The 47,555-nt window shown below is 68.0% G+C and carries 44 protein-coding genes and 1 tRNA gene (1 of these 45 running past the window's edge); 24 read left to right on the top strand and 21 right to left on the bottom strand.

Translation table 11 applies throughout. From position 1 onward, the window contains the following. The 3 genes from BUB76_RS12450 to BUB76_RS12440 form a co-directional block, all read right to left on the bottom strand. The coding region (locus tag BUB76_RS12450) for a calcium-binding protein (RefSeq protein WP_073129110.1) at positions 1–4,821 on the bottom strand (4,821 nt) is incomplete at its 3' end. Between the two features lie 233 nt (positions 4,822–5,054). After that, positions 5,055–5,130, bottom strand: a tRNA-Thr gene (locus BUB76_RS12445). Between the two features lie 53 nt (positions 5,131–5,183). Continuing rightward, positions 5,184–6,833, bottom strand: a complete 1,650-nt coding sequence (locus tag BUB76_RS12440; RefSeq protein ID WP_073129124.1) for an ABC transporter permease — start codon at positions 6,831–6,833, stop codon at positions 5,184–5,186. Positions 6,834–6,967: 134 nt separating this feature from the next. Here BUB76_RS12440 and BUB76_RS12435 point away from each other — a divergent pair, with 134 nt between their 5' ends. Beyond that, the gene (locus tag BUB76_RS12435; RefSeq protein WP_084140644.1) at positions 6,968–7,858 is read left to right on the top strand and encodes a hypothetical protein; all 891 of its coding nucleotides are present in this window, start codon (positions 6,968–6,970) and stop codon (positions 7,856–7,858) included. 98 nt (positions 7,859–7,956) lie between these two features. Here BUB76_RS12435 and BUB76_RS12430 read toward each other — a convergent pair whose 3' ends face one another. Further along, complete coding sequence (locus BUB76_RS12430; protein WP_073129109.1) at positions 7,957–8,226, bottom strand: DUF2312 domain-containing protein; 270 nt, start codon at positions 8,224–8,226, stop codon at positions 7,957–7,959. A gap of 151 nt (positions 8,227–8,377) precedes the next feature. Here BUB76_RS12430 and BUB76_RS12425 point away from each other — a divergent pair, with 151 nt between their 5' ends. Next, positions 8,378–8,593: a hypothetical protein gene (locus BUB76_RS12425; protein ID WP_073129108.1), complete on the top strand. Its 216-nt coding sequence runs from the start codon at positions 8,378–8,380 to the stop codon at positions 8,591–8,593. A gap of 9 nt (positions 8,594–8,602) precedes the next feature. Here the strand turns inward: BUB76_RS12425 and BUB76_RS12420 are convergent, their stop codons facing one another. Continuing rightward, entirely contained in the window at positions 8,603–10,507 is a 1,905-nt protein-coding gene (locus tag BUB76_RS12420; protein WP_084140643.1) for a 3-hydroxyacyl-CoA dehydrogenase NAD-binding domain-containing protein, read from the bottom strand. Then, on the bottom strand, positions 10,504–11,544 hold the full coding sequence (locus BUB76_RS12415; RefSeq protein WP_073129106.1) for a phosphotransferase: 1,041 nt from the start codon (positions 11,542–11,544) through the stop codon (positions 10,504–10,506). The genes BUB76_RS12420 and BUB76_RS12415 overlap by 4 nt, the downstream gene beginning before the upstream one ends. Positions 11,545–11,663: 119 nt before the next feature. Here BUB76_RS12415 and BUB76_RS12410 point away from each other — a divergent pair, with 119 nt between their 5' ends. After that, the gene (locus BUB76_RS12410) at positions 11,664–12,893 is read left to right on the top strand and encodes an acyl-CoA dehydrogenase family protein (RefSeq protein ID WP_073129122.1); all 1,230 of its coding nucleotides are present in this window, start codon (positions 11,664–11,666) and stop codon (positions 12,891–12,893) included. A gap of 79 nt (positions 12,894–12,972) precedes the next feature. Beyond that, entirely contained in the window at positions 12,973–13,413 is a 441-nt protein-coding gene (locus tag BUB76_RS12405) for a protein tyrosine phosphatase family protein (RefSeq protein WP_073129105.1), read from the top strand. 46 nt (positions 13,414–13,459) lie between these two features. Here the strand turns inward: BUB76_RS12405 and BUB76_RS12400 are convergent, their stop codons facing one another. Then, positions 13,460–13,801 carry a hypothetical protein gene (locus BUB76_RS12400; protein WP_073129104.1) on the bottom strand — a complete coding sequence of 114 codons (342 nt, stop codon included), beginning with the start codon at positions 13,799–13,801 and terminating at the stop codon, positions 13,460–13,462. 408 nt (positions 13,802–14,209) lie between these two features. Continuing rightward, positions 14,210–14,431: a DUF1127 domain-containing protein gene (locus BUB76_RS12395; RefSeq protein WP_073129103.1), complete on the bottom strand. Its 222-nt coding sequence runs from the start codon at positions 14,429–14,431 to the stop codon at positions 14,210–14,212. 357 nt (positions 14,432–14,788) lie between these two features. Between BUB76_RS12395 and BUB76_RS12390 the strand changes: the two genes are divergently transcribed. The 3 genes from BUB76_RS12390 to BUB76_RS12380 are packed head-to-tail and all read left to right on the top strand — an operon-like array spanning position 14,789 to position 17,809. Further along, a complete protein-coding gene (locus tag BUB76_RS12390) occupies positions 14,789–15,334 on the top strand; it encodes a GbsR/MarR family transcriptional regulator (protein ID WP_073129102.1) in 546 nt (181 codons plus the stop codon). A 20-nt stretch (positions 15,335–15,354) separates the two neighbouring features. Continuing rightward, the gene (locus BUB76_RS12385; RefSeq protein WP_073129101.1) at positions 15,355–16,791 is read left to right on the top strand and encodes a cytochrome ubiquinol oxidase subunit I; all 1,437 of its coding nucleotides are present in this window, start codon (positions 15,355–15,357) and stop codon (positions 16,789–16,791) included. Between the two features lie 4 nt (positions 16,792–16,795). Next, positions 16,796–17,809 carry a cytochrome d ubiquinol oxidase subunit II gene (locus tag BUB76_RS12380; protein WP_073129100.1) on the top strand — a complete coding sequence of 338 codons (1,014 nt, stop codon included), beginning with the start codon at positions 16,796–16,798 and terminating at the stop codon, positions 17,807–17,809. 120 nt (positions 17,810–17,929) lie between these two features. Here the strand turns inward: BUB76_RS12380 and BUB76_RS12375 are convergent, their stop codons facing one another. The 5 genes from BUB76_RS12375 to BUB76_RS12355 all read right to left on the bottom strand — a co-directional run bounded on the left by BUB76_RS12375 (position 17,930) and on the right by BUB76_RS12355 (position 23,791). Further along, entirely contained in the window at positions 17,930–18,865 is a 936-nt protein-coding gene (locus BUB76_RS12375) for a FliM/FliN family flagellar motor switch protein (RefSeq protein ID WP_073129099.1), read from the bottom strand. A 75-nt stretch (positions 18,866–18,940) separates the two neighbouring features. Then, the gene (locus tag BUB76_RS12370) at positions 18,941–21,619 is read right to left on the bottom strand and encodes an ATP-binding protein (protein WP_073129098.1); all 2,679 of its coding nucleotides are present in this window, start codon (positions 21,617–21,619) and stop codon (positions 18,941–18,943) included. Between the two features lie 27 nt (positions 21,620–21,646). Next, the gene (locus BUB76_RS12365; RefSeq protein WP_236737915.1) at positions 21,647–21,994 is read right to left on the bottom strand and encodes a hypothetical protein; all 348 of its coding nucleotides are present in this window, start codon (positions 21,992–21,994) and stop codon (positions 21,647–21,649) included. Then, the gene (locus BUB76_RS12360) at positions 21,991–22,383 is read right to left on the bottom strand and encodes a response regulator transcription factor (protein ID WP_139250867.1); all 393 of its coding nucleotides are present in this window, start codon (positions 22,381–22,383) and stop codon (positions 21,991–21,993) included. The genes BUB76_RS12365 and BUB76_RS12360 overlap by 4 nt, the downstream gene beginning before the upstream one ends. Before the next feature lie 97 nt (positions 22,384–22,480). Continuing rightward, positions 22,481–23,791, bottom strand: coding sequence for a short-chain fatty acyl-CoA regulator family protein (locus tag BUB76_RS12355; protein WP_073129096.1), 1,311 nt, complete (start codon positions 23,789–23,791; stop codon positions 22,481–22,483). Between the two features lie 224 nt (positions 23,792–24,015). Here BUB76_RS12355 and BUB76_RS12350 point away from each other — a divergent pair, with 224 nt between their 5' ends. The 7 genes from BUB76_RS12350 (at position 24,016) to BUB76_RS12320 (ending at position 32,402) form a co-directional block, all read left to right on the top strand. Then, a complete protein-coding gene (locus tag BUB76_RS12350; protein WP_073129095.1) occupies positions 24,016–25,398 on the top strand; it encodes a substrate-binding protein in 1,383 nt (460 codons plus the stop codon). A gap of 65 nt (positions 25,399–25,463) precedes the next feature. After that, entirely contained in the window at positions 25,464–26,501 is a 1,038-nt protein-coding gene (locus BUB76_RS12345) for a branched-chain amino acid ABC transporter permease (RefSeq protein WP_073129094.1), read from the top strand. A gap of 78 nt (positions 26,502–26,579) precedes the next feature. Beyond that, the gene (locus tag BUB76_RS12340; RefSeq protein WP_073129120.1) at positions 26,580–27,788 is read left to right on the top strand and encodes a branched-chain amino acid ABC transporter permease; all 1,209 of its coding nucleotides are present in this window, start codon (positions 26,580–26,582) and stop codon (positions 27,786–27,788) included. A gap of 12 nt (positions 27,789–27,800) precedes the next feature. Beyond that, positions 27,801–28,559 (top strand): ABC transporter ATP-binding protein, encoded by a 759-nt coding sequence (locus BUB76_RS12335; RefSeq protein WP_073129093.1) that lies wholly within the window; start codon positions 27,801–27,803, stop codon positions 28,557–28,559. A gap of 93 nt (positions 28,560–28,652) precedes the next feature. After that, the gene (locus BUB76_RS12330) at positions 28,653–29,402 is read left to right on the top strand and encodes an ABC transporter ATP-binding protein (RefSeq protein WP_073129092.1); all 750 of its coding nucleotides are present in this window, start codon (positions 28,653–28,655) and stop codon (positions 29,400–29,402) included. 91 nt (positions 29,403–29,493) lie between these two features. Then, on the top strand, positions 29,494–31,449 hold the full coding sequence (gene acs, locus BUB76_RS12325) for an acetate--CoA ligase (protein WP_073129091.1): 1,956 nt from the start codon (positions 29,494–29,496) through the stop codon (positions 31,447–31,449). Positions 31,450–32,057: 608 nt separating this feature from the next. Then, positions 32,058–32,402: a hypothetical protein gene (locus BUB76_RS12320; protein WP_073129090.1), complete on the top strand. Its 345-nt coding sequence runs from the start codon at positions 32,058–32,060 to the stop codon at positions 32,400–32,402. Here the strand turns inward: BUB76_RS12320 and BUB76_RS12315 are convergent. Both BUB76_RS12315 and BUB76_RS12310 read right to left on the bottom strand, forming a co-directional pair. Further along, entirely contained in the window at positions 32,399–33,241 is an 843-nt protein-coding gene (locus BUB76_RS12315) for an urea carboxylase-associated family protein (RefSeq protein ID WP_073129119.1), read from the bottom strand. The two genes, BUB76_RS12320 and BUB76_RS12315, sit on opposite strands and share 4 nt — an antisense overlap. Continuing rightward, the gene (locus BUB76_RS12310; RefSeq protein WP_073129089.1) at positions 33,228–33,479 is read right to left on the bottom strand and encodes a hypothetical protein; all 252 of its coding nucleotides are present in this window, start codon (positions 33,477–33,479) and stop codon (positions 33,228–33,230) included. The genes BUB76_RS12315 and BUB76_RS12310 overlap by 14 nt, the downstream gene beginning before the upstream one ends. A gap of 175 nt (positions 33,480–33,654) precedes the next feature. On the opposite strand from BUB76_RS12310, the gene BUB76_RS12305 reads away from it, so the two are divergent. From BUB76_RS12305 to aat, 4 genes are all read left to right on the top strand, one after another. Continuing rightward, a complete protein-coding gene (locus tag BUB76_RS12305; RefSeq protein WP_073129088.1) occupies positions 33,655–33,939 on the top strand; it encodes a hypothetical protein in 285 nt (94 codons plus the stop codon). A 167-nt stretch (positions 33,940–34,106) separates the two neighbouring features. Beyond that, on the top strand, positions 34,107–34,586 hold the full coding sequence (gene accB / locus BUB76_RS12300; RefSeq protein ID WP_073129087.1) for an acetyl-CoA carboxylase biotin carboxyl carrier protein: 480 nt from the start codon (positions 34,107–34,109) through the stop codon (positions 34,584–34,586). A gap of 9 nt (positions 34,587–34,595) precedes the next feature. Further along, positions 34,596–35,942 carry an acetyl-CoA carboxylase biotin carboxylase subunit gene (gene accC, locus BUB76_RS12295; protein ID WP_073129086.1) on the top strand — a complete coding sequence of 449 codons (1,347 nt, stop codon included), beginning with the start codon at positions 34,596–34,598 and terminating at the stop codon, positions 35,940–35,942. Positions 35,943–35,952: 10 nt separating this feature from the next. After that, entirely contained in the window at positions 35,953–36,594 is a 642-nt protein-coding gene (gene aat, locus BUB76_RS12290) for a leucyl/phenylalanyl-tRNA--protein transferase (RefSeq protein ID WP_073129085.1), read from the top strand. Here aat and BUB76_RS12285 read toward each other — a convergent pair. Genes BUB76_RS12285 through BUB76_RS12275 form a run of 3 tightly spaced genes read right to left on the bottom strand, consistent with a single transcriptional unit; the run spans position 36,561 to position 37,741 of the window. After that, positions 36,561–36,944 carry a DUF2155 domain-containing protein gene (locus BUB76_RS12285; RefSeq protein ID WP_073129084.1) on the bottom strand — a complete coding sequence of 128 codons (384 nt, stop codon included), beginning with the start codon at positions 36,942–36,944 and terminating at the stop codon, positions 36,561–36,563. The genes aat and BUB76_RS12285 overlap by 34 nt on opposite strands. Next, positions 36,941–37,324, bottom strand: a complete 384-nt coding sequence (locus BUB76_RS12280; protein ID WP_073129083.1) for an NADH:ubiquinone oxidoreductase subunit NDUFA12 — start codon at positions 37,322–37,324, stop codon at positions 36,941–36,943. Before BUB76_RS12280 ends, BUB76_RS12285 begins: the two co-directional genes overlap by 4 nt. 42 nt (positions 37,325–37,366) lie before the next feature. After that, positions 37,367–37,741, bottom strand: a complete 375-nt coding sequence (locus BUB76_RS12275) for a RidA family protein (protein WP_373280055.1) — start codon at positions 37,739–37,741, stop codon at positions 37,367–37,369. 85 nt (positions 37,742–37,826) lie between these two features. Between BUB76_RS12275 and BUB76_RS12270 the strand changes: the two genes are divergently transcribed. Then, positions 37,827–38,216: a hypothetical protein gene (locus tag BUB76_RS12270; RefSeq protein ID WP_073129082.1), complete on the top strand. Its 390-nt coding sequence runs from the start codon at positions 37,827–37,829 to the stop codon at positions 38,214–38,216. A 60-nt stretch (positions 38,217–38,276) separates the two neighbouring features. Here BUB76_RS12270 and clpX read toward each other — a convergent pair whose 3' ends face one another. From clpX to BUB76_RS12255, 3 genes are all read right to left on the bottom strand, one after another. Further along, on the bottom strand, positions 38,277–39,542 hold the full coding sequence (gene clpX, locus BUB76_RS12265; protein ID WP_073129081.1) for an ATP-dependent Clp protease ATP-binding subunit ClpX: 1,266 nt from the start codon (positions 39,540–39,542) through the stop codon (positions 38,277–38,279). 154 nt (positions 39,543–39,696) lie between these two features. Next, positions 39,697–40,317: an ATP-dependent Clp protease proteolytic subunit gene (locus BUB76_RS12260; protein WP_073129080.1), complete on the bottom strand. Its 621-nt coding sequence runs from the start codon at positions 40,315–40,317 to the stop codon at positions 39,697–39,699. 95 nt (positions 40,318–40,412) lie between these two features. Then, the gene (locus tag BUB76_RS12255; RefSeq protein ID WP_073129079.1) at positions 40,413–41,528 is read right to left on the bottom strand and encodes an iron-containing alcohol dehydrogenase; all 1,116 of its coding nucleotides are present in this window, start codon (positions 41,526–41,528) and stop codon (positions 40,413–40,415) included. A 154-nt stretch (positions 41,529–41,682) separates the two neighbouring features. Here BUB76_RS12255 and BUB76_RS12250 point away from each other — a divergent pair, with 154 nt between their 5' ends. The 5 genes from BUB76_RS12250 to BUB76_RS12230 form a co-directional block, all read left to right on the top strand. Next, entirely contained in the window at positions 41,683–42,834 is a 1,152-nt protein-coding gene (locus BUB76_RS12250) for an FAD-binding domain-containing protein (protein ID WP_073129078.1), read from the top strand. A gap of 138 nt (positions 42,835–42,972) precedes the next feature. Beyond that, a complete protein-coding gene (gene glpD, locus BUB76_RS12245) occupies positions 42,973–44,595 on the top strand; it encodes a glycerol-3-phosphate dehydrogenase (RefSeq protein WP_073129077.1) in 1,623 nt (540 codons plus the stop codon). A gap of 277 nt (positions 44,596–44,872) precedes the next feature. Continuing rightward, positions 44,873–45,637 (top strand): homocysteine S-methyltransferase family protein, encoded by a 765-nt coding sequence (locus BUB76_RS12240; protein ID WP_308417678.1) that lies wholly within the window; start codon positions 44,873–44,875, stop codon positions 45,635–45,637. 129 nt (positions 45,638–45,766) lie between these two features. Continuing rightward, positions 45,767–47,251, top strand: coding sequence for a glycerol kinase GlpK (gene glpK, locus BUB76_RS12235; RefSeq protein WP_073129075.1), 1,485 nt, complete (start codon positions 45,767–45,769; stop codon positions 47,249–47,251). Positions 47,252–47,261: 10 nt separating this feature from the next. Beyond that, on the top strand, positions 47,262–47,555 hold the 5' portion of the coding sequence (locus tag BUB76_RS12230; RefSeq protein WP_073129074.1) for a potassium channel family protein. 471 nt of this gene lie beyond the right edge of the window; 294 of the gene's 765 nt are visible here — the first part of the coding sequence; the start codon lies at positions 47,262–47,264; the stop codon falls past the right edge of the window.

Genomic DNA, 47,555 nt, shown 5'->3' with positions numbered 1-47,555 from the left:
CGCCGTCACCGCGCCGGGCGCGTTGAAATAGGTCACCGTGTCGTCGCCATCCCCCCCGAAATACCGTTCGCGCCCGCCATCGGAGCTGACGAACCAGTCGAAATCGCCCAGGCCGCGGAAATCGTTGGACTGGTCGTCGCCGAAGAACACGTCCTGCCGGCCCGAGCCGGTGATCCGCTCGATGCTGGTCAGCTCGAGCCCCGCGGCCAGGTTCGTATTGTTGGCCGGATTGGTTAAATCCAGGTAAATCCCCGTGGCCTGCGCGCCCGAGGGCGGCAGCGGCCCGAAGGCGTCGCCGATGGTGTTGGCGGCCGCGTTCTGCCACTCGACGAAGCTGATCATGTCTTGCCCGTTGCCGCCGTCGATCGTGTCGGGGCCGGTGGTCGCCAGGAACCAGTCGTAATCGCCCAGGCCCCGCAGCTGGTTCGCGCCCGCGTCGCCGCGGATGAAATCGGCGAAGATCGTGCCCGTCACCCGCTCGAGATTCAGCAGGCTCATCCGCTCCGCGCCGTCGTGGCTGACCGCCGTCCCGGCCTCGAGATCGATGGTCAGGCGGTAATCCAGGTTGGTCCGCCCGGGCGTCTCACCCAGGTCCGAGAACGACACCATGTCGTTGCCCTCGCCCCCGTCCACCGTGTCGTCGCCCCCGCCGGGGGTGATCCAGTCCGCCCCGGGTCCCGCGCCGCCCGTCAGAGAATCGCTCCCCGCGCCGCCATAGATCAGGTCCGCGCCCTGCCCGCCATCCAGGGTATCGTTCCCGTCGCCGCCATCGAGCGTGTCCGCGCCCTCGCCGCCGGCGACCCAGTCTGCCGACCGGCTGCCGCGGACGTTGTCATCGCTGAGCCCGCCCCTGACCCGCTCGATGCCCGTGAACCCGCCTGATGCGTCGAAGGTGCGGATGACCTGTTCGATCTGCGCGGCGAGAAACCCGTCTTCCCCGGGCTCGGGCAGGTTCCGGGCAAGATCGCCGGGATCCCGCGAGAACAGAGGATCGGTTCGCAGGACATCGTCGGGCGTCAGCAGGTCACCGCCGATCAGGCGCGCCTCGAACCCGTCGCCGTCGTCGGTTCCGTCACCATCGACGTCGAGAACGCCCCACCGGGCGACCAGCGTCTCGACCTGTGCCGAGTAGGTTCCGGCTTCGAGGTCGACGTCGACCAGCCCGTCGAGCAGGCCGAAATCGAGCGTGTCGTCGCCCGTTCCGCCGACGAGGGATTCGGCCGTTCCGAGATCGACGACGATACGGTCGTCTCCTGCCCCCCCGATTGCCAGGTCGGAACCACTCCCGGTGATGAGGACATCCGCGCCGTCGCCGCCTACCAGGGTGTCGTCGCCCTGCCCTCCCGACAGGATATTGTCGGCCCCGTCGCCGGTCAGGGCGTCGTCGCCCGCGCCGCCCGCCACGTTCTCGATGTTGCGCAACGTGTCGGAGCCGAAGGCGCCCAGGGCGCTGCCTGTGCCCAGATCGACGGTCACGCCGGAAAATCCCGTGGTTACGAAGCCCCCGTCCAGCCCGTCCGGCTGCGCCCAGACGTAGGACGCCATATCGACGCCCGCGCCGCCATCCAGGATATCGCTGCCCGCGCCGCCGTGCAGGATGTCGTCGCCGTCGCCGCCCAGGATCGAGTCGTCTCCAGATCCCCCGTACAGCTCGTCCGCGCCCCCTGCCCCGTTCAGCGTGTCGCGGCCATCGCGCCCGACGATACGCTCGTCCGCGCCGCTGCCGGTGACGCGATCGTTGAAGCCGGTGGCGATGAACTGCTCGAACCCTTCGAGCGTCATGCCCACCTGCTCGGCGTTGATGGTCGCCTGCCCCTTGAAGGATTCCACGGTGCCCGCGCCCAGATCGGCGACGATGCGCGACAGGAACGCGACGTCGAAGCCGATGGTGTCGAACCCGTCGCCGCCATCGGCGTGCCCGAAGAAGCGCTTGATGACGACGCGGTCCGTGCCCGCCCCCATCAGGGCCGCGTTCTCGCGGGTCGTGTCGCTCCAGACCGAGAAATCGGCGCCCGCGCCGCCGTGAAAAATGCCGCCGCCGCCCCTGTCGAAATTGCCGATATCGTCGCCTTCGGCCGCGAACACCTCGGCGAAGCCGTTCTCGCCGTCGAAGCGGTCGTCGCCGCCGCCCAGCTCGAAGGTGGTGGGGCGGGTGCCGCCCGGCTCGTAGATCGCGTGATCGGCGTAGTCACCAAGCTTGATCGCCTCGACATCGCGCGGCTTGATCGAGAAGAACGCGTTGGGCGTGTTGCGCAGATCCTCGCCCTCGGTGCCGATCTCGAACGCGCGCAGGGTGAGGGCGATGCTGCTTTCCACCCGGTAGAACCAGCGCGCGGGTCCGACGCCATCGAGCTCGAGCCGGTCCTCGCCCTGTCCGCCGTCGATCTGCAGCTGGGTCGCGCCGCCATCCACGCGCTGCGCCAGGATCAGGTCGTCGCCCCGGCCGCCGAAGATGTGCTCGGTCCCGTTGGTACGGATCACGTCGTCGCCACCGGCCCCGTGAAGCCAGGACGCCACCGGGCCGCCGACCAGCAGGTCGGCCACGTCGGATCCCATGAACCCCTCGACCCCGTCGGTCTCGTCGGTGGCCACCTGGGTGCCGTCGGCGTCGAACCGGGCGATACGCCCCGTGGTCCCGTCGATCTCGACCCGGCCGCTGGCCGCGGTCTCGGCCATGTAATTCTTCACGGTCTGAAGGATCGAGGGGTCGTCGTTCACCGCGTTCACATCGTCGCGGATGGTGGTCGATTCCCCGGTGTAGGACACCACGTCGAACCCGTCGCCGCCGATATAGGTGTCGGTGACGCCCAGCGCTGCCGCGCTGCCCGATATCATGACATCGCGGCCCGAGCCGGCGTCGATCGTGTCCGCACCGGCCCCCGCGACGATGAAATCGTCCTCGCCGCCCGTGCGGATGAAATCGGACCCGCCGCGCCCGGTGATCACGTCCTGGCCATCGGCGGTATAGATGGCGTTGGGGTCGTCGGTGCCGCGCACGAAGTGCTTTTGCCCGGGCTGCAGGATGACGTTCTCGATATCGACCAGCGTGTCGGACCCTTGCCCGAACGCGGTCCCCTCGCCCAAGTCGACGCGCAGGCTTCCGAGGCTGCCGGCCAGGACCTGGAAGGTGTCGTCTCCCGTCCCGCCGAGGGCCTCGTCGTCGCCCAGGCCCGGCAGCAGAACGTCGTTGCCCGCCCCCCCGATCAGCCTGTCATCGCCGGTGGAGCCGAAGATGCGGTCGTCGCCCTCCAGCCCTTCGGCCACGTAGTACCCGTCGATCCGCGTTCCGGTGGAGTTGAGGAACATCAGGTCGTTGCGCGCCGATCCGGTCAGGACCGAGCCGCCGATGAACGCGGATTTCAGTTCGGCCCCGGTGAAGGCGATATCGGTGAAGGCGACGATATCGCCGTCATCCAGGTCACGCAGGATGTCGACGCCGGTATTGAACGTGCCGAAGGGGCGCACGTGGCTGACGACAATGTCGCCGGTCGCCTGGTCGGTATCGCCGGGCAGGCGTTCGCGGGCCAGTTCGTACCCGGTGAAGCTGGCATTGAAGTGGATGAAATCGTCGCCCGCCTCGCCCCAGATCTCGTCATCACCGGTGCCCGCCACGATCACGTCGTTGCCGGCGCCGCCATAGATCGTATCGTCGCCGCCCAGGGCGTCGAGCGCGTCATCGCCCTCGTCCCCGCGCAGCACGTTATCGAGGTCGTTGGACCAGCCCGCGAAACTGTTCAGGGCATCGCCGAAGCCGTTGCCGAACGCGGCTTCGGTCACCGCGTCCATCATGTCGAACGCGCCCAGGGCATTGTCGATGAACTGCTCCAGCCCCTCGACCAGCGGCTTGATCAGATCGAAGAACGCGTCCAGCAGATCGATAGGCGGCAGCAGGTCGGCAATCGCCTCTTCCGCGGCATCCATAAGACCGCCGAGCCCAAGGGACTCGACGATGAAATCGACCACCGAGTCCACGAGCTGCGAGACCAGGCCGATGGCGTCCAGCAGCGGCCGGATCGGGTCGATCGCATTGAGCGCGATGTCCAGCGGCACCTTCAACTTGTCCAGCAGTTTGCCGATTTCCTCGACCCCGGACAGTTCGAGGTTGATCGAGTCGAAGTCGATCCGATCGAAGATCCCCAGGAGGTTCTCGAACGCCTCGTTCACCGCCGTGACCTGCGGCGTGACTGCGACAAGACGATCGATGCGCACCGCGGACTCGGCGTCGAGGCCCGCCTGCAAATCGGCGAACGCCCAGCCTTCGGTGGACGTGCTTTGGGCCGCAGGATCCTCTGCCGCGCTCGCCCCGATGCCGAGACGGCCGAGGTGGTAGTCCAGGTTGCCGTTCATGGCGTGGTACTGGTTGGTGCTTCCGCGCGAGGCCAGTTCGAGCCCGGAAATCAGTACCGTCAGCGGATCGCGTACCAGCGCGATGGAAAAGTCCATCGCCGCCAGGAAATCCTTGACCTTGAAGATGGCGTTGAACGTCTGGCGCTGATCGAGCGTGCTTTGCAGGGTGATGCCGTCCAGCCTGTCCTGCACTTCCTTGATGGTCTCGACGGGCCGTTCCACGTTGGTGACCGCGGCTTGCAGAACCTTGATCGGCGCCTTAAGGGGCGACACGACGTTCACCGCGGCCAGCGTGTATTTCACCGCGTCCAGCTTCCACGGCACGCCGTCGGTGAAGTCCTTGGACTTGCCGTAGACGAACATCCCCGCCTGTCCCGCGGTGACGGCGGCGCCGATACCATCCAGGACGTTGCGACCATACTTGAGGCCGTCGGCGACACCCCCCGTGACGGCGGAATAGCGGTCAAGTGACATCGTGGGCCCCTCAGGTTCTGAAAATCACGCGGGGCGGTAAAACTGGGTGCGCCGCGTGGGCAGCGTCAAAGGATACGTAAATGAACTGAGACAGCATTAGGCAGCCGGTTCCGCAGGGTCAAGCTGGGACAGGGGGCGGAAGGCTGCCATCGGCCCGGGCGGATCCGCTGGACGCAAGCGCGTTCGGCTCGCCCAACACGGCCGCGACAATCCGTTCCGGCGTTCGATTTGATTGGTGCCCCCAGCAGGAGTCGAACCCGCGACCTACTGATTACAAATCAGTTGCTCTACCAGCTGAGCTATAGAGGCACGCGGTCCGTATAAGACCAGGGGCCGGTCCTTGTCCATGGCCGGTGCGCGCGTCAGCGGTTGGCGCGCGCCAGGATCGCAACTGCGCCGAGCCCCACCAGCATGACCAGAAGGGCGGCCGGTGCGGCCTCGCCGATGCGCTCGAGCGATGCCTGTTCGTAGACCCGCGTGGCCAGCGTGTTGTAGTTGAAGGGCCGCAGCAGCAGCGTCGCGGGAAGCTCCTTCACGCAGTCGACGAAGACCAGCAGCAGCGCCGTGCCTACGGATCCGCGGATCAGCGGCAGGTAGACCGCCCGCAGGGTGGCCCCGGGGCTGCGCCCCAGCGCGCGCGCGGCCATGGGCAGGCTGGGGGCCACGCGCCCCATGGCCGCGTCGGCGGCGCCCTGGGCGATGGCGAAGAAACGCACCATGTAGGCCAGCACGATGGCCGCGGCCGAGCCGGTGAGGATCAGGCCCGGGTCGGTCCCGGTGATGGCCAGCCACGTATCGGCCAGCGCGTGGTCGAAAGCCGCCAGCGGAAGCAGGATCCCCACGCCCAGCACCGCGCCCGGCGCCGCGTAGCCGATGGTGGTCACGGGCAGCAGCAACCGCGGCAGGGTCGCGCGGGCCAGCCGCACGCCATAGACCAGCACCAGCGCCCCCGTCACCGTCAGCCCCGCCGCGGCCCCCCCGGTGGCCAGCGTGTGCCACAGCGCGCGGCCGAGATCCGGGTCGATCCAGGCATGGGCGTTGACCCAGGCATGGTGCGACAGCACCCCCACCGGCAGCACGAAGCCGAAGACGAAGGGCAGCAGGCAGGCCAGGCTTGCAAGGGCCGCCTGCCCGCCCGCCAGCCGCGCGCGCGTCAATGGCACATCGCTGCGCGACAGCCGGAAGAAGCGCGACCGGCGGCGCGACAGCTTTTCCAGCGTCACCAGCGCCAGGACCAGCGCCAGGATCACGCAGGCGATCTGCGCCGCGCCGCCGGCGTTGCGCATCTCCAGCCAGACGGTGAAGATCCCGGTGGTCAGGGTCTGCACCCCGAAATATTCCACGACACCGAAATCGTTGATCGTCTCCATCATCACGATGGCGGTTCCGGCCGCGATGGCGGGGCGCGCCATGGGCAGGCCCACGCGCCAGAACCGGGCGACCGGCCCCGCGCCCAGCGCCCGCGCCACCTCGAGCGTGCGGCCCGACTGCTCGCGGAAGGCGGCGCGGGCCATCAGGTAGACATAGGGAAACAGCGATGCGGCCAGCACCAGAAGCGCCGCGCCCCGCGACCGGACCTCGGGGAAGGCATAATCGCGCGCACTTTCCCATCCCATCAGCGCGCGCAGGCCGGTCTGCACGGGCCCTGCGTATTCCAGGAAATCGGTCAGCGCATAGGCCCCCACATAGGCCGGCACGGCCAGCGGCAGCAAAAGCCCCCACTCCAGCCAGCGCCGCCCGGGGAAGTCGTACATCACCACCAGCCACGCGGTGACGGTCCCCACCGTCGCGGCCAGCGCGCCGACCCCCGCCATGAGCACCAGCGAGTTGCTCATGTAACGCGGCAGCGTGGTCGAGATCAGGTGGCCCCAGATCGGCTCGGTCGGGAACAGGGCCATCCACACCACGGCGGCGATGGGCAGCAGGACCAGCCCGGCGATCAGGGCGGCCCCGATCGACCAGCCGTCGATGGCCGATGAAACGCGGCGCGCGGGCGGTGAAATCTGACTCATTTTATCGGCCATGGCCGTGTCTTAGCCCAGCCCGCGGCGGTGGAAAACCGTCAATGCGGCCTCCATGCCGCGTCCGGCGGGCTTGCGCGATTATGCCTCAATTCGTGGACAGCACCATGCTAGGACCGGGGACGATGACCGAACAGCCCATGCGAATCAGCTTCCATATCGGCGCCCACATGACCGAGGGCGAACGACTGATCAAATCGCTCCTGCGCAACCGCGATGCGCTGGACCACGCGGGCGTCTGCGTGCCGGGGCCGTCGCGCTACCGCCCGGTCCTGCGCGACGTGCTGAACACGCTCATGGGCAAACCGGCCGATCCCGACACCCAGGACGCAGTGCTCGAAACCATCCTGGAAGGTGCCAGCCCCGACCACCTGGTGCTGAGCAATTCCAGCTTCATATCGGTCCCCGCCATGGCCGTGGGCGAGGGCCAGCTTTACCCGCGGATGTACAAGGCCGGGTGGCTGCGCAATATCTTCCCCGACCACCCCGTGGATTTCCACATGTGCGTGCGGGACATGACGACGTTCCTGCCGGCGATCGTCTCCGCCGCGGGCGACGACGTCGGCTACGACCGGCTGATGGGAGGGACCGATCCGCGCCAACTGCGCTGGTCGGTGCCGGTGCGCCAGCTTCTCGAGGCCTGCCCGGACGCGACGCTCACGCTGTGGTGCTACGAGGACATGCCGCTTCTGTGGGAAGAGCTCATGCGCACGATGGCGGGCGTTGGCCCCGACCTGCACCTGACGGGCCGTTTCGACCTGACACGCCACCTGATGTGCGACGAGGGGATGCCCCGCCTCCGGGCCTACCTGGCCGCACACCCGCCCAAGTCGCGGACCATCGAGCGGCGGATCATCGCGGCCTTTCTCGACAAGTTCGCCGATCCCGACGCGATCATGGCCCAGCCGGACCTCCCGGATTGGAACCAGGACCTGCTGGACGACCTGACGACGATCTACGAGGCCGACCTGGGCGATATCGCGCGGATGGAGCGGGTGCGCATCCTGTCCCGCTAGGGCGCGCGACCGTGGCGGGCCGGTCGATCGGCCCCTGTCCCGCATCCGCCTTCAGGTCGTTCTGACCGGGGCGCGCGGCCAGCCGATCGCGGACCGGCTCAGCTCATGCCCAGCGCTTCCTTGTACATTTCCAGCACCGCCTCTTCCTCGGCGATGTCGTCCTTGTCGCGCTTGCGCAGCGCGATGACCTTGCGCATGACCTTGGTGTCGTAGCCGCGCGCCTTGGCCTCGGCCATCACTTCCTTCTGCGCCTCGGCGATGTCCTTTTTTTCCTGCTCCAGCCGTTCGAACCGCTCGATGAACTGGCGCAGCTCGTCTGCGGTGACGCGGTAGTTGGAGTCGAGGACGCTGTCGGCGGTGTCGGTCATGGCGGGGCTCCTTCGGGATGCGCGCGATTTGAAGGCTCGGGATAGCGCCCCGCCCGGGCATGGGCAAGACCGCCCGGGGCTTGCGATGCGGCGGCCAATGGCCTAGCCGTCCGACGCCCGCCCGGCGGGACGGCAACAGGGGAGCCTTCGGATGCAATCACTGGTTTTGGGCGGCGCGGCCGTCGCGCTCCTTGGGCTTCTCGGGCTGGTCTATTGCATCGTCTCCGCGCTCCGGGCGCGCCGTGCGGGCCTGTCCGACGACGCCCTGCGCGCCCGGTTGCAACGGCTGGTCGCGTGGAACCTCGGATCGCTGATGCTGTCGATGATCGGGCTGGGGCTGGTGGTCGCGGGGCTCTTCCTGGGCTGACCCGCCCGGTCAGATCGACGCGAAGCCCTTGCCGTTGCGGATCAGCACATCGATCAGCTTGTGCGGCGTCTCGCCCATATCGCGCAGCGCGGTGGCGATCCTGAGCAGGCCCGTCCGGTCGGCCAGATGCAGGATGCCGCCGCTGTCGCGCGGCAGGCCCAACGCGGGCAGGCTCGCCACGTCCAAATCACCCGTGCGCCGCACGCCGCCCGCCGCGAGGATCTCGACCGCCTCGGCCACGACGAGGGCGATCCACGCGGTGCGGATGGCGGCCGGCGCCATGGCGGCATCGGTATCGCCCCGCGCGCTGCGCATCTCGGCCGCGACGCTGTCGAGATCCTCCAGCCCGTCGCCCCCGGCGCGCAGCAGGATGTCGATGGCGCCCCCGGTGCCCCTGTTCCGCGCCGCCCGCTCGGCCTGAACCCGGGCCAAGCCCCGCGCGGCGGCACGCGCCAGCGGGGTCTCGGACAGACCCAGATCCGTCAACGCCTGCTCCAACGCGGGCACGCCGGCCCCGCGGACCACAAGCGTCTCGCAGGCCGCCAGGCCCGCTTCCTCCAGCCGGGCGAGGACGCGGCCCGGCGTGGGGCGCACGACCAGCGGACGCCGCGCCAGGGCCCGGACCAGCGCTGCCGTCGCATCGCGAGCGGCATCGGACGTGTCCCTGGCCACGGCGATTTCGGCCAGCGCGGTGGACTGACGCGGCAGGTGAAGGCCGACGGCGTCCGCGGCCCGGCCGGTTCCCACCAGTGAAACCGGGTCGGTGTCGCTGCCGCCCAGGACGATCGGCACGCCGGGCCGCGTCAGGACCGCCATCGCCTGTGCCAGGTCCGCCCGAAGCTCGGCGGCCGAGGTCGCGGCCTCGACGACCATGTCCACCTCGCCCAGAACCTCGATCTCGGTGCCCGGGGCAAAGCGCGCCAGCATCGCGTCGCGGCCCGTCTCCGACAGCCGCCCCTCGGCAGCAAGCGTATCGATCCGGCCCAGCACGGTTTCCGCCGCGCGCGCCAGACCGTCATCGTCCAGCCCCACCAGGTCCACCTGCGCGCCGCGGCGCAACGCGGCCACGGCCATGACGCCCGCGACATTGGTGCCGCCGACGATGGCGATCCGGCCCGGCAGCCGCGTGGCCGGGGGGGTGAGGTCCATCTCCTGCTCGGCCTGTGCCAGGTGGATCAGGGCCCGCGCACGGCCATCGTCCAGTGCCTCGGACCGGGCGGTTTCGGCCATCTCGGCCGCGGCCGAGCGGGGCACGGTCAGCGTCGCCTCGACACAGTCGATGATCCGCAGCGCAAGCTCGTCTGACCCGGCACCGGCGCGGGCGGCGGCGGTGGCATCGAACAGCGCGCCCGGATCGGACAGGCCGTCACGTTCCGGCGGCGGCGTGCCCTCGCGAGCCAGCGCGACCGCCGCGCTCAACGGGTCGGGATCCACCAGGTCCACAAGGCCGGCAGGCGCCTTGCCCAGCGGCACGGCGCGGCCCCCCAGCAGCATGGAAAGGCTCGCCCGGCCCCCCACCAGCGCGGGCAGCGTCGCCGTGGCCAGCGCGGCCGGGGGCAGGCCCAGCGCCACGTCGTTCAGCCGCAGGACCGCGCCCGGATGGGCCACGCGCAGACCGGCCGCCAGGGCCAGCTCGGCCCCTTGCGCCGAGGCGAGCCCGGACAGCGCCGCGATCACAGGCTTGTCGGCCCCGCGAATCCGTTCCGCCAGACGACAGGGCGCGGGGTCGTCAAGCCGGTCCAGCGGCAGGCCCCGGCAGAACACCCCGGGCCGCGCGGCTTCGAGCACGACACCGCGCACGGCCGCATCGCCCAGCGCCTGGTCCAGCTCGAGGCTCAGCGCCGACAGGCCGGGCGCGTCCAGCCAGGCCGGCAGCGTGATGATGGCCACGTCTTGGTCCATACGGATACTCATGCCGCGCCCTCGTCGCGCGTCAGGTCCACCGCCATGCCGGCCAGAAGCGGGATCGCACGGCCATAGGCGCGGGCCTTTTCGGGGTTCGACGCGTTGCCCGCCTCGGCCCGCGCGAAGACACCCTGCAGGATCGCGGCCAGGCGGAAGAAGGAAAACGCCAGGTAGAAGGACCAGTTGTCGATGGGTCCGATGCCCCGGCGGTCGCAATAGGCGGCGACGTAATCGGCCTCGGACGGAAGTCCCAGCGCCGCACGGTCCAGACCACCGAGCCCCCGCATCCCCGCGTCATGGGGCAACCGCCACTGCATGCACTGGTAGGCCAGGTCGGCCAGAGGATGGCCCAGGGTCGACAGCTCCCAATCTAGAAGTGCAACAACATCAGGGGATCGCGGCGCGAACATCATGTTGTCCATCCGGTAATCACCGTGGACCAGTGCCACCGCCCCGTCATCGGCGGGCCTGTTCCGCTCGAGCCAGGCCATGAGATGCGCCATGTCGTCCGAGGGCTGATCGACGCTGTCGCGATACTGCCGCGACCACCGATCGACCTGCCGCGCGAAATAGTCGCCTGGTTTGCCGAAATCCGACAGCCCCGCCGCCGCGACGTCCACATCGTGCAGCGCGGCCAGGGTTTTGTTCATGCCGTCGTAGATCGCCGCCCGCGCGTCGCGGTCGAGCTCGGGCAGGCCCGGATCCCAGAAGATGCGCCCGTCCAGGTATTCCATCACGAAGAAGGCCCGCCCGATGGGCGACGCGTCGTCTGGGGCCAGCGCCAGCATGGCGGGCACCGGCACGTCCGTACCGCCCAGCGCCGCCATGACACGATATTCCCGGTCCACCGCGTGCGCCGATTTCAGAAGCTTTCCCGGTGGCTTGACGCGCAGAACGTATGTGCCGCTGTCGGCGTCCAGCCGAAAGGTCGGGTTCGACTGGCCATCGCCGAATTTCACGACGCCCCGCAGCCGCGCGAAGCCCGGCACGTGGTCCGAGAGCCAGGCGTCCAGATCCGCCTGCGTGATGTCCAACCCCTTGATCATGGGGGCACCTTATTGGCCATGCTGGGGGGCGCAACGGTTTTGCAACCGGTGCGATTGACTTTGCCAAGGGCGATGCCATCCTGCGCCACCAAACGCTTCGAGGGGACGATATGGCGGCCATGGATCTTGGAATAACCGACACGCTTGCGCCGCTGCTGAAGGACGTGCGCGCCATGGTCCGGGACGAGATCGCGCCGCTCGACGCCGAGTATCTGGCCGAGGTGCCCAAGGGCGACCGCTGGGCGTTCACGCCGCGCCAGACCGAGATCCTCGAAGGATTAAAGTCGAAGGCCAGGTCACGGGGATTGTGGAATTTCTGGCTGACGGACAGCGATCGCGGCCGCGGCCTGACCACGGTCGAATACGCCTACCTGGCCGAGGAAATGGGCCGGTCGCACCTGGCCGCCGAGGTCTTCAACTGCAACGCGCCCGACACCGGCAACATGGAGGTGTTCGAGCGCTACGGCACCGACGAAATGAAGGCGCGCTGGCTCGAGCCGCTGCTGAACGGCGAGATCCGCTCGGCCTACCTGATGACCGAGCCGGACGTGGCCAGCTCGGACGCCACCAACATCTCGCTATCCTGCGTGCGCGACGGCGACGACTACGTGCTGAACGGCGAGAAATGGTGGGCCACCGGCTCGGGCGACCCGCGCTGCGCCGTCTACATCGTCATGGTGAAGACCGGCGGCGACGACCAGCCCAAGCACAAGCGCCATTCGATGATCGTGGTCCCCGCCGACGCGCCCGGCATCGAGAAGCTGCGCCCGATGACCGTCTATGGCCACGACGACGCACCCCACGGGCATTACCACATCCGCTTCACCGACGTGCGCGTCCCGGCCGAGAACATGCTTCTGGGCGAGGGCCGCGGCTTCGAGATCGCCCAGGGCCGCCTGGGCCCCGGCCGCATCCACCACTGCATGCGCGCGCTCGGCCAGGCCGAGCTGGCGCTGGAACTGCTGGTGGACCGCGCCGAGGTGCGCGAGGCCTTCGGCAAGCCGCTGAGCCAGCTGGGCGACATGTACGACCAGATCGCCAACAGCCGGATGGAGATCGAGCAGGCCCGCCTGCTGTGCCTGAAGGCCGCGTGGATGATGGACCAGGGCGATGCCCGTGCCGCCGCGCCGTGGATCAGCCAGGTGAAGGTCGTGGCGCCGCTGGTCGCACTCGAGGTCACCGACCGCGCGGTGCAGGTGCACGGCGCCGCGGGCATCAGCCAGGACACGCCCCTGGCGCGGCAGTGGACGAACCTGCGCACCCTGCGGCTGGCCGACGGCCCCGACGCGGTGCACCGCCGGCAGGTGGCCCGGGCCGAGCTGAAGAAGCGTGGGCGCAACACCGCGTGATCGGCACGCCCCTTGGCCCGGCCGTGGCGGGGCGCTAGGGTCGCGCGCGAACCAGATCCGAGAACCTGAAAGGCCCGCCATGGACATTCGCCGCCTCACCGACCGCTATGCCGTAGCGCCGCAGCTCGACCCGCAGGACATGGCGGCGCTGGCCGAGCAAGGCTTCACCACCGTGATCTGCAACCGCCCCGATGACGAGGTCGGGCCCGATCACGCAAGCGACGCCATGGCCGAAGCCGCGCGTGCGGCGGGACTCGACTTCGTGCTGAACCCGGTGTCGAACGGCGGCATGGGCCCCGCGCAGATCACCGCGCAGGCCGAGGCGCTGGCCAAGGCCGACGGCCCGACGCTGGCCTATTGCCGGTCGGGCACGCGGTCGACCTTCGTCTGGGCCTTCGGAGCCGCGCCCGTGATGCCGGTCGAGGATATCGTCGCCCGGGCGGGCGAGGCCGGCTATGACCTGTCGCCCGTCGTGCCGCAGCTGCGCGCGCTGGCGGGCCAGGGCGGGGCACAGGGCTGACGCCCCTGCCCTGATCCGGCCCGGCAGTCCGCGCGGGCTTAGCCGATCAGCGCTGCAGCACCGTTGGTTGCACGCCCTGGCGGAACGCGTCCCGCACCGCCGCGCGGAACACCAGCACGGCGGCAAAAGCGCAGACCAGCGCCACGAGATCCGCCGCGACCGAGATCGTCGACGCCGCCGAGATCACGCCGGTGACGATCTCCCACACGCCGATGAGCGGCGTGATCAGCGCCATGGGGAACAGCCCCACCAGCATCGCGAGCAGGATCGAGAACAGGATCTCGCCCCGCAGCCAGCCGGAGTGGCGAAGCGGATGGGTCCTGGCATAGATGGCAAAGGCCAGCACGAGCGCCGCGACGCTCGAAAACAACGCGGTCATGTGGATCACGGACGTGTCCTCGCAAGGGGACGCGCGGCAGCTTGGCCGTGCGTCGGGATCAGTATGTGGGGATATCGGGGCGCGACACGCGCACAGCCTTGCCGGCGCGACGAACCACGGGGATCGCATCGCGCTGGATCGGTTTCACGCTTTTCGCTGAAAGGTATCCGGCCCGGCCGAATTGGCGGGAACCGAAGGTAGGCTGCGAAACACCGCGAAGGCTGTTTCACTTGTCGGGACTCCAGGCCCGGAATCGCCGGGCGCGTCCGACCCGGCCCGGCGATGCGACTCGCGCATCGGGGTCCGGGTGGCCGCGCCGATATTGTCCCGAAACCGGCGCCGCGCAAGATCCCGCGTGGGGAACTTTATCCCTATTTCGACGGCGCGCGCGACGGGGTCAGGTCGGTCCGGGCGCGCTCAGGCGTTGCGCGACGCTTCGCGCGCGATGCGGCCGATCTCGCTGCGGTGATACCCCAGTTCGGCCAGGTCCCGGTCGCTGTAGGCGTGCAGCTCGTCGACCATCTTGCGATAGGCCGTGCGGGTCCGGGCGTGGCGTTCGTAGGCCGCGCGCAGGCTGTCGAACTGGGCGCGCAGACCGGTGCGGCCGCGCTGGATGAAATCGGTGGATGCGTGTGCCATGTCAGGCCTCTTTCCTTGGTGTCTCTTCGCCGCTTGGCGTTGACCACCAACCTATGCCGATGCTGCGCCTGCACAATCACGGCATCGGAATTGCCGCTATGCAGCATACTCATGGCCGACGTCGCGGCAGCCGCTGGTCCCTGAACGGTGCGGTGGAGCTGCAAGAACCTTTCTCAAGCCACTGATGCGCAAACATTTCACAGGCAAGCGCGCACGGCTTTCGGCCCGACCTGCGACAAAACGTATCTCACTGCGAATTCTCCCCATCCGTGGATTGAGACCTCACGGTATCGTCCCTAGATCAGGACCACGACTTTCAGAAATTTCTGAAATTTCAGGAGAGAAGGATCGTACCCGATGAAGATGACGCCCCTGCACCAGGAGTTCGTCCTGCATTTCGGCGAGATGGGAAGCCGCTGGGGGATCAACCGTACGGTCGGCCAGATCTATGCCCTGCTCTTCCTGTCCTCGGCACCGCTGAACGCCGACCAGATCACCGAGGCACTGAGCATCAGCCGGTCCAACACCTCGATGGGGCTGAAGGAATTGCAGTCCTGGGGCCTCGTCCTGCGCAAGCATCTTCCCGGCGACCGGAAGGAGCATTTCACGACCCCCGACGACCTGTGGCTCATCGTCCGCACCCTTATCGAGGAGCGCAAGAAACGCGAGATCGACCCGACGCTGTCGAAGCTCCGCGAGCTCGAGATGCAGGGCCCCGGCGGGGATGACTATGCCGAGGCCCGCATCGCCGAGCTGCGCGAGATGATCGAGATGATGACCGACTTCTACGACGACATGGCCCGGCTCGAGACCGAGAAGCTGGTCCGCCTCATGACCTACGGCAGCCGTCTCGCGGGCCTGATCGACAAAGCCGGCGGCTACCTGCCGTCCACCAGAAGCTAACCCAGACACACGACACCACCATGGAAACGCTCGACACCCTCATTCTCAGCCGCATCCAGTTCGCGGCCAATATCTCGTTCCACATCCTGTTCCCGACCATCACCATCGCGCTCGGGTGGGTCCTGCTGTTCTTCCGCCTGCGTTTCGCCTGGACGGGCGACGAAAAATGGATGGCCTCCTATCGCTTCTGGGTGAAGATCTTCGCCCTCAGCTTCGCCATGGGCGTGGTCTCGGGCATCACCATGTCCTTCCAGTTCGGCACCAACTGGCCCGGCTTCATGGAAACCGTCGGCAACATCGCGGGCCCGCTGCTGGCCTACGAGGTGCTGACCGCCTTCTTCCTCGAGGCGGCCTTCGTCGGCATCATGCTGTTCGGCTTCTCGCGCGTGCCCGGCTGGCTGCACATCACCGCGACCGCGCTGGTGGCCTTCGGGACCACGCTTTCGACCTTCTGGATCATCGTGCTGAACAGCTGGATGCACACGCCCCAGGGGTTCGAGATGGTCGACGGCGTCGCCCATGCGACCAACTGGCTGGAGATCATCTTCAACCCCTCCATGCCCTACCGTTTCGCCCACATGATGCTGGCGTCGTTCCTGACCGTCGGCTTCCTCGTGGCAGGCGTGTCGGCCTTCCGCTGGCTGCTCGGCGACCGCTCGCGCGAGGTTCGGTCGATGCTGAAGACCGGCGTCATGGTCGGCGCGCTGCTGATCCCGGTGCAGATCTTCATGGGCGACCTGCACGGTCTCAACACGAAAGAATACCAGCCCGCCAAGGTCGCCGCGATGGAGGGCCTGTGGGAGACGCAAGAGGGCGCACCGCTGGTGCTGTTCGGCCTGCCGGACGAAGAGGCGCGGCTGAACCGCCACGCCATCGAGGTGCCGGGACTCGCCTCCTTCATCCTGACGCACGACTGGGACGGCAAGCTGACCGGCCTGAACGACTTCGTAGCCGAGGACGGCACACCGCAACACCCGCCGGTGGCCCCTGTCTTCTGGTCCTTCCGCGTGATGGTGGGCACGGGCCTGGCGATGCTCGCGCTCAGCTGGGCGGCCGCCTTCTTCATGTGGCGCCGCCGCGACCGGCACGAGGGGCGGACCCAGGGTCACTGGCTGGCGGTCGAGGGGCTGCCGAAACCCCTGCTCTGGGCGCTGGTGCCCATGGCGTTCTCGGGCTGGGTGGCCACGCTTGCCGGCTGGTACACGACCGAGATCGGCCGCCAGCCGTGGCTGGTGCAGGGCGTGATGACCACCGACATGGCGGTAGCCGACGTGCCCGCGCCGATGGTTCTGGGCACGCTGCTCACCTACCTCGCGATCTACGCGGCCCTGTTGATCGCCTATATCGGCGTGATCGCCTACCTCGCGCGCAAGGCCGCGCGCGGGGAGGACGGGCGCGCCATCGAGATGGACCATTCCGGCAAGGCGCATGTCGCCGCCGTGACCCCCGCGGAGTGAACCGATGCTGCCTGACTTCTCAAACCCCGCCGACTGGCTGCCCTGGGCCTTTGCCTCGCTCATGGGCCTGTCGATACTCGTTTACGTCGTGCTCGACGGCTTCGACCTGGGCGTCGGCATCCTGTTCCCGCTGGCCGACCGCGCCGAGCAGGACCGCATGATCGGCTCGATCGGGCCGTTCTGGGATGCCAATGAGACCTGGCTGGTCCTGGCGGTGGGCCTGTTGCTGGTCGCCTTCCCGACGGCCCACGGGATGATCCTGTCCACGCTCTACCTGCCCGTCTTCGTGATGCTGGTGGGGCTGATCCTGCGCGGCGTGGCGTTCGAGTTCCGCGCCAAGGCGCGCGCGCAGCACAAGGCGCTGTGGAACCGGCTGTTCTTCGCAGGCTCGCTGGTCACGGCCCTGGCGCAAGGCTTCATGCTGGGGCTTTACATCATGGGGCTGGAGAAGACGGCCGAGACCTATCTCTTCGCCCTGCTGACCTCGGTTGTGCTGGCGGTCGGCTACGGCTTCATCGGTGCGACCTGGCTGATCCACAAGACGGAAGGCAGTTTGCAGGGAAAGGCGCTTGGCTGGGCCCGGCGCAGCCTGTGGGGGATCGTGGCCGGCGTGGGGGCGGTGTCTCTGGCCACGCCGCTGGTCAGCGACCGGATCTTCGGCAAATGGTTCGCCTTCCCCGAGATCCTGTGGCTGGCCCCCCTGCCCGTTCTGTCGGCCGCGTTGATCGCCGGGCTGTGGGTGATGCTGCGGCGCATGCCCTTCGCGGAAGACCGGCTGGACTGGTTGCCCTTCGCGACGTCCAGCGCGGTCTTCGCGCTGGCCTACCTGGGGTTGGCCTACAGCTTCTATCCCTATGTCGTGCCCGAGCGGCTGACGATCTACGAGGCCGCCGCCGCGCCCGAAAGCCTCATGATCATCCTGGTGGGCGCCTGTTTCGTCGTGCCGACGATCATCGCCTACTCGGTGCTGGCCTACGTGATCTTTCGCGGCAAGGCGACCGAGCTGCGATACGACTGACGACCGGGCGCCGCCATGTCCACACACGCATAGTGGCGCGGCGGGCGCTCCCCGGTGCATGCCGTCAACGCGGCGCCACGGGGGCGGCCCGGGCGTGTGGCGCTTATCACGGTGCCTGCCTCACTCGTCGCCGGGCTCCGTCAGGGCAAAGGTGAGGCTTGGCTCGACCTGCGGCACGGCGGCCTCGTCGAATTCGCGCGGCGCCACGCCCAGGCGGATCGCTTTTTGCCCCCCGCTCTGGCCCAGCCGCCCGGTGCCAAGGACATGCCCGCCCGGTCCGACCAGTGCGACGGCGCCCAGCGCGCCCTGCGGCAGCGCGATCGTGTCGCCAGGCGCAAGCGCCTGAAGGTCGGCGGCCGTCATCCGCGTCTGCGCAAGGGTCGCGCGCAACGTGACCTCGGCCCCCAGCAGGCGCTGTTCTAGCCCTTGCGACCAGGCACTGGACACCGGCCCGTCGGACGACGCGGCGGCCACATCGCGGCGCGGCAGCACGATGTCCAGCCGCGCCTGCCGCGGCCCGCCCGGCCCGGCGGCAAAGCTTATGGAGACCCGGTCATGGGGCGCGTCATCAAGGCTTAGCGCGATTTCGCGCAGGTTCGCGATCCGCATGGCGAAGCGATAGCCGGACATCATGCGGCCCGCGCCCATCTCGGCCGCCAGGGTTTCCTGCACGGCCAGCACCCGGTCCAGCGCATCGGCGACCATCGCGGCGTCCAGCGCGGTGACCGGACGGTCGGCCAGCCCGCGCGACTGCACCCGGCCCATGGTCTGGACCTCGATCATCGCGGCCAGCCCGCCGGGATCGAGGATGGCAAGGCCATAGCCCGCCGGGCCGTCCAGCAAGGCGACCAATGAGCCGGGCGCGACCGTCTCGCGCAGATCCTCGGGCGTGACAGTGGTCTGCGCGATCTCCTGGACCGTCGCCTCGAGCGCGATGGACCGCACGAATCCATGACTGACCGACCGCCGCCACACCCGTTCGGGCGTCAGCAGGTGCGGCGCCGCGTCAGTGGGCGCATCCCTGATCTTGCGGCGCAGGGGGGACGGGTTGGACATGGGCAAACGCCATCCTGGCTGTTTGGATCGCCGCCAAAATGGCCGATGGACCTTACCAAAGCTTGAAGACCGTCCCTATTGCGCCGCCAATCCGGCCGACAGGTTCTGGCGCAGCGGCACGTGAACCCGGAACGCCGCGCCGTCCTGGCCCGGCAGGTACGAGATCGTGCCCCCCAGCCGGTGCACGATCTCACGGCAAATGGCCAGGCCCAGCCCGGCGCCCCCCGCCGCGTCCGGGTCGCCGACGCGGGCGAATTTCTCGAAGATCACCTCCTGGCTTTCGCGCGGGATGCCGGCGCCGTTGTCGACGAAATCGATGTCCAGCCCGGCACCCGCGTGGCGCACGCGGATATCGAGCCGGGGATCGGGCGCCTGGCAGTATTTCACCGCGTTGCCGATGAGGTTGATGAAAACCTGGCTCAGCCGGTCGGGATCGGTCTCGATGAAGACCTGCTCGCGCGCGGGGTCGCGCGCCACCGCCATGCGCGTCACCGCCCCCGAGGCCGACAGCGACCGGTCGATGATACCCGACAGCGGCACGGTCTCCAGCCGCAGCGACACCTGCCCGTTCTCCAGAACGCCCAGGTCCAGCAGGTCGTCCAGCAGCCGCGTCAGGCGCTGCGCCTCGTCGTGGATCACGCCCGAGAACCGGCTGCGCTGCTCGGGCGTCATGTCGCCGCCGTCGCGCAGGATCTCGGAAAATGACCGGATCGAGGTCATGGGCGTGCGCAGCTCGTGGCTGATCTGGCTGAGAAAGGCGTCCTTCTGGATCGACAGCGCCGTCAGCTTCTCGTTCGCCTCGCGTAGCTGCGCGGCGGTGCGGCTCAGTTCCTCGGACTGCGCCTCGAGCCGGGCGGAATACTCCATGATCTGCGCCGTCTCGTCCGCCACGCGCATGAGCTCCTCGACCGACACGACGAGGCCGCCGGTGATCTGGCCCACCATGGCGTGCGCCGTTGCCGCGCCCACCGATCCGGCCAGCTGGCGTTCCAGGTGCGTCAGGAAATCGGGCGTGACATCGGGCAGGAAGCCGCGCTTGCCCTGCGCCACCGCCTCGGCCCGGAACAGCCGCTGCGCTTCGCGGCCGCCCAGAATACGTTGCGCCATCATCAGAAGGTCTTCGGCCTCGACCGTGGCGGGCGTCCAGCCCCGCGCGCCCGAGCCGAAGCGGAACACGTTGACCATGGCCGCGCCCTGCACCCGCTCGATCGCCGTAGCCTTCGACAGAAGCGACCCGGCGATGAAGGCCAGGGTGTTCAGGCTCATGGACCAGAAGAAGGCGTGAAGCAGCGGATCCAGTCCGCTGATCCCGAAAAGCGCGTGGGGCCGCAGCCAGCCGAAGCCCATGGGCCCCTCGGCCATGGTCGCCGCCGACACGGCGACGCCATCGCCGAAACTGGGCAGGAACAGCGTCCAGGTCCAGACGGCAAAGCCCAGAATCAGCCCGGCGCCCGCCCCGATCCGCGTGGCGCCGCGCCAGAAGATGCCACCGAGGAGCACCGGCAGGATCTGCGCCACCCCGCAGAACGAGATCAGCCCGATCGAGGCCAGGAACGCGCCGCCGCCGGTAAACCGGTAGTAGACGTAGCCCAGCGCGAGCAGGCCCACGATACTGGCTCGCCGCGCGCCGATCACCACGTGGCGCACGTCGCCCGACACCGTCGCCCCCTGTTCGCGCATGGCCAGCCACAAAGGCACGATCACGTGGTTCGACATCATCGTGGCCAGCGCGATGCAGGCGACGATCACCATCGACGTGGCCGAGGAGAAGCCGCCGAGGAATGCCAGCATGGCGAGGGCGTCCTGCTCCTGCGCCAGCGGTATGGTCAGCACGAACAGGTCCGGGTTCGACCCGGCCGGCATGACCTGCAGGCCCACCGCCGCGATGGGCACGACGAAAAGGCTGAGCGCGAACAGGTAGCTCGGGAAGGCCCAGGACGCGGTGGCGAGGTGCCGCTCGTCGCTGTTCTCGACCACCATGACCTGGAACATCCGCGGCAGGCACAGGAAGGCCGCGGCCGACAGCATCGTCAGGCCCAGCCAGCGGCCTGGCTGCAGCTCCCACGTGGCGATGGGCGCGGCTTCGATCAGCTCGAATGTCTGCGACGGGCCGCCCGCGATGCCCCAGACGACGAAAGCCCCCACCGCCATCAGCGCGACCAGCTTCACCACCGCCTCGAGCGCGATGGCCGTGACGATGCCGTTGTGCCTTTCGTTCACGTCGAGGTTGCGGGTGCCGAAGAGGATCGTGAAGACGGCCAGTCCGATGGCGACGATCAGCGCGGTGTCGTTCAGGCTGGCCTGCGCGGGTCCGGCCAGCGCAGCGAAGCTCAGCGTCACAGACTGCAGTTGCAGCGCGATATAGGGCGCGGTGCCGACCACGGCCATTGCGGTCACCAACCCGCCCAGCGCCGTGGACTTGCCGTAGCGCGACGAGATCATGTCGGCGATCGAGGTGATCCGCTGCACCTGCCCGATGCGGACGATCTTGCGCAGAAGCGCCCACCACCCCACCATCACCAGCGTGGGGCCGAGATAGATCGTCACGAACTCCAGCCCCGTGCGCGCCGCCGTGCCCACGGCGCCGTAGAAGGTCCAGGCGGTGCAGTAGATCGACAGCGACAGGGTATAGATCAGCGGGCCGCGCAGCCACCGCGCCCGGCCGCGCCGCGCCGCGCCCTCGGCCCAGAAGGCCACGGCGAACAGCAGCGCGACATAGGCGATGGCCGACACGACCACCAGGTTCAGCGGCACGGGCTCAGTCCCCCTGGACGGGCGCGCTCACGCCCCCGGCCCGTCAGCCGAGCGCGCCAGCGCCATGGACAGGAGCCGCGCCGCCCCGATCAGAAGCGCCCAGACCCCGAACAGGTAAAGCCCGCCGCGCGCCGTGGATGCCGCAGCGCTCCCGTCGCCCTGCCCGGCCCAGAGGATGGGCAGGAAGAACAGCACGGCGGCCAGAACCGGCAACAGGCGCGCCGCGTCGGTGAGGCGGCGCCGCTCGTAGCCGTCGCGGCCGCTGAAGGGTGCGGGATCGGGGACCGGCACGGCGCTTGCCGGGTCGACCGGCGGCCGTTCGGTCGGCAGCTCGGTCGGGTCCGACGGGCCGGAGCCGTCTTCATGGGTGCTCATTGCGGGGCCCCGGTCGAGGGCGCCGCGATCAGGCGCACGGCTTCCAGAAGGGCCTGGTTCGAGAAGGGCTTCACCATGAACTCGGTCGCGCCCAGCCGCAGGGCGAGATCGCGATCCTTCTGCTGGCCGCGCGCGGTCAGAACCAGCACCGGCAGCTCTTTCATGGCGTCGTCGGCGCGCAGGTCGGCCAGGATGTCGTATCCCGACCGGTCGGGCAGCATGACGTCGAGGATCACGAGGTCGGGCGCGCGGGCGCGCACGGCGTCCACCGCGTCGGCCCCGTCGGAATGGGTCGACACGCGCCATCCGTCCCGCGACAGGATGAAACGCACCGCTTCGATGATGTTGGGCTCGTCCTCGATCAGCAGGACGCGCTTGCCGTCGCTCAACACACAGCCTCCCCTCTGTGGTCCGGCGATGGTGTCCCACCGGCGTGGCACAGTATGGCGGGGCACCGGGGCCGAGTCAAAATCAAGTCCATCCCTTTCACCCCTGGGCGTCGGGCAGGATCGAAGGCTCGCGCCGCGCCGGGCATCCCTCGCGCGGGCACAGGCGGCAGGACTGGCCCACGGGGCGCGGGCTGTCGGTGGCGTTCGCGCCGGCCTCGGCGGGCACGATCAGCATGGTGGCCCGCAACACGACCGGCTCGGACGGGTCGCGCGGCTGGGTCCTTTCGGCGGCGGCGAACGCCTGCACGGGACGCGTGGCGCGGCCGGGCTGGATCAGCGCGCAAGCTACGGGCCGCGGCGACCACAGCGCCTCGAACAGTGGCCAGAGCGGGCAGCCCGCCCCGAAGCGCGGGATCTCGAACCCGGTCAACGGCCGCCGCAGCGTCAGGGCGCCCGCCCCGTCGCAGACCGCAAGGCCCAGCGGGGTGCCGACCACGTCCTCGGGCGCCGAGGCAAGCCGCCGCATGGCCAGCGGCACGGGCACGTCGGCCACGACCGCGACGCGAAAGGGATCGGGCGCGCCCGTGCGCTGCAGCGCGTCGCGCAGCGCATCGAGCGGCAGCTGCGCCGCGTCGCGGGCATAGTCGCGCAAATGTTGCAGCAGCACGGCGCGGTCCGGGCCGTCGGGCAGTGTCCCGGCCAGGTCCTCGGGCGCGGATGCACCGGTCTCGAGGTCGGCCACGTGGAACGCGCGGTGGGTCAGCCAGGCCTCCATCTCGTCCTGGGGCGTCTGCACGTCGTGCTCGGGACCGGTCCCTGCATCGAGATAGCTGGCCAGGCGCCTTGCGCTGTTGGCCAGGCGCAGGCTGTCCTCGTGCAGGTTGCGGTGAAACCGCGCCTGCCAGTCCGCGGGCAGCGCGGCGTCCTCGGCCAGGATGGCCGAGGTCGACTGGATCGCGGTCACCGTGGACAGGACGTCGTGCACCGAGGCCGACAGCAACGGGTCGTGGCTCAGCCGGTCGCCCAGCGTGGCGATGCCCCGCTCGAGCGTGGCGATGCGGTCGGCCTGCGCGGCGATCAGGGCCGACCACCCGGGATACGCGGCCGCCATCGCCTCGACCCGGCCGATCTCGGGCGCGACCGCATCCCCGTCGCCCGCCCGGCCCGCGGCCCGGCGCATGTCCTCGATCAGCGCGACCTCGGCGCCCCGGGACAGGGCCGCCGCGTCCGCGCCCAGCGCCTCGGCCAGCCGGGCCAGCACCCGCCCCCCGATGGGCCGCCGGCCGTGTTCGATGAGATTGAGATAGGACGGCGAGATCCCGGCCTGTCGCGCCAGGTCGGCCTGCGCGATCCCGGTCTCGAGCCGAAGGGCCCGGATGCGCGCCCCTTCCCCCGTGGTGTCGGCCATCGGCAAATTCCCCTGTGAATCCAACGGTCTTCTGCGGCACAGCGTAAAATTGTTTACAGAATGCCAATGTATATTGTTCATTAATTTACAGAAAAACCGATACTCATCAATGCCTTGTTGAGACGTTTGCGGATCTCCGTATTAATCGTGCCATCCTTGTAAAAGGGTGGGTCCGCGCGGAGGAATCACGGTCGCGGACGAAAAAACCAAACGGGAGGACTTCCATGACGTCATCTAACTTCACACGTCGCGGCCTGCTGAAGACCGGCGCCGCCTCGGGCACCGTTCTGGCGACGCCGACGATTTTCACCGGGGCCGCCTGGGCCGAAGCGCATACCGGCTTCACCAACGCACCGCAGGGCGACACCGTCACGCTGGGCTTCAACGTGCCCCAGTCGGGCCCTTATGCCGACGAGGGCGCGGACGAACTGCGCGCGTTCGAGCTGGCCGTCGAGCACCTGAACGGTGAAGGCGACGGCGGCATGCTGAACACCTTCTCGTCCAAGACGCTGGAAGGAAACGGCATCAACGGCAAGCGCGTCGAGTACGTGACCGGTGACACCCAGACCAAGTCGGACGCCGCGCGCGCCTCGGCCCGCTCGATGATCGAAAAGGACGGCGCCGTGATGGTTTCGGGCGGCTCGTCCTCGGGCGTGGCCGTGGCCGTCCAGGCGCTGTGCCAGGAAGCCGGCATCATCTTCATGGCCGGTCTGACCCACTCGAACGACACGACGGGCAAGGACCGCAAGGCCAACGGCTTCCGCCACTTCTTCAACTCTTACATGTCGGGCGCCGCGCTCGCGCCGATCCTGGCCGCACAGTACGGCACGGACCGCAAGGCGTATCACCTGACGGCCGACTACAACTGGGGCTACACCACCGAGCAGGCGGTCCGCGAATCGACCGAGGCGCAGGGCTGGGAAACCGTGAACGCGGTGAAGACCCCGCTGACCCAGACCGACTTCTCGTCCTACATCACGCCGGTCCTGAACTCGGGCGCCGACGTGCTGGTGCTGAACCACTACGGCGGCAACATGGTCAACTCGCTGACCAACGCCGTGCAGTTCGGCCTGCGTGAAGCCACCGCCAACGGCAAGCAGTTCGAGATCGTCGTGCCGCTCTACTCCGAGCTGATGGCGCAGGGCGCGGGCGAGAACATCGCCGGCATCCTCGGCAGCCAGAACTGGGACTGGAAGCTCGAGAACCAGCTGGGCGAGCGTTACATCGGCACCAACGCCTTCGTGCAGTCCTTCGGCAACAAGTATGGCCGCCCGCCGAGCCAGGCCGCCCATACCTGCTACGTGCAGACGCTGCTGTATGCCGACGCGGTCAACCGTGCGGGCAGCTTCAACCCCTGCGCGGTGGTCGAGGCCCTGGAAGGCTTCGAGTTCGACGGCCTGGGCAACGGCCCGACGCTGTATCGCGCCGAAGACCACCAGTGCTTCAAGGACGTCGTCGTGGTGCGCGGCAAGGAGAACCCCGAGAACGAGTTCGACCTGGTCGAAATCGTCGAGGTCACGCCGACGGACCAGGTCACCTACGCGCCTGATCACCCCCAGTTCGGTGGCGACGACGCCACGCTGGGCGAGTGCAACCCCGGCGCCTGAGCCGAGACCCGCGGGCGGCCCCAGGGCCGCCCGCCCTTCCCCACCCAAATTAACGGAATGGAGCCATGGACGGACTCATCCTTCAGATCCTCAATGGCCTGGACAAGGGCAGCGCCTACGCGCTGATCGCACTGGGCCTGACGCTGATCTTCGGCACCCTGGGTGTCGTCAATTTCGGCCATGGCGCATTGTTCATGATCGGCGCCTTCTGCGCCGTGACCCTGCAGCGCATTTTGAACCTCGGCTTCGTGGACGAGGGCGCGACATCGTCCAGTGTCGGCGGCTTCTCGTTCGGCGGCGCGCAGGAAACCCCGTATGTCGAGCACTGGTTCGGCGAGGCCGTGGGCGGCACGATCATCGACTGGTCCGTGCCCCTGGCCATTCTCTTCGCCATCCCCGTCATGATGCTGGTGGGCATCGCCATGGAGCGGGGTCTCATCAAGCATTTCTACAAGCGCCCGCACGCGGACCAGATCCTGGTGACCTTCGGCCTGGCCATCGTGCTGCAGGAAGTGGTGAAGTTCTACTTCGGCGCCAACCCGATCCCGACGCCCGCGCCCGACGCCTTCACCGGCTCGTTCGATTTCGGCGTGCTGATCGGCTATGACCCGTTCACCATCGTCTATCCCTACTGGCGCCTGGTCTATTTCGTCTTCGCGATGGTCATCATCGCCGCCGTCTTCGGCTTCCTGCAGTTCACCACCTTCGGGATGGTGGTCCGCGCCGGCATGGCCGACCGCGAAACCGTGGGCCTGCTGGGCATCGACATCGACAAGCGCTTCACCATCATGTTCGCAATCGCCGCCTGCGTCGCCGGTTTGGCGGGCGTCATGTACACGCCGATCAACTCGCCCAACTACCACATGGGCATGGACTTCCTCGTCCTCAGCTTCGTGGTGGTGGTCGTGGGCGGCATGGGGTCGCTTCCGGGCGCCGTGCTGGCGGGCTTCCTGCTGGGCATCCTCGAAAGCTTCGCCTCGATGGCCGAGGTCATCGATATCGTGCCCGGCATCAACCAGATCATCATCTACCTAGTCGCCATCGTCATTCTGCTCACCCGGCCGCGTGGCCTGATGGGCCGCAAGGGCGTGATGGAGGAATAAGCCATGACCGATCAAACCACCGACACCCGCATGGACGCGACCCGACCGCGCGCGTCCGCGGCTCACAAGAGCAGCGGCCTGCTGGGTCTGACCGGCAAGGACCTGGGGCTGTTCATCATCGTGGCACTGCTGACGATCCTGGCGCCGTTCATCTTGAACCCCTTCCCCGAAGGCAGCGCGCTGGCGCAGTTCAACGGCGGCTATCCCGACCTGATGCAGCGTTTCGTGATCTTCGGGATCTTCGCCATCGGCTTCAACATCCTGTTCGGCCTGACCGGCTATCTCAGCTTCGGCCACGCCGCCTTCCTGGGCGTGGGCTCCTACGCCGCGATCTGGATGATGAAGCTGCTGACGCTGAACGTCATCCCGGCGATCATCATGTCGATCGTCTTCGCCGGGATCTTCGCCCTGATCGTCGGCTACATCTCGCTGCGGCGGTCGGGGATCTACTTCTCGATCCTGACGCTGGCCTTCGCGCAGATGAGCTACGCGCTGGCCTACTCGGTGCTGACCCCCATCACGGGCGGCGAGACCGGGCTGCAGCTGAAGGCCACCGACACCCCGCTGCTGTCGAACCTCGGCCCCACCGAGATCGGGCGCGCCAACTTCTTCGGCGTCGACATGCGCGCGAGCTACGAAATGGCGATTGGCGACTGGCTGTTCACCTTCAACGCCGGCTACTACATCGCGGCCGTCTTCATGCTGCTCAGCTTCTACCTGGCGATCCGGCTGTTCCGTTCGCCGTTCGGGATGATGCTGCGCGCCGTGAAATCGAACCAGCAGCGCATGAACTACACCGGGCTGAACTCGCGCCCCTATACCCTGGCGGCCTTCGTCATCTCGGGCATGTATGCCGGTCTCGCCGGCGGCCTGATGGTCGCGATGGACACCCAGGTGGGCCCCGAGCGGATGTTCTGGACCGCCAGCGGCGAGGTGGTGCTGATGACCATCCTCGGCGGCGCGGGCACCCTGATCGGCCCGGTGCTGGGCGCGGGCATGATCAAGTACATGGAAAACATCGTGTCCAAGATCAACGACGGCATCCTGCACCAGTGGTTCGCCTTCATGCCCGACGGGATCGAGGATTTCCTGGTCTTCGTTATCCATCCCTTCATCGGCAAGGGCTGGCACCTGACCCTGGGCCTTCTGTTCATGCTGGTCGTGATCTTCCTGCCCGGCGGGCTGGTTGAGGGCGGACAGCGCATCGCATCGGTGTTCCGCCGCAAGGAGACCAAGACGTCCACCGTCGAGAAATCCGCGGCCGAACAACAGCAGCACTCGGAATAAGGAGCCGGACCCATGGGAATCCTTGAAGTCAAGAACGTGGGCAAGCGCTTCGGCGGGTTGCAGGCCCTGGGGGACGTGAACCTCAGCGTGAAGGAAAACACCTGCCACGCGATCATCGGGCCCAACGGGGCGGGCAAGTCCACCCTGCTGAACTGCCTGATCGGCAAGCTGATCCCCGACACGGGCAGCGTCATGTTCGACGGCCAGTCTGTGCTGGGGCGCAAGCCGCACGAGATCAACCAGATGGGCATTTCCCGGGTGTTCCAGACACCCGAGATCTTCGGAGACCTGTCGGTGTTCGAGAACGTGATGATCCCCTGCTTCGCCAAGCGGGACGGATCGTTCCGGATGCACGCCTACGAGTCCTGCGACGCCGAGACCGACATCATCGCCAAGGCCGAGGCGATGCTGGACGAAGTCAACATGCTGGAAAAGCGCAATGTCGTGGCCTCGTCCCTGTCGCGCGGCGACAAGCGGCGGCTCGAGATGGCCATGTGCCTCAGCCAGAAGCCCAAGCTGCTGCTGCTGGACGAACCCACCGCCGGCATGGCGCGGGCCGATACCAACAACACCATCGACCTGCTGAAGACCATCAAGGCCAAGGGCGAACTGACCATGTGCATCATCGAGCACGACATGCACGTGGTCTTCTCGCTCGCCGACCGGATCACGGTGCTGGCCCAGGGCACGCCGCTGGTCGAGGACACGCCCGAGAACATCAAGGGCCACCCGAAGGTCCGTGAAGCCTACCTGGGCGAGGCCGAGGTCTAGGGGCCGCCGCGGCGCGGGCCCGCCCCGCGCCGTGTTTCTTGAGCAATACGGAACGGTCTTCTTGCGAAGATCGCCGGGAGGAGACGAAAGACCATGAACGCGCCCTTCAACAAGCACGCCAACAACGCGGCCACCGCGCCGGCTTTCCTGAGCGTCGCCAATATCGAGGCCTATTACGGCGAGAGCTACATCGTCCAGGACGTGAGCTTCAACGTCCACGAGGGCGAGATCCTGGCCCTGCTCGGCCGCAACGGCGCGGGCAAGACCTCGACCCTGCGCGCCATCGCGCGGCTCGACAACCCGGCGCTGCGCCACGGCGAGATCTGGCTTGACCACCAGCCCCTGCACGAGATGCGGTCCCACCAGGCCGCCGCCGCGGGCATCCAGCTGGTGCCCGAGGACCGGCGCATCATCCCCGGCCTCACGGTCGAGGAGAACCTGCAACTGGCCCAGATCGCGCCGCCCAAGGGCTGGGGGATCGAGCGGGTGTACGAGCTGTTTCCCCGCCTCAAGGAGCGCCGCCGCCAGGAAGGCGTGACGCTCTCGGGTGGCGAGCAGCAGATGCTGGCCATCGCCCGGGCGCTCTGCCGTGACATCAAGGTGCTGCTGCTGGACGAGCCCTACGAGGGGCTCGCCCCCGTGATCGTGCAGGAGATCGCCAAGACGCTGAACATCATCCGCGACCAGGGCATCACGACCATCCTGGTCGAGCAGAACGCGGTGGCCGCGCTCAAGCTCGCCGACCGGGCCGTGATCCTCGACACCGGGTCGGTGGTCTATGACGGCTCGGCCCAGGAGGTGCTGGACGACGAGGCGCTGCGCGCCGAGTACCTGGCCATCTAGGACGAATTTACGAGGGCCCGCCCCGCTCCGCCCGGATAGAGCCGGGGGGCGACTGGCCTATGTGCCCGCACAAGTGAAGGAGGAGGAACCGATGCCAGAGACCGACGTGGAAAAACACGCGCCCAGCCCCGATTTCGTCAAGACGGCGCACGTGGATGCCGCCAAGTACGAGGAAATGTATGCCGCCTCGATCGCCGACCCGGACGCGTTCTGGGGCGAGCACGGCAAGCGCATCGACTGGATCAAGCCGTATACCAAGGTTAAGAACACAGATTTCACCTATGGCAAGGTCGACATCCGCTGGTTCGAGGACGGCACGCTGAACGTGGCCGCCAACTGCATCGACCGCCACCTGAAGGACCGCGGCGACCAGACCGCCATCATCTGGGTCCCGGACGAGGATGACGGCAGCGACCAGCACATCACCTACCAGCAGCTGCACGCCCACGTGGGCAAGTTCGCCAACGTCCTGAAGGAAATGGGCGTGGGCAAGGGCGACCGTGTGGTGATCTACCTGCCGATGATCCCCCAGGCGGCCTATGCCATGCTGGCCTGCGCGCGCATCGGCGCCATCCACTCGGTGGTCTTCGCGGGCTTCTCGCCCGATGCGCTGGCCAGCCGCGTGAACGGCTCCGAGGCCAAGGTGGTCATCACCGCCGATGGCGGCCCCCGCGGCGGCCGCGTCACCGCGCTGAAGGACAATGCCGACAAGGCTTTCGCCAAGGTCAATCACGACGCCAAGATGCTGGTGGTCAAGCGCGCGGGCAACGACATCTCTTGGACCCAGGGCCGCGACCACTGGCTGCACGAGATGGAGGACAAGGTCTCCGACGACTGCCCGGCCGAGGAGATGAACGCCGAGGATCCGCTGTTCATCCTCTACACCTCGGGCTCGACCGGCCAGCCCAAGGGCGTGGTCCACAGCCAGGGCGGCTACATCGTCTATACCGCGATGACCCACCAGTACACGTTCGACTACCACGACGGCGACATCTACTGGTGCACCGCGGACGTGGGCTGGGTGACCGGCCACAGCTACATCGTCTACGGGCCGCTCGCCAACGGCGCGACCACCGTGATGTTCGAGGGCGTGCCCACCTATCCCGATGCGGGCCGCTGCTGGAAGGTCTGCCAGGACCACGGCGTGAACCAGTTCTACACCGCCCCCACCGCCATCCGCGCGCTCATGGGCAAGGGGACCGAGTTCGTCGAAAAATACGACCTGTCGTCGCTGAAGGTCCTGGGCACGGTGGGCGAGCCCATCAACCCCGAGGCCTGGAACTGGTACAACGACGTGGTCGGCAAGGGGAAATGCCCCATCGTCGATACCTGGTGGCAGACCGAGACGGGCGGCCACATGCTGACCCCCCTGCCCGGCGCGACGCCCACCAAGCCCGGCTCGGCCACGCGCCCCTTCTTCGGCGTGCAGCCCGTGGTGCTGGATCCCGAAAGCGGGAAGGTCAAGGAAGGCAACGGCGTCGAGGGCGTGCTGGCCATCGCCGACAGCTGGCCGTCGCAGATGCGCACGGTCTACGGCGACCACGACCGGTTCATGAACACCTACTTCCAGCAGTACAAGGGCTACTACTTCACCGAAGACGGCTGCATGCGCGACGAGGACGGGTACTACTGGATCACCGGCCGCGTGGACGACGTGCTGAACGTGTCGGGCCACCGCATGGGCACCGCCGAGATCGAGAGCGCTCTGGTCGCCCACAAGGCGGTGAACGAGGCCGCGGTGGTCGGTGTGCCCCACGACGTGAAGGGCCAGGCGATCTACTGCTACGTGTCGCTCATGGACGGCAATCAGCCCTCGGACGAGCTGAAGAAAGAGCTTCAGGACTGGGTCCGCGGCGAGATCGGCCCAATCGCCAAGCCCGACTACATCCAGTGGGCGCCCGGCCTGCCCAAGACCCGCTCGGGCAAGATCATGCGCCGCATCCTGCGCAAGGTCGCCGTGAACGAGCACGACCAGCTGGGCGATACCTCCACCCTGGCCGAGCCCGAGGTGGTCGACGACCTGATCGAGAACCGGCTGAACAAGTAACCCGAGGTTCTGAACGAGTACCGGGCGCGGGGCGAAACCCCCGCGCCTTTTTTTGTGTGGAAGTGCTTGCTGGCGAAGGATCTCGGGCCGTCGCGGAAGGGAGGGTGGGGAGGTTACGCTCGCAGCGACTTGCGCGTTGGTCGGCTATGCGGACGTAGCTGCAGTTCCATTCGCCTGCACGAACGTTAAGACCGCAAACCAGGCAATGCCAAAAGCGAATAGCAGAAACACTGTGAGGCAAATAATGAATGAAGCCCATCTAACAGGCTTTGATCGCTGGATCTTAGCCCATATGCCCATACCTAGTAGCTCCGCTAAGTCCTTTTGAAGTTTGAAGTATCCGCCTTCTTCATGCTCGGGGGTTCTAAACCGTGCGTAGCTTTAACCTACCAATGCTCCTGAGAATAAAGTCCCTACGAGGCAAAGACACAAAGCAAGTGCTGGAGGCATGATCTCTGCCATAGCGCCATGCGTGACGGTCACACGCACGAAGCACCCAAGACGCGAGCCGTCAAGTATAGGCTCGAAGCAGGGGTTCGCGACCTATGTCGACAGGTCTGCAATGGCCTGAAAACTTCGACACCACCTCTCCCCCCAAGAAAGCCCCCATGCCCCGCAAGGATTACCCCGAAACCCCCGATGGCCGCTACTTCGTCTCCAAGGGGCGGTTGTGGCGGAAGACCGATCCGTCCCTCGACGACAGCGAACGGCGCGCGGCGGTGAAGGCGCTCATGCAGGCGCGGCGCGATGTGGGGCGGGCCGAGACCGAGGCCCAGGAACGCGACGCCCGTGACCGGATGGACGCGGCCAAGAAGCGGCTGGGCGAGCGGGGACCGGTCTGGTGGGACGACGGTGCGCCAGACGAGACGCGCAAGGCGCCCTGGAACTCCAGCTACGCGGAGTGGTGGGACGGGCTCGACGACGACGCAAGGGCGCGCGGCAACCCCGACTAGCGCCCGTGGCTGCCGTCGTAGCCGCTGACCTCGGGCGTCTGCCAGTTGCGCAGCACGTCGTCGGCGGGCCGCAGAACCTCCATGCTTAGCGCGTGGCAGACCGCGGTGTCCGACGAATGCTCGGCTCCGCAATCGCCGCCGGGGCACGCGCTCAGCACCGCCAGCAGGTCGATCCCGGCCAGAAGGTCCAGGTGATCGCCCGCCCGCGCGGGGCTGGCCTTCATGAAATACCGCCCCTCGTCGGCGGTGAAGCCCGTGCACATGAACACGTTCAGCACGTCGTGCACGTAGGGCTCGGACTCGGGCAGGCTCAAGCCGGTGGCGTCGGCCAGCGCGCGGGTCAGGTTGGAATGGCAGCAGTGGTGATAATCACCGCCGCCCAGCAGGTGCGCGGTGTAGGGGTCGCAGCGCGTTCCGATCACGTCATGCACCCGCCCGCCGAACGCGTCCGTGCCGTACCAGTCCAGGCTGTCGGCGATCACCGTCGCCATGGGCCGTAGGTAGGGAAACCCCGACCACAGCCGGTCGCCGACGTCGACATGAGTGCCGTGCAGCGCCCGCGTCTTGCCGCTGTAGAACCGCTCGGACAGGTTGCCGTCGGCGAACAGGTTCAGGTCCCCCACCTGCGCGCCGTCGGGGCAGGCGATACGCAATACGTGGCCCGCGGGCACACGGATGGCCGCCGCATCGCGTGGCGGGACGCGCACGTGGTCGACCGCGCGCAGATCGGACCTGACACGGGCAATGCGGTCGGCATCGACCGGCGGCAGGGCATCGGTGGTATAGCAGATGACCGGCGCGACCGCGCGCCGGCGGTCGGCGTCGTCAGGTGACGGCATCGCCATCGCAGACCTGCTGGCCGGTGGCATCGCGCAGCGGAATGCCCGTGGGGGTTGCAGACGCCTCGAGCGCGAGGCCCCAGCATCCGTTCGAATCCCGGATCAGGAAGCCGGGGTTCATGCCCTGCGGCAGCGCCGCCAGCGCGGCGGCCGAGGGCTGCGCGCTCCGCCCACCCGTTGCTTCGACACATCCCGTGAGGGCGACCAGCGCCGTGACCAGAATTAGCTGACGTCTCACCCGGCGCCCCCTTTCAAATCCATATCGCGGCGACGCTACCATGGCCCCCCGGGGGGTCAAGCAGGCCGCTTTTGGGAAATTTGTCGGCGGTTTCGATTGTGGCATTAAGGTTCTGTTCACCTCCCGGAGCCAGATTAAGAGGAAGTTAACCTCAACGCCCCGAGGCCCCCGCCCCATGCTGTCCGTCGACACACCGCCCGACATCGCGATGTTCCGCCTCGCCGGGCTGCGCCAGGCCGCACGGCGCGAGGCGCGCAGGCTCGAGGCTGCGGCGGGATCGCGGTCGGAATACTACGCGGACCCCGCCCCCGCTCCGGTGGCCGCGGGACCCGTGCGAAGGCTCGCCCTGACACGGGTGCCCTCGCTGCCGCTGCCCCCGCCGGCCCAAGGCGCGCGGACGGCGAACTATGCCCCGGTGACGGGGGCGCCGCGCGAAAGGCAACTCGACGCGCTGTTCTAGGCGGTCCTCCCGTTCCTTTGCATGCCGCCGGCCCCGGTTCGCGACGCGTCCGGCCGCCCGTGTTGGCCCCGAAGACCCAACCCGCTTTCCACCTGCGGCCGGCTGCCCTATATGTGGCGATTGACAGGCTCCGGAACACACGGGGCGGCAGAGGGAACGAGGAATGCATGGCCGACAACCCGCACAAGAATGACGTGAGCTTCATCAAGGCACTGGCCGAGCTGCTGCGCGAGAACGATCTGACCGAATTGCGGGTCAAGCGGGAATACGGCGAGGACGACAGCCTGGACGTGCGCGTGAGCCGCGAAAAGCACGTGGTCGCCCAGGCCACCGCCGCGCCCACCCCGGCCCCCGCGCCGGCCCCCGCCGCGCAACCCGCGCCCGAGCCGGTGAACGACGACCCGGCCAGCCAGCCCGGCGCCGTGACCTCGCCCATGGTGGGCACCGTCTACATGGCACCCGAACCCGGCGCGGCCAATTTCGTGTCGACCGGCGACACCGTGAGCGAAGGCCAGACGCTGCTGATCGTCGAGGCCATGAAGACCATGAACCACATCCCGGCGCCGCGCGCGGGCAAGGTCAAGCGCATCCTGATCGAGGATGGCGCCCCGGTGGAATTCGGCGCCCCCCTGATGATCATCGAATAAGGCGCAGGCATGTTCGACAAGATCCTGATCGCCAACCGCGGCGAAATCGCCCTTCGCGTCATCCGGGCCGCCCGCGAGATGGGCGTGGCCACGGTGGCGGTGCATTCCACCGCCGACTCGGACGCGATGCACGTGCGCATGGCCGACGAATCCGTGTGCATCGGCCCGCCCTCGGCCGCGCAAAGCTACCTGAGTTTTCCGGCCATCATCTCGGCCTGCGAGATCACGGGCGCGCAGGCGATCCATCCCGGCTATGGCTTCCTGTCCGAGAACGCCAATTTCGTGCAGATCGTCGAGGATCACGAGCTGACCTTCATCGGCCCCCGGGCCGAGCATATCCGCATGATGGGCGACAAGATCACCGCCAAGGACACGATGAAGAAACTGGGCGTGCCCTGCGTGCCAGGCAGCGATGGCGGCGTCGCCGACCTGGACGAGGCCGGGAAAGTCGCCGGCGACATGGGCTACCCGGTCATCATCAAGGCCACCGCCGGCGGCGGCGGGCGCGGCATGAAGCTGGCCCGGTCCGAGGGCGAGCTCGAGCAGGCCTGGTATTCCGCCCGGTCCGAGGCCAAGGCCGCGTTCGGCAACGACGAGGTCTATATCGAGAAATACCTGGGCACCCCGCGCCATATCGAGGTGCAGGTCTTCGGCGACGGCAAGGGCAACGCCGTGCACCTGGGCGAGCGGGACTGCTCGCTGCAACGTCGCCACCAGAAGGTCTTCGAAGAGGCGCCCGGCCCCGCCATCACCCCCGAACAACGCGCCGAGATCGGCCGCACCTGCGCCGAGGCCGTGGCGAACATCAACTATGCCGGCGCCGGAACGATCGAGTTCCTGTTCGAGGACGGCCAGTTCTATTTCATCGAGATGAACACCCGCCTCCAGGTCGAGCACCCGGTGACCGAGGCCGTGTTCGGCGTGGACCTGGTGCGCGAGCAGATCCGCGTTGCCGCCGGGCTGCCCATGTCGTTCACGCAGGACGACCTGCGGATCAACGGTCACGCCATCGAGGTGCGGCTGAACGCGGAAAAGCTGCCCAGCTTCAGCCCCTCGCCCGGCAGGATCTCGCAGTATCATGCGCCCGGCGGCCTGGGCGTCCGGATGGACAGCGCGCTCTACGACGGCTACCGGATCCCGCCCTACTACGACAGCCTGATCGGCAAGCTGATCGTTCACGGCCGCGACCGGCCCGAGGCGCTGTCGCGCCTCAGCCGCGCCCTGGGCGAGTTGATCATCGACGGCGTGGACACCACCGTGCCGCTGTTCCATGCCCTGCTGCGCGAGCCCGCCGTTCAAAGCGGCGACTATACCATCCACTGGCTCGAGCACTGGCTCGAAACCAACCTGCAGTAACGGCGGCGGGATGCAGCGCATCTCGCCGGATCTCCTGGTTCAGGCCTACGCCCAGGGCGTGTTCCCCATGGCCGACAGCCGCGAGTCCGCGGACGTGTTCTGGGTCGATCCGCAATTGCGCGGCGTCCTGCCCCTGGACGGCTTCCACCTGTCGCGGTCGTTGCGCAGGACCATCCGCCGGGCGCCTTTCGACATCAGCTTCGACCGCGATTTCGACGGCGTGATCGCGGGCTGCGCGGACCGGGACGAAACCTGGATCAACGACGAGATCGCGGCCTCCTACGGCCTTCTGCACCGATCGGGGCTCGCCCATTCCATCGAGCTTTGGGACGAAGATGGCGCACTGGCCGGAGGGGTCTATGGCGTCAGCCTCGGCGCGGCGTTCTTCGGCGAATCGATGTTTTCGCGCCGCCGCGACGCGTCGAAGATCGCACTGGCCTACCTGGTGGACCGGTTGCAAAGCTGCGGCTATCGGCTGTTCGATACCCAGTTCATCACGCCGCACCTGGCCTCACTCGGCGGTGTCGAGATCTCGCGCGCCGAGTACCGCAAGCGCCTGGCCGCCGCGCTGTCCGAGCGGGCGCAGTTCCGGGCCGATCTGCCGATACCGACGCCCGATCAGCTGGTGCAGCGCATGACCCAGACGTCGTAACGGCGATCCTCGAGCGCGTTCAACGCCGGGGACGAGGCGACCATCCATCCCGCGAACCGCGGCTCTGCCACGCCCGCGTCACGGATCACGAGATAGGCATAGGCGTTGCCCGACGGGTTCTCGACCGGGTAGCGACACTCGCCCAAGGTCACCTGCAGCCGCCCAACCTCCTCGGTGTCGCCCTGCGTCAGCGAAATGTCCCGCACCTGCCCCGTCGTCTTGTCGAGGCTGCGCAGCACGACGCCCGCCGCCCGGTCGGTGCGGTCCTGCGCGACGATCGTGTCGCGGAACTGCGCCGTGGCGGGCACCGCCGTCACGGCCAGCGCCAGCGCCGCCATGATCCGGATCATTCCGGGCTCCACGCCTCGTAATCGGCGCGCGGCTTGGGCTCGGGGTTGCGGATCGACCCGGCGGGCGCATAGGCCGCGGGCGTGCCGGTCAGGTTGGGAACGTGCGGCTTTTCCCACTTGCGGTGGGTCAGCGGGCGTTCGGTCGGCGGTTCGTTCCAGGTGTGGTGCAGCCAGCCGTGCCAGTCGGGGTCGATGCGGCTCCCCTCGACCTCGCCGTTGTAGATCACCCAGCGGCGCGACCCGTCGGCGTTCTGGTAGAACACGTTGCCCTGCCCGTCTTCGCCCACCTTGGTGCCGTGGCGCCAGGACCAGATACGGGTGTTCAGCGTGGCGCCGTCCCACCATGTGACCGCGCTGAGGATCTTTTTCAGAATGCCCATGGAGCCTCCTTCGGATTGTGCCAGATATGGCCCAGAGCGGCCTCAACGTCCAGAGGGTTGGCGGGCCGTCACCTCGATCTCGATCCGCATCTCGGGGGCTTGCAGGCGCGCCGACATCATCGTCGCCGCCGGGGGCGCGTCTCCGAAGGCCGCGCGCGTGACCGGCCAGCAGGCGGGCCAGTCGTCGGGGTCGGGCAGAACATAGGTCACCCGGACCACGTCGCGCAGACTCGCGCCCAGCTCGGCCAGGGCGCCTTCGATGGTGGCCAGCGCGTTGCGGCATTGCTGCGCCACGTCCTGCGGCATCTCCATGGTCGCGTAATCATAGCCGGTGGTCCCGGCCACGAAGATCCACCCATCGCAGGCCACCGCGCGAGAATATCCGATCCGCGTCTCGAACGGGGAATTTGTCGTCACACGCCGCACAATGTCCTCGGGTTGCCCAAATTTTGCCTGATCCTTCCACAACCTTGGGGGCAAGAGCCAGCAAAGAAGTCATCCCATGCGCCTGATCAAACTCACCCTCTTCGGATGCGGTCTCATCGCCGTCGCGACCCTGTTCAGCGCGGGGGGCGCCACCGGCGTGATCCCAGTCTCGACCGCGTCACCCATCGCCGGCGCGGCGCTGAGCGCGGCCGGCGCCACCGCGCCCTCGACGGCGCCGAGCCTGCTGGAGCGGACGGTGCGCCTGACCCTGCGCATGGCCCGCGAAATGGAAGAAAAGCGGGGCGAGGATGGCACCCGGTTCCAGAACAGCTTTGCCGAGAACGAAGATGGCCGCCGTGTCCTGAAGCTGGAGCCGGTCGGTGCCGTCCCGGCACCGGACCGGGACCTGGCCGGGCTGGCCGCAAATCAATCCAAGAGCCTGCCGGTCCCGCGCGCCCGCCCCTGAGCGCCGGGGCGCGTTGCCGTAAATAAAAAACGCCGCGCCCGGGGGCGCGGCGTTTCGGGGTCAACCGGCGCTGGCCGGCGTGCCCGTTTTCTTGCTTTCGGAATATATCATCAGCGGGGCCGCCTCCGAGGTCACGGCCTCCTCGTTGACGACGACTTCGTCCACGCTGTCCATGCCCGGCAGGTCGAACATCGTGTCGAGCAGGATGTCCTCCATGATCGACCGCAGGCCGCGTGCGCCGGTCTTGCGCTCGATCGCGCGCTTGGCGATGGCAGTCAACGCGTCGTCGGTGAAGGTCAGCGCGGCGTCTTCCAGCTCGAACAGGCGCTGGTACTGCTTGACCAGCGCGTTCTTCGGCTTGGTCAGGATGGTGACCAGCGCGTCCTCGTCCAGATCCTCGAGCGTGGCGATCACCGGAAGGCGACCGACGAATTCGGGGATCAGGCCAAACTTCAGCAGGTCTTCGGGCTCGAGCTCGGTGAACATCTCGCCCACGCCCCGCGCCTCGGCGTCCTTGACGTCGGCGCCGAAACCGATGGCGCTGCCCTTGCCGCGCTGGCTGATGATCTTCTCGAGCCCCGCGAAGGCGCCGCCGCAGATGAACAGGATGTTCGTGGTGTCCACCTGCAGGAATTCCTGCTGCGGGTGCTTGCGCCCACCCTGGGGCGGCACGCTGGCCACGGTGCCTTCCATTATCTTCAGAAGGGCCTGCTGCACGCCCTCGCCCGACACGTCGCGCGTTATGGACGGATTGTCGGACTTGCGGGTGATCTTGTCGACCTCGTCGATATAGACGATGCCGCGCTGCGCGCGCTCGACATTGTATTCGCTGGCCTGGAGAAGCTTCAGGATGATGTTCTCGACATCCTCGCCCACATAGCCCGCCTCGGTCAGCGTCGTGGCGTCGGCCATGGTGAACGGCACGTCGAGGATCCGCGCCAGCGTCTGCGCCAGCAGCGTCTTGCCGCAGCCCGTGGGGCCGATCAGCAGGATGTTCGACTTGTTCAGCTCGATGTCGGATTTACCGGCGTGGTTCAGCCGCTTGTAGTGGTTGTGCACCGCCACCGACAGGACCCGCTTGGCGTGCAGCTGGCCGATCACGTAGTCGTCGAGGACTTCGCAGATTTCCTTGGGCGTGGGCACCCCGTCCGAGGCCTTCAGTCCCGCCGACTTGGTCTCTTCGCGGATGATGTCCATGCACAGCTCGACGCATTCGTCGCAGATGAACACGGTGGGACCGGCGATGAGCTTGCGCACCTCGTGCTGGGATTTCCCGCAGAAGCTGCAGTAAAGCGTGTTCTTGCTGTCGCCTGAATTCGTAGCCATCGTCTATCCTTCCGGGCCGCCAGACCCGTTGCGTCGTCTTTGCCGGGGACAGAATTCCCCGTGGCTTCTCCACCCTTTCGGGCAGACTAGGGCACCGCCCAGAGGCCCGCAATCGCAAAAACCTGCGTCGCGGGCCGCCGGGAAACGGGCCCCGTCAGTCGTCGCCCTTGGCGCGGTTTTCGACGATCTCGTCGATCAGGCCCCACTCCTTGGCCTCCTCGGGGGACATGAAATTGTCCCGCTCCAGCGCGTCGACGACCTTCTTCATGGGCTGGCCGGTATGCTTGACGTAGATCTCGTTCAGCCGGTCCTTCAGCTTCTGCGTCTCCTGCGCGTGGATCATGATGTCGGTGGCCTGGCCCTGGTAGCCGCCCGAGGGCTGGTGCACCATCACGCGGCTGTTGGGCAGCGAGAACCGCATCCCCGGCTCGCCCGCCGTCAGCAGCAGCGACCCCATCGAGGCCGCCTGCCCCACCACCAGCGTGCTGACCGGCGGCTTGATGTACTGCATGGTGTCGTAGATCGACAGGCCGCTGGTGACGACGCCACCGGGGCTGTTGATATACATGCTAATCTCTTTCTTGGGATTCTCGGCCTCGAGATGCAGCAGCTGCGCCACGATCAGCGACGACATGCCGTCGTGGACCGGCCCCGACAGGAAGATGATCCGTTCCTTCAGAAGCCGCGAGAAGATGTCGTAAGCACGCTCGCCCCGGCTGGTCTGCTCTACGACCATGGGGACGAGATTCATCATGTGCTCGATGGGGTTTTGCATGTGCCTGCCTTCAGCTTGGGTGTGATCGCGAATAATGTGCGTCGGGTTGACAGAGTCTTAGTAGCGCGCCCTGCCAGCCGCAAGGGACGGCCCGTTCACCACGCCGAGCGCATGAGGTCGATCAGCGTCCCGGTCGAAAGCGTCACCGGGTTGCCCTTCATCGACGACGATCCCTGCGCCGCCTCTGCCACGTCCGACAGGTCGTCCTCCGACAACCCCATGTCGCCAAGCCCCGGCAGGCCCGCGTCGCGCGACCAGCGGGCCAGGTCCGCGCCGCCCAGCGCCGCGTCGATCCAGACCCGCACTTCGGCGATCCGCTCCGCCAAGGCGCCATCGGCGGCCGCGGCGTTGGCGTCCATCACATGCGGCAAAAGCGCGCCGCAGACTGCCCCGTGCGGCGCTTGCGCCACGCCGCCGATGGGCCCGGCCAGCCCGTGCACCGCGCCCAGCCCCGCATTGGCCAGCGCGAGGCCCCCCGACAGGCTGCAATAGGCCAGCGCATCGCGCGCATCCGGATCCTCGCCCTCCATCAGCCGCGCCAGCGCCGCCAGACCGCCCGGGATGGCGGCGCGGCAGAGCGCGTCGGTCAACGGGTTCGCCTTCGCGCTCAGGTAGGGCTCGATCACCTGCGTCACCGCGTCCAGCCCCGAAGCCAGCGTCACCCCGCGCGGCGCGCCGTCGGTCAGCTCCGGGTCCACCACGGCCAGGTCCGCCAGCATCCGGTCGTCGCGCAGGCTGACCTTGCGCCGCGCCTCGGGCACCCCGATGACCGCGTTCTTCGTGACCTCGGCCCCGGTGCCGGCGGTGGTGGGCAGCGCGACGAACGGCAGCGGCGCAGCCTCCAGCGGCAGCCCCTTCCCCACGACCTCCAGGTGATCCATCAGCGGCCGGGGGCTGGGTCGCAGCCCGGCGATGGCCTTGCCGGTATCGATCACCGCGCCGCCCCCCAGGGACACGATCACCTCGGCCCCCTCGGCCGCCGCCACGCCCGCCTGGATCGTCGCGACATCGGGCTCCCCGCTCACGGCGAAACGGTCCACGGTGCAGCCCTCGGCCGCCAGCGCCTCGGCCAGCCAGTCCGAGCGCGCCGCCGTGCCGCCGCCCACCAGCAGGACCCGGCGGCCCAGCGCGGCGACATCGGGCGCGACCGCGCGCGCCGTGCCCCTCCCGAACCGGATTTCGGTCGCGGTGCGAAACGTGAATGGTGTCATGGTGTCCCTCCTTGCCGTGAGGATCTGGCGCGCCGCCTCCGGAACGCCACCACCCCCGGCTTCATCTTTCCACAAATACCTGGACGCGACATCCGACCCCGGCGCGACATGCGGCCCTCTCGCCCCGCCGGATCCGCCGCCTATCTCGGCCGCCATGGAGCATGATTTCGTCCCCACCCGCCAGGCCGGCCTCGACCGGCTGTACGCCTTCGCCCCGGATGCCGGCGCGCGCTACGCCGCGCAACGCAACTTCGACAGTCCCGAGGGGGTGAGCCAGCTCTCGCCCTACCTGCGCCACCGCCTGTTGACCGAACCCGAGGTCATCGCCGCCGTGCGCGACATTCACGGCGAACGCGACGCCGAGAAGTTCATCCAGGAGGTCGTCTGGCGCAGCTACTTCAAGGGCTGGCTCGAGCTCAGGCCATCGGTCTGGGCCGACTACCGCCTGGGCCTGAAGGCCGCGCGCGACCGCATCGCGACCGAGGGCGGGCTGCGCAAGGGATGGGAACAGGCCTGCGCGGGCGCCACCGGCATCGACTGCTTCGACCATTGGGCGCGGCAGCTCACCGGCACCGGCTGGCTGCACAACCACGCGCGCATGTGGTTCGCCTCGATCTGGATCTTCACCCTGCGCCTGCCGTGGGAGCTCGGGGCCGATTTCTTCCTGCGCCACCTGCTCGATGGCGATCCGGCGTCGAACACCTGCTCGTGGCGGTGGGTCGGCGGGTTGCACACGCGCGGCAAGCACTACGTGGCCCGCGCCGAGAACATCCGGCGCTATACCGGCGGCCGCTTCGACCCGAAGGGCCAGTTGAACGAGACACCCGATCCGCTGGACGGCCCGCCCCTGCCCGAGACGCGCACTCTGCCGGACACGCCCGCGCCCGAGCCCGGCCTGCGCACGGGCCTTCTGCTGGTCGAGGACGACCTTACCCCGGACCTGCCCGCGCGCGATTTCGCCGCCACCGCGACGCTCAGCGGTGCGGCCCATCGCTCGCCGCTCAAGGTCGCGCCGGGCGTGCTGGACTTCACCGACGCCGCGCTGGCCGATGCGCGCGACCGGCTGGCCCCGGACGCCACGCCGCTTTTGGATGCCGACGCGCTCGCCACCTGGGCGCGGGAGAACGCGCTGGAACAGATCGTCACGCCCTACACGCCCACCGGCCCGGCGCGCGACCTGCTCGAGGGCAGCGGCCTGCCCGTCGTCCCGGTGTTGCGCGACTGGGATCGCGCGGCCTGGCCCCACGCCACGGCCGGGTTTTTCAAGGTGAAAAAGCAGATCCCGAAGCTCCTCTCGGCGGTCTGACAGCGCGTGCGATTGCCGCGAAATTCAGCGGATGCCGCCGCGTTGGGCCGCAATTCGGCGCACCCCCCTGCATCTTCGCGCCAGACGCGCTATGCTACGCAAAACAGCAATGCGCAGAATTGACCGGGGGGACCGACCATGGCCGAGACCCAAGACAGCAAGATCCACGACCTTTTCGTCATCGGTGGCGGCATCAACGGCACCGGCATCGCCCGTGACGCCCAGGGCCGCGGCCTGAGCGTGGCGTTGGCCGAAATGGGCGACCTGGCCGGGGCTACCTCGTCGAAATCAACGAAGCTTTTCCACGGCGGGCTGCGCTATCTCGAATTCTTCGAAATCGGCCTGGTGAAAAAGGCGCTGGTCGAACGCGAGGTCCTGCTGGAAGCCATGCCGCATATCAGCTGGCCCATGCGCTTCGTCCTGCCCTATTCGCCCGACATGCGGTTCGAGGGCGACACTCCCACCTCGCGCCTGCTGGGCTGGACCATGCCGTGGCTGAAGGGGCGCCGGCCCTCGTGGCTGATCCGGCTGGGGCTGTTCATGTACGACAACCTGGGCGGGCGGAAATACCTGCCCGGCACCAAGACGCTGGACCTGACGACCGCACCCGAAGGCGGCCCGATCAAGGACCGCTTCAAGAAGGCTTACGAGTACAGCGATTGCTGGGTCGAGGACTCGCGCCTCGTCACGCTCAACGCGCGCGACGCCGAGATCCGTGGCGCCCGCATCATGACACGCACCAAGGTCACCAGCGCCGAGCGGCGCGAGGGGCTGTGGCATATCACGGTCGAGGACACCGAGAGCGGCACCTCCGAGACCATTCGCGCCCGCGGGCTGGTCAACGCTGGCGGCCCCTGGGTCGAGAACGTGGTGAAGAACACCGTGCGCATGAACTCGTCTGAGGGCGTTCGCCTGGTCCGCGGCAGCCATATCGTGACGAAGAAGCTCTACGATCACGGCAAGTGCTACTTCTTCCAGGGCGAGGACGGGCGCATTATCTTTGCCATCCCCTACGAGACCGATTTCACGCTGATCGGCACCACCGACAAGGATCACGGCCACGACCCGACCGTGAAGCCCGAATGCACCCCCGAAGAGGCGCAGTATCTTTGCGACTTCGCCTCGAACTACTTCGAGCAGGACATCACCCGCGACGACGTGGTCTGGACCTATTCCGGCGTGCGCCCGCTCTACGATGACGGCGCGAAATCGGCGACGGCGGCCACGCGCGACTATGTCCTGTCGCTGGATGCCGGGCCCGCCACCGATGGCGGCCTGGGGTCCGAGCCGCCGCTGCTGAACGTCTTCGGCGGCAAGATCACGACCTACCGCAAGCTGGCCGAACAGGCGATGGCCAAGCTGCGCCCGTTCTTCCGCGACATGCCCGAGAACTGGACCGCCGGCATCCCCCTGCCCGGCGGCGATTTCCCGGTGGACGGCGTGAAGAAGCTGACCGACGACCTGAAGAAGGCCTATCCGTTCCTGGGCGACTACCAGGCCGGGCGGCTGATCCGCGCCTACGGCACCGAGGCGAAGGATATCTGCGGCGACGCCAAGTCGGCCGAGGATATGGGCCGCGATTTTGGGGGCACCCTGACCGAGGCCGAGGTGCGCTGGCAGATGGATCACGAATACGCCCGCACCGCCGAGGACGTGGTCTGGCGCCGCACGAAGCTGGGCCTTCGGATGAGCGCCGACGAGATCGCCGCGCTGGATCAATGGATGGCCGAGGCCCGCCGTCCCGCCCAGGCCGCCGAGTGACGACGGGGCGAGCCAGCCGACCGGACTTCGAAAGAAACGTTTGCGATAGTCGGCCCGTCGATAACGTCTCCAATCCAAGCTCTTATGCGGGTTTCCCCGTTTGAGGGCCGTTTGAGATCCCGGAGCATTTCGATTTCCCGCGTCGCATTGCGCGATCCGTGGTATCATCGTCGTTGACCCACGGGGCGCGGAGATTGCGGGGGATCACCGATGGCATTGCTGACCGATGACCGGATCTGGCTCTCCTGGACCGGGATGGAGACGGACCTGATCTTCAATCTACGTCGCGCTGCTCCAGATCGGGCGCGATACGGGCGCCGGTGTCATCCTCGATACGCCCACCTGGATGGCCAATCCCGACCGGGCGGTTCTTGTCGGGTATGACCCCGATGATCTCGCGCGTGTGACGGGCGACTCTGTCGCATTCGCGCAAAACGCGGCCCGTACCGCGCCCGACGTCGCCACACGGGTCAGCGTTCAGATCGGACCACGCGGCGATGGCTACGCAGCGGGTATCGCCACCATCGACGGCGCGCGCGACTACCACGCGCCACAGGTTTCGGCCGCGCGGGCGGCCAAGGCGGACATGGTCAGCGCTTACACGATGGGGTCGGTCGCCGAGGCCGCCGGCATCGCCCTGGCCGCCGAGGCATCGGGCATCGCGGCGCTCATTTCGTTCACGGTCGAGACCGATGGACGCCTGCCGGACGGCACGCCGCTTGCCGATGCCGTGTACGAACTGCGGGACATCGCCGATCCCGCTGCCGTCATGGTCAATTGCGTCCATCCCGACCACATCGACAACGCGCGGGACGGTCGCCCCTGGCAGGCCGGTCTCGCCGGCGTCGTGGCGAATGCCTCGCGCCAGAGCCACGAGGAACTGGACAACGCCACGGTGCTCGATGACGGAGACCCCGAAGAGCTGGGCTCGCAGGTGATCGGGATGAAGCGGGCGTTTCCCAATCTGAGGATCGTGGGCGGCTGCTGCGGCACGGACCTGCGCCATCTTCGTGGAATCGCCAGGCACGCGTCCGCGCCCTGAACCCGGGTGGCGGGGGACGGATGCCGTCATGGTCCCGGATGCCCCCGGTTTTCGACCTTTCCGGATTGCCCCCTTGCCACCCTACCCGCACCGGGCCAGTTTCCTTCCTAATCAAGCGGAGGAGACGACATGACCCACATCCTGGCGATCGACCAAGGCACCACCTCGAGCCGCGCGATCCTGTTCGACAGCGATCTCAAGATCACCTCCTCGGCGCAGGAGGAATTCGAGCAGCACTATCCCGCCTCGGGATGGGTGGAACACGATGCCTCGGATCTGTGGTCGTCCACCGCCGCCGTCTGCCGCGCCGCCATCGAGAAATCCAGCATCGGCCCCGACGCGATCAGGGGCATCGGCATCACCAACCAGCGCGAGACCGTTGTCGTCTGGGACAAGCAGACCGGCCAACCCATCCACCGCGCCATCGTCTGGCAGGACCGGCGCACGTCCGAGATCTGTCAGCAGCTGAAATCGGACGGCTACGAAGAACAGGTGACGGCCAAGACCGGGCTGCTGCTCGACCCGTATTTTTCGGGGACCAAGCTCAAGTGGATCCTCGACCACGTGGACGGCAGCCGCGAGCGCGCGCGCAAGGGCGAGATCCTGTTCGGCACCGTCGATACCTTCCTGATCTGGAAGCTCACGGGCGGCGCCAGCCACGTCACCGATGCCACCAACGCGTCGCGCACGCTGCTTTACGACATCCACAAGGGCAAATGGTCCTCGACCATCGCCGACATGCTGGACATCCCCATGGAGATGCTGCCCGAGGTCAAGGATTGCGCCGCCGATTTCGGCATGACGCGGCCCGACCTGTTCGGGCGCGAGATCCCCATCCTGGGCGTGGCGGGCGACCAGCAGGCAGCGGCCATCGGCCAGGCCTGTTTCCAGCCCGGCATGCTCAAATCGACCTACGGCACCGGCTGCTTCGCGCTGCTCAACACCGGTGACACGCCCGTGCGGTCCGAGAACCGGCTGCTGACCACGGTGGCCTACCAGTTCGACGGCAAGCCGACCTACTGCCTCGAGGGCTCGATCTTTATCGCGGGCGCCGTGGTGCAATGGCTGCGCGACGGGTTGAAGATCATCCGCGAGGCGAAAGAGACGCAGCCACTGGCCGAACGCGCCGATGACGGGCAGGACGTGATCCTGGTGCCCGCCTTCACCGGGCTGGGCGCGCCCTACTGGAACGCCGATTGCCGCGGCGCAATCTTCGGCCTCACCCGCAATTCCGGCCCCGAGGAATTCGCCAAGGCCGCGCTGGAGTCGGTCGGCTACCAGACCCGTGACCTGCTGGATGCCATGCAGGCCGACTGGTCCGATGGCGAGGCGCAGACCCTGCGCGTGGATGGCGGCATGTCGGCCTCGGACTGGGCGATGCAGTTCCTCAGCGACATCATCGGCGCTTCGGTCGACAGGCCGCAGGTGCTGGAGACCACGGCGCAGGGCGTCGCCTGGCTGGCGGGATGGCGCGCGGGGCTTTACCCCGACCAGGCGGGCTTTGCCGAGCGTTGGCGCGTCGACCGGACCTTCAAGCCCGACATGGACGACACCACGCGCGAGCGGAAATTCGACCGCTGGCAGCGCGCCGTCCAGGCCACGATGGGGGTGTGAGGTCTCCGGCGTGAAGGCGTGGCTGCGCCGGCTTTACGAGGGCGACGGCACCGGACCGCGCTGGTTTCGCCGGGCGCTGCTGCTCTTCGACGTGGTGACGATCGGGTATTTCCTGCTGACCGCCACGTCCGAGATCGACCTGCGCATCATCCTGATCGACCTGTGTATCGGCGTCGTGCTCGTCGCCGATATCACCGCCCGGCTCTGGATCGCCGACCGGCGGCTGAAGGAGCTTCTGTCCCTGCCCACGCTGGCCGACCTGGTCGTCATCCTGTCGCTGGCCGCGCCGCTGGTGGCCGGCACC

The organism is Palleronia salina, from assembly GCF_900141995.1.
GTDB classification, from domain to species: Bacteria; Pseudomonadota; Alphaproteobacteria; order Rhodobacterales; family Rhodobacteraceae; genus Palleronia; species Palleronia salina.
This window is presented reverse-complemented; position numbering and strand designations above follow the sequence as displayed.

Coding starts and splice junctions, on each gene's coding strand:
- BUB76_RS12330 (WP_073129092.1), top strand. CDS start 28,653: ATGAACGCGCCCTTCAACAAGCACGCCAACAACGCGGCCACCGCGCCG.
- BUB76_RS12250 (WP_073129078.1), top strand. CDS start 41,683: ATGGAGCATGATTTCGTCCCCACCCGCCAGGCCGGCCTCGACCGGCTG.
- BUB76_RS12415 (WP_073129106.1), bottom strand. CDS start 11,544: ATGATCAAGGGGTTGGACATCACGCAGGCGGATCTGGACGCCTGGCTC.
- BUB76_RS12270 (WP_073129082.1), top strand. CDS start 37,827: ATGCGCCTGATCAAACTCACCCTCTTCGGATGCGGTCTCATCGCCGTC.
- glpK (WP_073129075.1), top strand. CDS start 45,767: ATGACCCACATCCTGGCGATCGACCAAGGCACCACCTCGAGCCGCGCG.
- BUB76_RS12385 (WP_073129101.1), top strand. CDS start 15,355: ATGGAAACGCTCGACACCCTCATTCTCAGCCGCATCCAGTTCGCGGCC.
- BUB76_RS12435 (WP_084140644.1), top strand. CDS start 6,968: ATGACCGAACAGCCCATGCGAATCAGCTTCCATATCGGCGCCCACATG.
- BUB76_RS12255 (WP_073129079.1), bottom strand. CDS start 41,528: ATGACACCATTCACGTTTCGCACCGCGACCGAAATCCGGTTCGGGAGG.
- BUB76_RS12355 (WP_073129096.1), bottom strand. CDS start 23,791: ATGGCCGACACCACGGGGGAAGGGGCGCGCATCCGGGCCCTTCGGCTC.
- BUB76_RS12420 (WP_084140643.1), bottom strand. CDS start 10,507: ATGAGTATCCGTATGGACCAAGACGTGGCCATCATCACGCTGCCGGCC.
- clpX (WP_073129081.1), bottom strand. CDS start 39,542: ATGGCTACGAATTCAGGCGACAGCAAGAACACGCTTTACTGCAGCTTC.
- BUB76_RS12280 (WP_073129083.1), bottom strand. CDS start 37,324: ATGGGCATTCTGAAAAAGATCCTCAGCGCGGTCACATGGTGGGACGGC.
- BUB76_RS12395 (WP_073129103.1), bottom strand. CDS start 14,431: ATGGCACACGCATCCACCGATTTCATCCAGCGCGGCCGCACCGGTCTG.
- BUB76_RS12260 (WP_073129080.1), bottom strand. CDS start 40,317: ATGCAAAACCCCATCGAGCACATGATGAATCTCGTCCCCATGGTCGTA.
- BUB76_RS12285 (WP_073129084.1), bottom strand. CDS start 36,944: ATGATCCGGATCATGGCGGCGCTGGCGCTGGCCGTGACGGCGGTGCCC.
- BUB76_RS12405 (WP_073129105.1), top strand. CDS start 12,973: ATGGACATTCGCCGCCTCACCGACCGCTATGCCGTAGCGCCGCAGCTC.
- glpD (WP_073129077.1), top strand. CDS start 42,973: ATGGCCGAGACCCAAGACAGCAAGATCCACGACCTTTTCGTCATCGGT.
- BUB76_RS12390 (WP_073129102.1), top strand. CDS start 14,789: ATGAAGATGACGCCCCTGCACCAGGAGTTCGTCCTGCATTTCGGCGAG.
- BUB76_RS12345 (WP_073129094.1), top strand. CDS start 25,464: ATGGACGGACTCATCCTTCAGATCCTCAATGGCCTGGACAAGGGCAGC.
- BUB76_RS12430 (WP_073129109.1), bottom strand. CDS start 8,226: ATGACCGACACCGCCGACAGCGTCCTCGACTCCAACTACCGCGTCACC.
- BUB76_RS12440 (WP_073129124.1), bottom strand. CDS start 6,833: ATGAGTCAGATTTCACCGCCCGCGCGCCGCGTTTCATCGGCCATCGAC.
- BUB76_RS12315 (WP_073129119.1), bottom strand. CDS start 33,241: ATGCCGTCACCTGACGACGCCGACCGCCGGCGCGCGGTCGCGCCGGTC.
- accC (WP_073129086.1), top strand. CDS start 34,596: ATGTTCGACAAGATCCTGATCGCCAACCGCGGCGAAATCGCCCTTCGC.
- BUB76_RS12305 (WP_073129088.1), top strand. CDS start 33,655: ATGCTGTCCGTCGACACACCGCCCGACATCGCGATGTTCCGCCTCGCC.
- BUB76_RS12320 (WP_073129090.1), top strand. CDS start 32,058: ATGCCCCGCAAGGATTACCCCGAAACCCCCGATGGCCGCTACTTCGTC.
- BUB76_RS12365 (WP_236737915.1), bottom strand. CDS start 21,994: ATGAGCACCCATGAAGACGGCTCCGGCCCGTCGGACCCGACCGAGCTG.
- accB (WP_073129087.1), top strand. CDS start 34,107: ATGGCCGACAACCCGCACAAGAATGACGTGAGCTTCATCAAGGCACTG.
- BUB76_RS12410 (WP_073129122.1), top strand. CDS start 11,664: ATGGATCTTGGAATAACCGACACGCTTGCGCCGCTGCTGAAGGACGTG.
- aat (WP_073129085.1), top strand. CDS start 35,953: ATGCAGCGCATCTCGCCGGATCTCCTGGTTCAGGCCTACGCCCAGGGC.
- BUB76_RS12375 (WP_073129099.1), bottom strand. CDS start 18,865: ATGTCCAACCCGTCCCCCCTGCGCCGCAAGATCAGGGATGCGCCCACT.
- BUB76_RS12380 (WP_073129100.1), top strand. CDS start 16,796: ATGCTGCCTGACTTCTCAAACCCCGCCGACTGGCTGCCCTGGGCCTTT.
- BUB76_RS12425 (WP_073129108.1), top strand. CDS start 8,378: ATGCAATCACTGGTTTTGGGCGGCGCGGCCGTCGCGCTCCTTGGGCTT.
- acs (WP_073129091.1), top strand. CDS start 29,494: ATGCCAGAGACCGACGTGGAAAAACACGCGCCCAGCCCCGATTTCGTC.
- BUB76_RS12335 (WP_073129093.1), top strand. CDS start 27,801: ATGGGAATCCTTGAAGTCAAGAACGTGGGCAAGCGCTTCGGCGGGTTG.
- BUB76_RS12350 (WP_073129095.1), top strand. CDS start 24,016: ATGACGTCATCTAACTTCACACGTCGCGGCCTGCTGAAGACCGGCGCC.